Below are 57,671 nucleotides of genomic sequence, written 5' to 3'. Positions count from 1 at the left end.
GAACAGGCCGCGGTAGCGCGGTGGCAGCCGGTCCTGCATGAAATGGGTGAACAACCGTTCCTGGTAGCGGTAGTGCCCCGGCAGGTTCGCCTTGAACGCGCCCATGAAATGCGGTTCGGCCTCCCAGGACACGGTCACCGGATCACCGGTGATGTGCCGCCGCACGTCCACGTCCGGGTAGATCTCCCGCAGCGACTGCAGCATCACCTCCACCCGTTCCGCGGCCGAGAGCGGCAGCCACTTCAGCGAGTCGTCGGCCCAGGTGTAGGACAGGCAGATCACCGCGGGCGCGTCCGGCCCGGCGTCGAGCAGGTAGGTGCCGCGGGTCATCCGATCGGTGAGCGTCATGCTCATCGTGTCCCGGCCGGTCACCGGATCGGGGTCCAGCCAGAACGGCCGGTCCACCGGCACGAACACCTTCGAGGACTCCATGTAGTGCGTGCGCTCGATGGCGGTCCAGTGGTCGATCGGGAACAGCGACTCGTCGCAGGAGATCTTGGCCAGCAGCAGCCAGCTCTGCGCGGTGAACACCGCCGCCGGATAGGTGCGGATGCCGCCGTGCACGTCGGTCACGGTGAGGTTGTTCGGCGCGGTCCGGTGCAGCCGGGCCACCCCCGGCCGCGGTGCCCCGCCGTGCAGCGAGCGCAGGCTGGTGCCGGGCGGCCAGTGCGCCATCCGCTCCGGGACCCGGTCCCACAACCGCAGCGGCAGCTGCTGGCTGCCGCCGATGATGCTGCGGTGCTCGTCGTCCGCACCGGTATAGACCACTCGGAGGATCTCCAGGATGGAGTTGGGGAAGTCGGTGTCCCAGCCGCCGGTGCCGAAGCCGACCTGCCCGAAGATCTCGCGGTGCCGGAACGAGGCGAACGCGGGCGAGTCGCAGAGGAAGCCGTAGAACGTCTGGTTGTCCAGCTGCTCCACCAGTTCGTTCCAGATGTCCTTGATGCGCTTGACGTCCCGGCGCCGGATGGCGTCCTGCATCTCGCCGAACGCGGCCTGGCGGTCGAGCGTGGCGTGCCAGGCGGCGGACACCTCGCCGAAGACCTCGGGCAGGTCGGCGGGCGAGGTGGCGTAGTGGGTCCGCCCCTTGAGGTCCACCACCGTGCTCGGGGTGCCCGGCGCCAGCGGGTTCGGGAACGCCTTGGTGCTCAGGCCCACCTTGTCGATGTAGTGGAACAGCGAGGTCGACGACGGCGGGAAGCGCATCGCGCCCATCTCGGCGACCACTTCGGCCGGGAAGCCGTCGAAGCCGACCGTGCGCAGCCGCCCGCCGAGCTGGTCGGCCTCGTAGACCACCGGCCGCAGCCCGAGCTTCATCAGTTCGTAGGCGGTGACCACCCCGGACAGCCCGCCGCCGATCACCGCCACCTCGCGGCCGTGGTGCTCGGGCGGGATCGAGCCGAGCCCGGCCGGGTGCGCGAGGTGGTCGTCGTAGGCGAACGGGAAGTCCGGGCCGAACATCGTGATCGGCCCGCCCGGTGGTTCGGGCGTGTGGATCGCGGTGGGCACGGCGGCGGTCATGCTGGTTCGGTCCTTCCGTACAGCTCGGGCCGTCGATCGGCCAGGTGCGTGTTCTCCCGGCGCGACGCGGTCAGCCGGGCCGGGTCGACGGTGGCGAGCAGCAGTTCCTCCCCGGCACCCGCCCTGGCGAGTTCGGTGCCGTCCGGGGCGAGTACCACGCTGCGCCCGCAGTACGCCAGCTCACCCTCGACGTCGCACCGGTTGGCGTACGCGAGGAACACCTGGCTTTCGTAGGCGCGTGCGGGCACCACGACGTCGGCGACGACCTCGTACGGCCGCATCAACGCCGTCGGCACCACGAGGAGTTGCGTTCCGGCGAGGGCGTGCGCCCGCACCATTTCCGGGAATTCGACGTCGTAGCAGATGAGCAGGCCGACGGTGAGCCCGCCGAGCCGGGCCTGCGCGACGGCCTGTTCGCCGGGGGTGAAGCGCGCTTTGTCGAGATCTCCGAACAGATGCGTTTTCCGGTAGTTGGCCACGGCTTTGCCGTCCGCGTCGAGCAGCTGGACGCTGTTGTGGACGGTGCCGGCGCCGCGTTCGGGGTAACCGTAGGCGATGGCGATCCGGTGCTCGCGGCAGATCTCGGCGACGCGCCGGGCGGTGGGGCCGTCGGCCTGCTCCGCCAGGTCCTCGGCGGCTTCGCCGATGTGGTAGCCGGTGGCCGCCATCTCGGGGCAGACCAGCAGGTCGGCACCGGTTGCCCGGGCCGCCGCGCCGGCCAGCCGGGCCAGGAAGTCACCCTCGGCCGGACCCTGGAACACCGCGACGATCATCGGCGCGCCAGCTTCGAGCGGCGGATGCCGTAGGCGAAGTACAGCGCCAGGCCGAGCACCATCCAGCCGGCGAAGGTGAGCCAGGTGGCCACGTCCAGGCTGAACACCAGGTACCCGCAGCACAGCACGCCCAGCAGCGGCGTGACCGGCGCCAGCGGCACCCGGAAGGTGCGCGGCATCTCGGGACGACGGCGGCGCAGCACCAGCACGGCCACGTTGACCAGGCCGAAGGCGAACAGCGTGCCGATGCTGGTCGCGTCGGCCAGGCTCCCCAGCGGGATGAACGCGGCCAGCGCCGCGACGAAACCGGAGACCACCAGCGTGTTGATCCGCGGGCTGCCGGTCTTTCCATCTACTTTGGACAGTGCTCGCGGGACCAGCCCGTCCCGCGACATGGCGAACAGGATCCGGGTCTGCCCGTAGAGCACGGTGAGCACCACGCTGGAGATCGCCACCAGCGCGCCGACGGCCAGCAGCGCGGCCCAGACCTTGTTGTCCAGCACGGTGGTCACCACGTGCGAAAGCGCGGCCTCGGACCCCTCGAACCCGGTCCAGTGCAGCGCACCGACCGCGGCCAGGCCGACCAGGCAGTACAGCGCGGTGACGATGCCGAGGGAGAGCAGGATGGCCCGCGGCAGGTCGCGCTGCGGGTTCTTCGCCTCCTCCCCGGCGGTCGACGCGGCGTCGAACCCGATGTAGGAGAAGAACAGCTTCGCCGCCCCCGCGCTCACCCCGGCCAGGCCGAGCGGCAGGAACGGGCTGAAGTTCCCGGCCCGCACCGCGGTGAAGGCGATCACGCAGAACAGCAGCAGCGTGGCCACCTTGACCACCACCATCACCGCGTTCGCCCGTGCGCTCTCCCTGGCCCCGGCCAGCAGGAGCACCATCGCCAGCAGCACGATCGCGATGGCGGGCAGGTTGACCACACCGCCGTCGCCGGGCGGGCTGCTCAGCGCGGCGGGAATGGTCACGCCGGCGGTGAGTTCGAGCAGTTCGTTGATGTACTGGCCCCAGCCGACGGCGACCGAGGCGACGGACACCCCGTACTCCAGCACCAGGCACCAGCCGCAGACCCAGGCGACCAGCTCGCCGAGCGTGGCGTAGGCGTAGGTGTAGGACGAACCGGACAACGGGATCATCCCGGCCAGTTCGGCGTAGGACAGCGCGGAGAACAACGCGGTGACCCCGGCCAGCACGAACGACAGCACCACGGCGGGCCCGGCCACCGGGACCGCGTCCCCGAGCACGACGAAGATGCCGCTGCCCAGCGTGGCGCCGATGCTGAGCATGGTGAGCTGGCTCAGCCCGAGCGTGCGCCGCAGCGTGCCGCCCTCGCCGTGGCCGCCTTCGGCGAGCAGGGCGTCCACCGGTTTGCGGCGCAGCAGGGCGGCGCGCAGCCCGGTGCCGTGGTGATCGGTCGGCTGGCTCATCGGCCACACGCTATCGGGCGTCGTTTGCGTGCAGAACACGAGATCGTTGTGTGTTGCAGGTCTCGATCGGCGAATTGTTGCGTGCATCACCCGGGCAGCTGGATTTTGTTGCTTGCCCGTTCGGCCGGGAAAAGGAGTCGAAGTGCCCGGCCCCGCCCTCCTACTGTGCCACCCATGGGGCAGATTCGTGATTTCGCGGAGGACGACTGGGCACAGGTGTGGCCGATCGTGCGGGAGGTCGTGCGGGCCGCGGACACCTACGCCTACGACCCCGCGATGACCGCCGACGAGGCGTACGGCACCTGGGTCGAACGGCCACCCGGGCGCACGGTCGTGCTGGTGGAGGACGGCCGGGTGCTCGGCACGGCCAAGATGAGCGCCAACCGCGACGGGCCCGGCGCCCACGTGGCCACGGCCAGCTTCATGGTCGGCGCCGGGGCGCGCGGCCGGGGCGTGGGCACGGCGTTGTGCCGCCACGCGCTGGAGTGGGCCCGGGACAGCGGTTTCGCGGGCATGCAGTTCAACGCGGTGGCCGAGTCCAACACCGCCGCCGTGCGGGTCTACCGGCGGCTCGGCTTCGAGGTCGTCGGCACCGTGCCGGGTGCCTTCGAGCACCCCGAACTGGGGCGGGTCGGGCTGCACGTCATGTACTGCGACTTCAGCACCACGCCGCGCCCCAGTGCCGCACCGACGGATCACCGAGCAGCCCGGCCGCGGTGAGGATGCGCACGGCCTCCGGGCCGACCCTGGCCACCTGCGCGCCGCCCGACCGGACCTGCGCCATGGTGTCGTAGCGCCGCGGCGCCGGTCCCGCGGTGTGCGACCACCAGGCGACCGTGGCGCAGGTGGCCTCCCGCAACGCGTGCCTGACCCGGGGGCCGCGGGGCTGCGGTGCGGTGTAGGTCGCCGTCCGCAGCAAACCGTCCACCAGCGCCGACGCCCGGCTCAGCGTCGGTTCGATGCCCTCGGGCGGCGCGGGCAGCGCGCGGGCGCGGGCGTAGTCCTCGGGGGTGGCGTGCATCGGTCTCCTTCCCAGGGGGTCAGGAGTGGGATTCGCCGGGCACGGGTGTGTGACGCCGAACCGGGTGTGGCACGGGACACGCCTACCGGTACACGGTCTCCAGCCAGGCACGCAGGGCTTCGCCGCTGCTGACCGCGTTCGCGTTCCCGGCGAACAGGTGCAGGCTCACCCCGACCGGTGCGCCCCAGGTGTTGCGGCCGAACACCCGGTACAGCGCGTCCCCGGTGCGCAGGCCGAGGAACCAGTCGTCGAGGTGGTCCACCACGGCCGTGCGCGGTTCGCCCGCCAGTGCCAGTTCGACCTTGTCCCCGGTTCCGGTGACCCCGAGGGCGCGCACGAGGCGGGTGAAGCCGTCGGGGGCCATCGAGGCGGCGGGTGCGTCGACGGCGACGTAGGTGGCGGCCCGGCCGGGGAAGTGACCGACGTACTGGCCGAGCGTGTGCAGGTAGAAGTCGGTGTGCTTGGCCGCGCCGTCGTACTCGTTGTCCCAGTCCTCGTCGGCGAGCACGCCGCTGTGCACGAAGCGCAGCACGGTGCTGCCGGACCGGCCTTCGATCACCCACTCCAGCGCGTTGAACGAGCCGTCGGGCTGCTCCGCGCGCAGGGCGTAGCGCTCCGGTGGGGTCCGGTCGAGCACCTGGTGGTCGTCGAGCAGGCGGTAGCCGCCTGCCCCGGGGCTGGACTCGGTGGGGAACAGCCAGCCCGCGGTGCCCGCGGTGATCGCCGCCCACACCTGCTCGGGCGTGGCAGGCAGGGCGACCCGGCGCCGGATCTCGAACTCGCGCGGCATCGGGTCACCGTTCCACCGAAGAAAAAACCTGTCAAGGACGGGCTGTCGAGATCGGGCGGGTGGGTTCGACGCTCCGGCAACACCACGCCGAAGACGGAGGTCACCATGCGGTTCATGATGCTGATGAAGGCGGACGAGCGGAGCGAAGCGGGGGAAGCCGCGAGCGAAGCCGACCTGGCCGCCATGTACCGCTACAACGAGGAACTGGTGAAGGCGGGCGTGCTGCTCGGCGGGGAGGGGCTGCACGCGAGTGCCCGCGGTACCCGGGTCACCCTGACCGCGGACGAAACGGTGGTGACGGACGGGCCGTTCCCGCAGCCGTGCGAGCTGGTCGCCGGGTTCTGGCTGATCCAGGTGAAATCACGGGAGGAGGCGATCGCCTGGGCGCGCCGCTGCCCCGCGCCCGCCGACGGCCGGACCGTGCTGGAACTGCGGCAGGTGGCCGAGGCCGACGACTTCGAGGCGCTCACCCCGGAACTGCGCGAGGCGAACGACCGGTTGCGCGAAATGACGCCGTCCTGACGGGCAAAGTTGCGTAGTCCTACGGATTCCCTCCTCGGTTGTTCGGTTCCGGTGGCCGCCGGAAGGTGAAGCGGAAGTGCTTTCCCTTTCCACCGGAAGGAATCACCGTGATCTCTGGACAACGCCGCGCCGGTTTGCTCGGGCTCGCGCTGGCGGCCGTGCTCGCTCCCCTGCCGGCGGCGGCCGCCGGTGCGGGAGCGGCCGTCGCGCCCACCGACGAAGCGCCCATCCCGTCCGGCCCGCACGCCACCATCTACAACGGACAGGACAGTTCCGTCGCCGAATTCCCGTTCATCATCGCGGGTCTGCGTGAGGGCGGCACGCGCCCGGCCGGCCAGAGCTGCACCGGCGCGGTGGTGGCGCCGCGCAAGATCCTCACCGCCGCGCACTGCAAGGACGCCGCCGGGGAGAAGAGCTACCTGTACGGGCTGGACGACCTGGAAGCCGGTGGGGGCACGCCGATCGAGGTGCTCAGCTACGACAAGCACCCGAAGTACGTCAACTTCGACCAGGGGTACGACGTCGCGGTGGTCACCACCAAGCAGGACATCCCGGTGCCGGGCGGGAAGTTCGCCACCTTCGCCACCTCGGCGGACACCGGGCTCAACGCGCCGGGCAAAACCGGGGTCGGCGTGGGTTACGGCAAGAAGGACCACAACGACGATTCACGTGACGTGACCGTGGACAAGGCGGAGTTCCCGATCCGCCAGCCGTCCGCCTGCGCGGGGGTGGGGGCCGGGTTCAAGGAAGCCACCATGATCTGCGCGGGTTTCCCCGACGGCAACCCGACCATCCTGCCCGGTGACAGCGGTGGCCCGCTGATCGTGGACGGCAAGGTGGTCGGCGTCGCTTCCTGGAGCCGCAGCGATTTCCGCTGGTACGGGGTCTGGGCTCGGTTGAACAACGACATGGGGGACTGGGTCGAGCAGCAGGTCGGGACGGGGTTGTCGGTGAGCCCGGGCAGCGTTTCGGTGGAACCGGGGCAGAGCGTTTCCGCGACGGTGACGAACAATTCGGCTGGTGCGGTGGAGCTGACCGCGAGCGGCCTGCCCACCGGGGCGAAGGCGGTGTTCCAGCCTGCGTCGCTGCCCGCCGGGGCGTCGGGGAAGGTGACCGTGGAGACGGCACCGTCCACTCCGGAGGGTGTTTACCAGGTGGGCATTTCCGGTGCTGTGCTCGGGTTGACCGTGGGTTCCCCGGCTTCGGAGTTGAAGCTGACGGCTTTCCCGTCCTCGGGCACGGGTGGCTTCGGTTCGCAGGTGACCACCGCGATCACCGCTTCGGGCGGGTCCGGGAACGTGACGCTCTCGGCTGCTGTGCCTTCGGGTGTCTTCGCCTTCTTCAACCCGGCCACGGTGGGGAACGGGGGGAGTTCCACGCTCACGTTGTTCGTGCTGAACGCTCCGGCGGGTACCTATCCGGTGACGGTCACCGGAACGGCGGCGGATGGTTCGACGGGGAGCACTGTTTATGCGCTGACGGTGCAGTGAGGTCCTGAGGGAACGGTGGCTCCTCCCCGGCTGGGAGGGGCCACTGTTTTGTGATGGGTGGCTTCTTTTGCGAGTGCCACCATTTGGCGAGCGGCCACTCCCGTAGGTGGGGATGCCGTTTGTGGTGGGGTGACTCCAGAATGGGAGGGGCCAGCACTCTTGGGATGGTGGCTTCTCCTGTGGTTGAAGGCTTTCGTAGTGGTGGGGTGGCTTCTTCCGCGTGGAGTGGCCACCGTTTTGTGGCTGATGGCTTTGTTGTGGGGCGCCGTTTGTGTGGTGGTTTCCTCTGTGGGGGAGGGGTTGCCGCTTGTGGGGTGGCTTCTTCCGCGTGGAGTGGCCACTGCTTTGTGGCTGATGGCTTTGTTGTGGGGCGCCGTTTGTGTGGTGGTTTCCTCTGCGCGGGAGGGGTTGCCGCTCGTGGGGGTGACTCCTGCCGCGTGGGAGGCCGCTGTTCGTGGTCGGTGGATTTCTGCGTGGAAGGGGCCAGCACCCTGTGGTGGCTAGTGGCTGTGCTCGGAGGTGCGGTGGAGTGCGTGTGGTTCGGCAGGTGACACCGTGGTGGGTGACCTGACGGTGGCTGTTCGGGTGGACCAAGGCCGGGGCGGATGGCGTGGCCGGTGGCTGCCTCGGGCAGTGCGCAGACTGCCGCGCCCGGTGCGCGCTGGACGCAGGAAGAAACGGTGACCCCTCCCGCGCGGGAGGAGCCACCGTCCGTTCCGGACTCGGTTACTTCGTGGTGAGCGTGTAAACCGTCGTGCCGGTGCTGCCGTCTGCGGCCGTGGCGGTGACCGTCACCGGATAGGTACCCGCCGGAGCGTTCAGCACGAACAACGTGAGCGTGGAACTCCCCCCGTTCCCCACCGTGGCCGGGTTGAAGAAGGCGAAGACACCCGAAGGCACAGCAGCCGAGAGCGTCACGTTCCCGGACCCGCCCGAAGCGGTGATCGTGGTGGTCACCTGCGAACCGAAGCCACCCGTGCCCGAGGACGGGGAAGCGGTCACCGCCAGCTCACCGGCCGGTGCGCCGACCACCAGCGTGAGCTCCGCGGACCGGCTCACCGAAGCGGCCTTCCCGGTGACCGTGACCCGGTACGTACCGTCCGGTGTGGACGCCGTGGTCACCAAGGTCAGCTTCGCGCTCTCCCCGGCGGTGACCGAAGCGGGTGCGAACTCCGCCGTCGCGCCGGACGGCAGGCCGGTGGCCGACAGGGCGACCGACTCGGCGGTGCCCTTGACCACCTTCGTGCCCACCTCCGCCGACGCGGACCCGCCCGGCTCGACGGTGACCGCACCCGGCGCCACCGACAGCGAGAAGTCGTTCGCCGGCTGCTGCCCGCCGCCGATGAAACCGGTGTAGAGCAACCGGTTCGGCGAGCCGGACCCGGCGTTCTTCACCACCCCGCCGGTGGCGTTCGAGGTGAGCGCCGAGTTGACCTTCTCCGGGGCCGCCGCCTTGTCGGCCTGCAGGTACAGCGCGGCCGCCCCGGCGCCGTGCGGGCTGGCCATCGAGGTGCCCGACATGCCGGTGCTGCCGGTGTCGCTCAGGTGGCTGGCCGAGGTGATGTTGCTGCCCGGCGCGAACAGGTCCACGCAGCTGCCGATGTTCGAGAACGACGAACGGTTGTCGCTCGCGTCGGTCGACGCGACGGTCAGCACACCCGGGATCTTCGCCGGGCCGCGGCTGCAGGCGTTGCCGCCGTTGTCGTTGCCCGCCGCGACCACGGTGGTCACCCCGGCCTGCAGCAACCCGGCGATGGCGTCGTCACCGATGCCCGCGGTGTCGAAGGTCATGCTCATGTTGACCACCGCGGGCTTCGCCGCGTTCTTCGCCACCCACTCGATGCCCTCCAGCGCGTCGGAATCCGGCGCCGAGCCACCGCAGCCGAGCACCTTCACCCCGACCAGCTCGACCTTCTTCGCCACCCCCCAGGTCTTGCCGCCGACGGTGCCGGAGACGTGCGTGCCGTGGCCGTGGCAGTCGTTCGCGTCCGGATCGGTGTCGACGAAGTCGTAACCCGACTTGGCCCGGCCCTCGAATTCGCTGTGGCTGTACCGGATCCCGGTGTCGAGCACGTAGACCGTGACGTCGTCCGCGGTGTTGTTGTACTGGTAGGTCCTGTCCAGCGGCAGGTTCCGCTGGTCGATCCGGTCGATGCCGTAGGTGGCGTTGGGCTGGCTGCCCGCGATCCGGGCGGTGCCGTCCTGGTGGACCGCCTTCACCGCCGGATCGGCGGCCAGCCGCCTGGCCTGCGCCTCGCTCAGCCCGCGCACCGCGAAACCGCGCATGGCCACGCTGAACGTCGACTTGACGGTGCCGCCGTAGCGATCGGTCAGCGACGCCGCCGCCGACTCCACGGTGGCCCGGTCGTGCAGGGAGACCACGTAGCCACCGGAGACCGGCTCACCGGCCTGGACCACCGTCCCCTGTGGTGCCGAGGCGGCCGCGGTGCCGGGGAGCACCGCCAGCAGGGCCGCGGCGGTCAGCAGTGCGCGCATCAGAAGCTCACCCCGAACGAGTCGATGTTGCCGGTGTCGTAGGCCCACACGTCCCGCACCCGCAGCGTCCAGGTGCCCGCCTTCGGTTCGGCCGCGGCGTCGACGGTGAACGTCGTGTTCAGGTCGATCGTGCTGGACCCACCGGCCTGCTTGAGGTGGTACACCGCGCCGCTCGGCCCGATCAGGTCGATCACCAGGTCACCGGTGTACGGGTGGCGGATCGAGACGGCGACCTTGGTGGCCGCGGGGGCGTTGCCCTCGCAGGACTGGACCACCACCGAGCTGGTCACCGCGGCACCGGCGTCGGGGATCGCCACGTCGTCGGGGTTCGTCGCCCCGGCGCAGGCCGGCGGCGGGGCCGAACCGGTGACGCGCAGCAGTTCGTTCGGCGAGCCGGAACCCGGGTTCTTCACCGCGTTGTGCGTGGCGCCCTGCACCAGTGCGGCGCGCACCTGCGCCGGGGTCGCCGACGGGTTGGCCGCCAGGTGCAGCGCCGCCGCACCGGCCACGTGCGGGGTGGCCATCGACGTGCCGCTGATCGTGTTCGTCGCGGTGTCCCCGGTGTACCAGGACGAGGTGACCGAGGTGCCCGGCGCGAAGATGTCGGTGCAGTTGCCGTAGTTCGAGAACGACGAGCGGTTGTCCGAGCTGTCGGTGGCGTTGACCGTGATCGCTTCCGGCGTGCGTGCCGGGCTGGTGCTGCACGCGTTGGTGTTCGAGTTGCCCGACGCCACCGCGAAGGTGACCCCGGTGCCGATCGCCTTCTTCACCGCATCGTCGACGGCGCTGTTCGCCCCGCCGCCGAGGCTCATGTTCGCCACCGCGGGCTTCTTCGCGTTCTTCGCCACCCAGTCGATGCCGCCGATGATCTGCGACCACTGGCCGTTGCCCTGGCAGTCGAGCACCCGCACGGCCACCAGGTCGGCCTTCTTGGCCACCCCGTAGGACCTGCCGGCGACGGTGCCCGCGACGTGCGTGCCGTGGCCGTTGCAGTCGTTGGCCACCGCGTCGTTGTCGATGAAGTCGTAGCCGTTCTTGGCGCGGCCCTCGAACTCGGCGTGGCTCAGCCGGGCACCGGTGTCGAGCACGTACGCCGTCACACCGGCCCCGGCCTGGTCCGGATAGGTGTACTTCTTGTCCAGCGGCAGCGCGGCTTGATCGATCCGGTCCAGGCCCCAGGTCGGATTGTCCTGGGTGGCGTCGGCCCGCGCGATCCCGTCCTGCTGCACGTAAGCCACCGACGGGTCGGCCGCCAGCCGCTTCGCCGCGGTGGCGTCCATCCGGGCGGAGAACCCGTTGAACACGGTTCGGTAGGTCTGCTTCACCTCGGCGCCGTAGCGGTGGGAAAGCGCGCTGGCGGCGGCGGTGTCGCCGGCGGTGTCGCCGGCGTTGCCCTTCAGCACCACGATGTAGCTGTCCGCGATGGCGCCCGGCTGCCCGGCCCCCCGGACCGTGCCCTCCTGCGCTCGTGCCGCGGTGCTCGACAGGCCCGCGACGACCAGTGCCGCCGCTCCGGCGGCCAAGGCCCGTGACCAGGCCCGGTGTTGTGCACGCATTCACCCACTCCTCTCCGCTCGGCCACCCGGTGGCGTGTGGCCGGGAGATCAGCGTCGGTCGGCTGATCAGCGCGAACAAGCGAGGCGGTGTTCCGTACGGGTACGTAACTAATGCCGGTCGAGCTAAGCTTCCTCTGATTCGGACATTGTGGTCCGGAGAATTTTCCGGGAGTGGTGATGTCGCGGAACGCGGTGCCGGAATCCAGTTCGCCCGTGCTGGTCGGCCGGGCGGCCGAGCTGCGCGCGCTGGCCGCCGCGGTGACCAGGCCGCCTGCCGTGGTGCTGCTCGAAGGGGAAGCGGGCATCGGCAAAACGCGCCTGCTCACCGAACTGCTGCGGTTGCCGGAGGTGGCCGCGCGACGGCCGCTCGTCGGCTACTGCCAGCCGATGCGGGAGCCGTTCCCGTACGGTGTGGTGCTCGAAGCCCTGCGTGAGGCCGGGGCGCAACTGGCCACCGCCGAACTGAGCCCGGTCACCGGCGTGCTGCGGCCGTACCTGCCGGAGCTGGCCGCGTTCCTGCCCGAGCCACCGGAGGCGGCGGACTCGCGTTCGGAGCGGCACCGGATGTTCCGCGCGGTCCGGGAACTGCTCGGTGTGCTCGGGCCCGCGGTGCTGGTGGTCGAGGACCTGCACTGGTCCGACGACGGATCGCGGCAGCTGCTGCGCTTCCTCACCGCCGACCTGCCGCCGGGGCTGAGCCTGCTGCTGACCTACCGGCGCGAGGAACTGCCCGGCGGCATCACCCTCGGCCGCGCGTTCCGCCCGGCACCGGGCACCGCCAGCGAGGTCGTCGAGCTGAAGCCGTTCGACGCCGAAGGCGTGCGCCGCCTCACCACGGCCATCCTGGGCGAGAGCGAGGTGTCCCCGGACTTCGCCGCGCTGCTGCACGACCGCACGGCGGGCATTCCGTTCGTGGTCGAGGAAACCCTGCGCACGCTGCGTGGCGCGGAGGGTGCCGTGCACTCCGACGGCGCCACCGCCAGGCGCCTGCTGGACACCGCCGAGGTGCCCGCGCTGCTGCGCGAGGCGATGCTGGAGCGGTTGTCCGGCCTGCCGATCCCGGCGCGGCGGCTGGCGCACGCGGCCGCCGTGCTCGGCACCCCCGCCAGCCGCGAAGTGCTCGCCGAGGTCGCCGGGCTGCCGCCCGGCCGGATCGACGAGGTGCTCACCCGGCTGCTCGACACCCAGGTGCTGCGGGAGAACGGCACCTGCCGCTACGGCTTCCGGCACACGCTGGCGCAGCAGGCGGTCTACCGCACGCTGGCCGGACCGGACCGCCAGCTGCTGCACCAGCGAGCCGCCGCAGCGCTGGCCACGGCCGAACCGCCGCCGCTGGTCCGGCTGGCCGAGCACAGCCGCCGCGGTGGTGACCAGGCGGGCTGGCTGCGGCACGGCGAGGCGGCCGCCGACCGGGCCGCCGAGGTCGGCGACCCGTCCACCGCCACCGGCCTGCTCAAGGACCTGCTCACCGACGGGCAGCTGGCCGACGCCGACGCCGACCGGCTGGCGGTCAAGCTGAGCCGGGTCGCCGTGCTCGGCGTGGCCCAGCAGCACGAGGTGATCGAGGTGCTGGCCGGGCTGCTCAACGACCGGCGGCTGGCCCCGGACAGCCACGGCCAGGTCCGGCTCAACCTCGGCCTGCTGCTGATCCGCCAGGACGGCGGGCAGGAGTCCGGGCGCACCGAGATCGAGCTGGCCATCCACGAGCTGGGCGAACGCGACCCGCTGGCGCTGCGGGGCATGTCCGCGCTGGCCCAGCCGTTCATCGGCACCACCCCGCTGGCCGAGCACCTGCGCTGGATGTCCGAAGTGGACACGCTGATCGCGGACGTGACCGATCCCGGCGTGCTGCTCACGCTGATCGCCAGCAACGGCCCGTCCCGGCTGCACATCGGCGACCCCGGCGCGTGGGAGCTGCTGGCCAGGCTGCCCTCGCGCGCCGGGAGCCGCGCCGAGCAGCAGCAACTGGCCAGGGCGCACTGCAACATCGGCGACGCCTGCGCCTGGACCGGGCACCTGCGCAAGGCGGAGAGCCACCTGCGCACCGGCATCCGGCTGGCGCACGAGTGCGGCGCGTCGTTCCTGGTGAGCATCGCCAGCGCCACCCAGATGCACCTGAACTGGCTGACCGGTGACTGGGACTCGGTGACCGAACGGGCGCGGCGGCTGCTGGAGGAGTACCACGAACTGCGGCCGGTGGCCGACGAGCTGTCGCTGATGCTGGGCTCGCTGGCGGTGGCCAAGGGCGAATGGGACCGCGCCGAGCGGTACTTCACCGACTCCGGCATCGGCCGGGCGGAGAACGCGGTCACCCCGGTGGTGCTCGCCGCCTACGGGGGCGCCATCCGGGTGCTGCTGGCGAAGGAGGACGTGCCGGGAGCGGGCGCGATGGCCGACGAGGGGCTGCGGTTGTTGCGCCGCAAGGGGATCTGGTCGTGGGCGGGGGAGCTGGTGCCGCCGGCGGTGATCGCCTACTGCGCGGCCGGCCGGGTCGACGCGGCGGCCGCGCTGACCGGGGAGTTCGCCGACGGCATCGAGGGCAGGGACACCCCGATGGCGGACGCGGCGCTGGCCGAAGCCCGCGGCATCGTCGCCCTGCACCGGCAGGACCCCGCCGAGGCCACCGGATTCCTCACCGAGGCGCGGGCGGGTTACGCCGCCCTGCCCGCGCCGTACTACGCCGCGCTGGTCGGGGTCCGGCTGCTGGAGCACGCCACGGTGCCGGACGGCGAGCTGGCGGCGCTGGCCGAGGAGTTCACCGCGCTGGGCGCGACCAGGGACGCCGCCCGCTGCCGCCACCTGCTGCGCGCCAGCGGCGTGGTGGCGCCGTCCCGGCGGGGCAGGCGTGGTTACGGCAACGAACTTTCGCCGCGGGAACGGGATGTGGCGCGGCTGGTGGCGGGCGGTTCGACGAATCGCGAGATCGCCGAAGTGCTGTTCCTTTCCCGGCGGACGGTCGAACAGCACGTGGCGAACGTTCTGCGCAAACTCGACCTGCACTCACGTGCGGACCTGCGTTCGCCGGTCGATCCGCACCGGTGAAAACCAAAGGCCGCCCCGCACCGGGCGGGGCGGCCTTTCCCGTGGTTACTTCGAGTTTTCGGTGGCGTTGACGAACGCCGATTCAACCTCGAGTGAAACCCGCCCGCGTTCGGAGACCTCGAACCCGTTCTCCCTGGCCCAGGCCCGGATGGCCTGGGCCCGTGCCCGCCGGGCGGTGGTGCCCACCGCCGGCCCGGCGTTCGGCATCGGCGGTGACCCGCGTTTCTTGCGCCCGCTCACCCGGCGCGCGACCTCGACGAACCGGAACAGCGCGTCACGCAGTTCGTCGGCGTTCTCGGCGGACAGGTCGATCACGTAATCGATCCCGTCCAGGCCGAAATGAACGGTTTCGTCGGCCGGCGACCCGTCGATGTCGTCGGACATCACCACGGAAACTTTTTGTGCCACGTCTTCCGCTCCCAGGACCATTCGGCGCACCCCCTGGTCCGCCATCCTCTTGGCACGATAGACGATAGGCGGACAACTGCGGTATTGGGAGTGCTCAGTCGTGTTTCCCGGCGAGCGAATCGAGCCGTGCGTAGTCCTGATCGGACAGTGAAAGGGTGAGCGCGCCCAGATTTTCCTCCAGATGGCGGCGTGACGAAGTGCCCGGAATGGGCAAGACCACCGGTGAGCGCCGCAGCAGCCAGGCCAGTGCCACCTGCGCCGGGGTGGCGCCGTGCGCCGCGGCGACCTCGGCCACCACCCCGCCGGAACGGGTGCTCGGCTGGATCGGCAGCCACGGGATGAACGCCACACCACGGCGTTCGCAGTACTCGAGCACTGGTTCAGACCTTCGGTACTCGAGGTTGTAGCGGTTCTGCACGCTGGCGATCGGCGTGATCGACTCGGCTTCGGCGAGTTGGACCACGCTGACCTCGGACAGGCCGATGTGCCGGATTTTCCCCTCTTCCCGCAGACGGGTCAATGCGCCGATCTGGTCAGCCAGCGGAACGGATGGGTCCACTCGGTGCAACTGGTAGAGTTCAATTTGCGGAATACGCAGCCGGCGCAGGCTCAGTTCGGCTTGCTGCCGGAGGTATTCCGGGCGGCCGAGCGGAATCCAGTCCGCACCCGGATGGCATTGGCCGCCCTTGGTGGCGATCACCACCCCGGGTGGATAGGGGTGCAGCGCCTCGGCCAGCAGTTCCTCGTTTCCGCCGAGGTCGTAGGCGTCGGCCGTGTCGAAGAAGCCGACCCCCAGTTCGACGGCCCGGCGGGCGATCTCGATCGATTCCGCGCGCTCGCCCGCGGTCCGCCCGCGCAACCGCATGGCGCCGAAGCCGAGCCGGCTCACCCGCAGCCCGTCACCGAGAGTGATCTCCGCGAAGTTGGTCATGGTCATGTGGTTCAGCCTGGTGGCGACCCGTTGTTCAGACAAGCGAGTCCTTCTTGGCGGTATCCCGTAGCATCGCTTAAGTGTTGAACCTGGAACGCCTGCGCGTGCTGCGGGCGGTCGCGAGCACGGGCTCGGTCAGCGGCGCGGCGGCGCAGCTGCACGTCACCACTTCGGCGGTTTCCCAGCAGCTGGCGCGGTTGGAGCGCGAGGTCGGGCAGCGGCTGCTGGAGCGCAACGGCCGGGGCATCCGCCTCACCGACGCCGCCACCCTGCTCGCCGCGCACGCGGACCGGTTGCTGGCCGAAGTCGAACAGGTGGAGGCCGACCTGGCCCGGCACCGGGGTGCGGTGGCCGGGGCGTTGTCCGTGGCCGCCTTCGCGACGGCCGCGCGTGGCCTGCTGCCGGGGGTGTTGCGCGCGCTGCGCGCAGAACACGCGGCGCTGCGGGTGCGGCTGGACGAACGGGAACCGCCGGAGGCGATCAGCGGGCTGTGGCGGGGTGACGTGGACGTGGCCGTGGTGCAGGACTGGCCGGAGTCGCCGCTGGAGCTGCCGGAGGGGGTGTCGCGGGAGCTGCTGCTCGAAGACCCGCTCGACCTGGCGGTGCCGGTCGGGCACCCGCTGGCGGAGGCGTCGCCGGCGGACCTGGCGGCGGAGGAGTGGATCACCTGGACCGGCGGGCAGCTGTGCCACGACTGGCTCACCCGCACGCTGGGGGAACCGCGGATCGGGCACACCGCTTCGGAGCATTCGACGCAGCTCGCCCTGGTGGCGGCGGGGTTGGGGGTCGCCCTGCTGCCGCGGCTGGGGCGGGACCACGTGCCCGGCGGGGTGCGCCTGGTGCCGATCCGTCCGGTACCCGCGCGACGGGTGCACGCGGTCTGGCGGACGAGTGCGGCTCGGCGACCGGCTGTCCGGGCGGTGGTGGCTGCTCTGCGCGCCGGCGCCGTTGATGGGGCCGGGTGCGGCAGCTGAGGCTGCGGGCAGGGATCGGCGCTGGGGCAGCGGGCGAGCTGGGCGCCCGAGGTGGGTGAGCCGGTTACCCGGGTGGGCCTGGCCCGCCGGGGTGGCCTTGGTGCACGCCGTTCGGCGAGCCGATGCCGCCCGTCATCGGACGCCTGGAGCGGCGAAGCGGGCAGGGCCGCCCGGCCTGCCGGGGTCGCTCTGGGCGAGCGCACGGGATCTGGCGGACGGGTGCGGTCCGGCTGTTCGGGCGGTGGTGGCTGCCTTGCGCGTCGGTGCCGGTGCCGTTGACGGGGTGCGGTGCTGCCGAGGCGAGCGGGTGCGGCGGCCGAGGCCGCGGACCGGGATGGGCGCTGGGTTGGCGGGCGGGCTGGGCGAGCCGGTCACCCGGCTAGGGGGCATGCCGAGGCCACCAGCCCGCCTTGGCGCGGAGGGCGCACGCAGCTGGTGCGGCCCCAGGCATCGAGACCGCGGTGGCCGCGTGCCGGTGCCAGCCGCCCGGGATCGGGTCAGTGGGGGGCGAGGGCGGCGGAGGTGCTCGGGTGGAGGGGGAGCACGCGGTCCAGGCCGGTGATGGTGAGCGGGCGCAGCACCACGTCGCCGGTGGCCACGACCGCGAACGGGAGGCCGAGTTCGGCGTGCGCCCTGACCAGGGCGGAGATACCGGCGCTGGCCAGGAACTCCACGGCGATCAGGTTGACCACCAGCGCGGCGGGTGCCGCGGCGGCGGCGTCCCCGATCGCCTCCTCCAGCAACGGCGTGGTCGTGCTGTCCAATTCACCGGACACCGCGAGTTCCACCGCGCCACCGTGCCAGGCGACGGCGATGGTGATGTCCTGCTCCGCTGTTCGCACCCCGGACGGCATCATGCAGCCATCCTGACATCCCATGGGTGGCCGACACCACTCCTGTCACCCTGCGATGTCCACAATGGAAACCGAACCGTCACGGAACCGGGCGGCGAACCCCGGCTCACCCAGCGCGGCCACCGCCGCGGCGGTGATGCGGTCGACGTCCCCGCGTTCGGCCTCGGGCAGCGGGGTGCCGATCGACTCCCTGGTCGCCGCCGCGGCGCCGAGCAGGCGGGCGGCTTCCCCGTGCGCACCGCCGGCGGCGTGGGCGCCGGCGAGCCCCTCCAGCGCCAGCGCGATGGACCGCGGGTCGCCGGTGGCGAGCGCGGCGGCGTGGCCCTCCCGCTGCCGCGCCAGCGCGAGCGCGGCGTCCCCGCGTTGTTCGGCGGCGAAGCCCAGTTCGGCCATGATCAACGCGGTGCCGAGGTCGCCGTCGACCTGACGGCACCACTCCAGCCACTTCTCCAGGTGCGCCTCGGCCTGCTCGTACCGGCCCTGCCGCCGAGCGGAGAGCCCCAGCCCGATCTCGGCGAACTGCTCACCCCGCTTGTGCGAGTGCTGCGCGGCCAGTTTCCGCGCGCGCTCGTGGTACTCGTCGGCCTTGGCGAACTCGCCCTTGAGCAGCGCGAGCCGCCCGATGCCGGAGAGCGTGTACGAGACCTCGTTCCACAGCCCCAGTTCCTCGGCCAGCCGCAGGGCGTTGCGGCGCAGGCTCTCGGCGCGTTCGTAGTCACCGGCGATCTCGGCCAGCGCGCTGAGCGTGTCGGTCGACTTCACCTCGCCCCACCGGTCGCCGACCGCGCGGAACAGTTCGATGGCGCGTTCGCTGTCCCGCCGGGCGGTGGCCAGCCCGCTCCGCGGCAGCGCCTGCGTGGCCTGCAGGCTGAGCGCGGCGGCCTCACCCCAGCGGTCGCCGAGTTCCCGGAAGGCGGCCAGCGCGCGGTCCACCCTGGCGGCCCCGACGGACAGGTCACCGGCGCCGATCAACGCGAAGCTCATGAACCACTCGGCGCGGGCGCGGCCGAGCGGGTCGTCGACGCCCTCGTAGAGCGCGAGCACCTTCTCGGCCCACTCGTGCAGGCCCTCACCCTCACCGATGAGGATGGTGAACCCCGCCTGCCAGGCCATCGCCCGCGCCCACGGGACCTCCGGCACCCGGCCGTCGATGGCCAGCGCGGCGTTGACCGACCGGTGCCCCTCCCGCAGCCTGCCACGCAGGAACCAGTACCAGCCCAGCGCGTTGACCAGCCGGATCGCCAGTTCGGCCGACCCGTCGGCCTCCGCACCCTCCAGCGCCGCGCGGAAGTTGGCCGTCTCGCTGTCCAGCCGGTCGAGCCAGTCGCGCTGGTCGGGCCCGTACAACCGGGGTTCCGCGTGTTCGGCGAGCTCGAGGTAGAACCGGTGGTGCCGCCGCCGGACGCGGTCGTACTCACCCGCTTCGTGCAGCCGCTCGACGCAGTACACCGCCACCGACTCCAGCAGCCGGTACCGCCGCCTGCCGCCGGTTTCGGTCACCGCCACCAGCGAGCGGTCCACCAGCCGGGCCAGCAGGTCGAGCACCTCGGCCGGTTTCACGCCCTCCCCGGCGCACACCGCCTCCGCGGCAGCCAGTTCGCAGCCCTCCACGTGCAGGGCCAGCCGCCGCAGCACGATCCGCTCGGCCTCGGTGAGCAGTTCCCAGCTCCAGCCGATCATCGCGCGCAGGGTCTGCTGCCGGGCGGGTGCGCCGCGGTGACCGCTGGTCAGCAGGCGGAACCGGTCGTCGAGGCGAGAGAGCAGTTCGCTCGCGCCGAGCACGCGCATGCGGCTGGCGGCGAGTTCGAGCGCCAGCGGGATGCCGTCCAGCCTGCGGCAGATCTCCGCCACTTCGCTCGACGGCGTGAACCCGGGTGCCGCCGCGGCCGCGCGGGCGTTGAACAGCGCCACCGCGCTCGGCAGTTCGAGCGGGCGCACCGCGTGCACGACCTCGCCCGCCAGTCCGAGCGGTTCCTGGCTGGTGATCAGCACCCGCAGCCCCGGTGCCGCGCGCAGGAGGTGCTGCACCAGCTCGGCCACCGGTTCGATCAGGTGCTCGCAGTTGTCCAGCACCAGCAGCAACCGCTGGTCGCGCAGGGCTTCGGCGAGCTGGTCCACCGGCTGCGGCAACGCACCGACCACCGGGTTCTCCCGCAGGTTCAGCAGGCTCGCGGTGACCTCGGCGATCGAGCACGCCTCCGGTCCGCTGTGCGTCCAGTGGCCCGCCAGCTCGACCAGCCACACGCCGTCCGGGAAAGCGCCGAGCAGCCGGGACGCGGCCTCGACGGCCAGCCGGGTCTTGCCCACCCCGCCCGGCCCGGACAGGGTGACCAGCCGGTGCGCCGACAGCGACTGCCCGACCCCGGTGACCTCGTCGTCGCGGCCGATCAGCTCGGTCAGCGGGGCGGGCAGGTTCGTGGTGCGCCGGGCCGACGGGTTCAGCGCCGGGTCCTGCCGCAGCATCGACTGGTACAGCTCGGCCAGCTCCGGACTCGGGTCGAGGCCCAGTTCGCCGGCGAGCCGCTCGCGCAGCTCCGCGTACCCGGCCAGCGCCTCGCTCTGCCGCCCGGCGCGGTACAGCGCGAGCAGGTGCGTGCGGCGCAGGCGCTCCCGCAGCGGGTGCCGGGCGACCAGTGCGGCCAGCTCCCCGGCCAGTTCGCCGTGCTCACCCAGCTCCAGCCGGGCTTCGGCCTGCTCCTCCAGCGCCACCAGCCGCAGTTCGTCGAGCCGCTGGACCACCGGCAGCAGGAAATCGGCGTCCGGGAAGTCGGCGAAGGCGGGACCACGCCAGAGCGCCAGCGCCTCGGCGATCCGGCCCGCCCTGGCCCGGGGGTCACCGGCCTGCCGCGCCTGCTCCAGCAGCTCCTCGAACCGGACGGCGTCGACCTCGGCGGCCTTGAGCGCGTAACCGGAGGGCCCGGAAACCACCAGCTCGCGGCCACCCGGCTCGCCCTGCTCCAGCGCCCGCCGCAGCTGGGACACCTTGGTCTGCAACGCGCCGATCGGGTTCGCCGGCGGCTCGGCCCCCCACAGGTCCTCGACCAGCCTGCCCGCGGACACCGGGCGCCCGCGGTGGGCGAGCAGGTCCGCCAGCAGCGCGCGGACCTTCGCCTCCGGCACCTTCACCGGCTGATCCGCCGTCCACACCTCAAGCGGACCGAGCACCCCGAAACGCACGGGAGCAGCCTAACCGGGCGCACCGACAGTTTCCCGTGAGCGGAGCCGAACCGGATCGAAAGCCCGGTGGCGCACGGTGGGAACCGTCAACGGACACCGATCGAGAAGAGGAACGATGACGGAGAACTCCACCCGCGTCACCGTCGCCGGACTGGGCGACATGGGCCGGGCGCTCGCCGCGGCCCTGCTGCGCAACGGTTTCCCGACCACGGTGTGGAACCGCACCCCCGGCAAGGCCGCCGGGCTCCCGGAGGTCCGTGAAGCGGCGAGCCTGGCGGAGGCGTTCGAGGCGAGCGAAGTGGTGATCCTCTGCGTGGTCGACAACGAGGCGGTCGCCGAACTGCTCGACGCGGCCGGTGACCGGCTGCGCGGGCGGGTGCTGGTCAACCTGACCAACGGCACCCCGCGGCAGGCGCGTGAGCTGGAGGAACGCGTGACCGCGCTGGGCGCCGAGTACGTCGACGGCGGCATCATGGCGGTTCCGCCGGGCGTCGGCACCGAGCACGCCTTCGTGCTGTACTCCGGTTCGGAGAGCGCGGTCAAGGCGCACCACGACCTGCTCGCGTCCTTCGGCGGGGTGCAGTTCGTCGGCCGGGACGCGGGGCTGGCGGCGCTGTACGACCTGGCGTTGCTCAGCGGGATGTACGGGCTGCACTCGGGCGCGCTGCACGCCTTCGCGCTGATCGGCTCGGAGGGCATCTCGGCGACGGAATTCTCGAAGCTGCTGATGCCGTGGCTGGAGGCGATGTCGGGAACGGTCACCGAGGCCGCCGACCGGATCGACCGCGACGTGTTCAACGAGGACGTGGTGTCGAACCTGGCCATGCAGGCCAAGGCGTTCCCGAACCTGATCGAGGCCAGCCGGGAGCAGGGCGTGCGGCCGGACCTGATGGAACCGCTGCTCCCCCTGTTCCGGGAGTGGGTGGCGCGGGGCCACGGCGACGAGGACGCGGCCGGCGTGGTGCGCCTGCTGCGGGAAGCCCCGTGACAGCACGGGCGGTGGTCACCGGCGGCACGCACGGCGTGGGGCTGGCGATCGCGCGGGCGGTGCTCGCCGGCGAGGGCCAGGTGCTGCTCACCGGCCGCGACGAGCGCAAGGTCGAGGTGGCCCGCGACGCACTGGGGCCGCGGGCGTTCGTGCTGCGCTCGGACGTCACGAGCATGGCCGACGTCGACGCGCTGGGCGGGGTCGTCGCGGACCGGCTCGGTGCGGTGGACGCGGTGTTCCTCACCGTCCGGTGCTCCTCCGCGGTGCCGTTCGGGGAGGTCGCCGAAGCCGAGTACGACCGGGTCTTCGACGTCAACGCGAAGGGCGCCTTCTTCACCGCGCAACGGTTGCTGCCGCTCGTCCGCGATGGCGGCTCCGTCGTGTTCACCACCGACGCGGACGGCGGCGTCCTCGGCACCGCGGCGGCGGCCGCGGTGGGGGCGTTCGCCGGGGCGCTGGCCGCGGACCTGGCCCACCGGGGGATCCAGGCGTGCGCCACCAGCCCGGCGGCGGCGCTGCGGGGGGTGGAGCACCTCCGGCGGAGGCCGCCCCACCCCCGGCACGCCGCTCAGGGAACGATGGAGTCGACGTAGCCGCCGTCCACCCGGACGGCGGCGCCGGTGGTCGCCGACGCCAGCGGCGAGCTGAGGTAGACCACCAGGTTGGCGATCTCCTCCGGCTCGATCAGCCGCTGCAGCAGCGACTGCGGCCGGTGCAGCCGCATGAACTCGCGCTGCGCCTCGTCCCACGGCAGCGAGCGGTCCACCAGCTGGTAGACGAAGTCCTCCACGCCGCCGGTGTGCGTCGGGCCCGCGATCACCGAGTTCACGGTGACCCCGGTGCCCGCCGCCTCCTTCGCGAAGCCCCGTGAAACCCCGAGCAGCGCCGTCTTGGAGACGCCGTAGTGGATCATCTCGGCCGGGATGACCACGGCGGAGTCGCTGGCGATGTTGAGGATGCGGCCCCACCCGCGGCCGGTCATGCCGGGCAGGTAGGCGCGGGTGAGCCGCACCGCGGACAGCACGTTCACCTCGAAGTAGCGGCGCCACTCGTCGTCGCTGATCTCCAGCGGGGGCCGCGCGCCGAAGATGCCGAGGTTGTTGACCAGGACGTCGACTTCGGGCAGCTGCCCGGTCAGCTCCGCGACGCCCTGCTCGGACGCCACGTCCGCGACCGCCGCCACGGCTTCACCGCCCGCGGCGCGCACCCGGGCCACCGCCTCGTCCACCGCGGACTGCTTCCGCCCGTTCACCGCCACCCGGGCACCGGCCCGCGCCAGCCCGGTGGCGATGGCCAGCCCGATGCCCTGGCTCGACCCGGTGACCAGCGCGGTCTTGCCGCTCAGATCCAGTCGCATGCTCGCCTCAGACCACGTTGAAGGTGTCGGGATCCGGGCCGGTGCGCTCCCCGCGGTCGAGCGAACCCAGCGCGGCGAGGTCCTCGTCGGCCAGCGTGAAGTCGAACACCGCCAGGTTCTCGCGGATGCGCTCCGGGGTCACCGACTTGGGGATGACCACGTTGCCCAGCTGCAGGTGCCAGCGCAGCACCACCTGCGCCGGGGTGCGGCCGTGCTTTTCGGCCAGTTCGCGCACCACCGGGTCGGCGAGCAGGTCGCCGCCCTTGGCCAGCGGGCTCCACGCCTCGGTGACGATGCCGTGCCGCTCGCCGTATTCGCGGACCTCGGCCTGCTGCAGGTACGGGTGCACCTCGACCTGGTTCACCGCGGGCACCACCGAGCTGTGCCGCGCCAGTTCGTCCAGGTGCGACGGCTGGAAGTTCGACACGCCGATCGCGCGGACGCGGCCGTCGGAGTGCAGTTTCTCCAGCGCGCGCCAGGTCTCCACGTAGCGGCCGCGCTCGGGGGTGGGCCAGTGGATCAGGTAAAGGTCGAGGTAGTCGAGGCCGAGCTGGCCCATGCTGGTGTCGAACGCCCGCAGCGCCCGGTCGTAGCCCTGGTCGGAGTTCCACAGCTTGGTGGTGACGAACAGGTCCTCGCGCCGGATGCCGGAGTCGGCCAGCGCCTGCCCGACCCCGCGCTCGTTGCCGTAGGCGGTCGCGGTGTCGATGCTGCGGTACCCGGCTTCGAGCGCGGTGGTGACCGCGGCGGTGGTCTCCGCGTCGGGCACCTGGAACACCCCGTACCCGAGCTGCGGCATGGCTACGCCGTTGTTCAGGGTGACGGTGGGTATGCCGGTCATGGCGGCTCTTCCTTCCTGTGCTGAGTGGACGGTGCTGGACCGGGGGACCGCTCCGGTCCAGCATCCCGGAGATCGGCGCGGACGGCAGTCCGGAGCGCTATCCTGGTGCGGAGCAGTTACCGGCGTGAGCAATAGTTGCAGACGCGGGTAATTGCCAACGATGGCTACGCTAGCACGCAACGAACAGGGGTGCGCCCCGAGGAGTGGTGAACCGTGTCACTGCCCGATGACGCCGTGGAGGCCCGCGCCCAGGGCTGGCGCACCCTGGCCGCGTTGCACGCCCGCATCGAGGACCAGCTGGAGCGCTCGCTGCAGCGCGAGCACGAGCTGTCGGTGAGCGAGTACACCGTGCTCGACGTGCTGGCCCGCCAGGACGGCTTCCACCTGCGGATGACCCAGCTCGCCGGTGCCGTGGTGCTGAGCCAGTCGGCGACCACGCGGCTGGTGAGCAGGTTGGAGGACCGCGGCCTGCTCCAGCGCTACCTGTGCCCGACCGATCGCCGCGGCATCTACACCGAGGTGACCGCGGCCGGGCAGGCGCTGCTCGGCGAGGCCCGGCCCACGCACGACCGCACCCTTTCGCGGGCGCTCGCCGAGGCCGGGGAACTGCCCGAGCTGGCGCCGCTGGTCGGGGCCCTCGCCCGGCTGACTGAAGTTCCCTGATCCCTTTTCGCTGCTCACGGCCTACGATCCGAGCGTGGACCTCCCCGTGCTGCCGCCGGTCAAGCCGATGCTGGCCAAGTCCGTCCGTGCTGTGCCGCGTGGCCCCGGCGTGCTGTACGAGCCGAAGTGGGACGGCTTCCGCTGCATCGTCTTCCGCGACGGCGACGAGGTCGAGCTGGGCTCGCGCAACGACCGCCCGCTCACCCGCTACTTCCCCGAGCTGGTGGACCTGCTGCGGGCCGCGTTGCCACCGCGGTGCGTGGTCGACGGTGAGATCGTCGTGGTCACCGGCTCCGGGCTGGACTTCGACACCCTGCAGAACCGGCTGCACCCCGCCGCGTCCCGCGTGCAGAAGCTGGCCGTGGAGACGCCGGCCAGCTTCGTCGCCTTCGACCTGCTCGCGCTCGGCGACCGCGACCTGACCGAGGAGCCGTTCGCCGAACGCCGCCGCCTGCTGACGGGCCTGCTCTCCGGCGCGTTGTCGCAGATCGTGCTCACCCCGGTCACCGACGACCCGGCGGTGGCCGAGGACTGGTTCACCCGGTTCGAGGGCGCCGGGTTCGACGGGGTGATGGCCAAGCCCGGCGACCTGCCGTACGAGCAGGACAAGCGGGTGATGTGGAAGGTCAAGCACGAGCGCACGGCCGACTGCGTGGTCGCCGGGTTCCGCTGGCACAAGGACGGCGAGAGCGTCGGCTCGCTGCTGCTCGGCCTCTTCGACGACGACGGCAGGCTGCACCACGTCGGCGTGGCCAGCAGCTTCACCGCCGAACGGCGCCGGGAACTCGTCGGCGAACTGGCGCCGCTGCGGGAGAACGCGCTCGCGCAGCACCCGTGGCGCGACTGGGCCGAAGCGCAGGCGCACCTCGGTGGCCGCATGCCCGGCGGGGTCAGCCGGTGGACCGGCAAGAAGGACCTTTCGTGGGAACCGCTGCGCACCGAACGGGTGGCCGAGGTGCGCTACGAGCACGTGCTGGCCGGGCGGTTCCGGCACGGCGGCAGGCTGGTCCGCTTCCGGCCCGACCGCGACCCGGAGTCGTGCACCTACGCCCAGCTCGAAGAGGTGGCCCCGGCGGAGCTGAAGGCGTTGTTCGGGGGTGCCGGACGACCGTGATCGCCACCGGCGGGTCGAGGTGGAGACCACCTCACCGGACGCGCGGAAACGGCGCCGCCGTGGCTGGAGACCTCTGGTTCAGGCGGGCTGCACGTCCACGCACAAGACGGTGTTCGGCGCGTGGTGCGTGCGCCCGCGTGCCGGGGCGCGGAGATCCGTGGGTGGCCCCGAGCCGCGCCAAGCGCCCCTGATCGCCTGGCGCGGCCGGGTGCTCACCGCACCGCCACCGCGTCCAGGATGCGGGCGGCGGAGGTCCCGAGGCCGGTGGCCGGGAAGGCGTGGTTGACCGGCACGCCGAAATCGCGTTGCACCTGCCTGAGCTCCGGTTCGGTGTAGCGCACGCACCGGCGGTGCCATTCGAGGATGCCGGACATCCAGTCCTTGAGGTGCTCGGCGTGCGCGGACAGCACGCGCCGGACGCCGGGGGCCAGTTCCAGCTCCTCGTACATGACCGCGAGTTCGTTCGCGACGATGTGCTCGAACTCCGCCAGGCGCGCGTCCATCAGCTTCGCGACGAACTCGGCGGCCTTGAAGCGGTCCACGCCGAGGAAGTTCTCCACCACGAGCACCAGGTTGTGCGCCTCGCCCTCGAACTCGATCTCCTTCTGGTACGAGTACAGGTCGTTGACGAAGCAGGCGAAGTCCATGGCCGCGGTTTCCAGCTCGTGCATGGTGCGGTGCTCGAGGATGGGGGCCGGTATTTCGGTGGCGTGGGAAAGTTTCGCCAGGCTCACCGTCATGTCCGAGCCGAAGGTCCGGCGCCGCATCTCCACGTAGTCGATCGGGTCCGGGATGCGGTGCTGCGCCTGGTTCTCCACCTCCCACACCCAGCTCGCGGTCATCTTCCGGACGGCTTCGCGGAAGCGCTGCCGGTGCGTGCCCGACATCGGGCCGGCGGTGCGCTGCCAGAGGTCGGCCAGCCCGCGTTCGATCGGGTTCTCCGGGGCCGGGCCGGATTCCCCCGGTTCGGGCATGAACAGCGCCAGGCGGGCGTCACAGGCGCGGGCGGCGGCCGGGTCGCGGCGGGCGCCGAAGACCAGCGGGAAGTAGTCGTCGCCGTAGGTGCCCCAGGTGAGCCAGGCCGAGGACAGGTCGAGCTGGTCCGGTTTGGCGTCGGGGTGGATCATCGCCGCGCAGTGCGGCAGGTCGATGCCACGCAGGCGCCGTTCGTCCCACACCTTCGGGGTGTCGTCGAGCATGCCCATCTCGCGGGCCCAGGCGACCGTGTGCTCGCGGGCGGCGGGCAGGTTCGGGCTGGTGTGGACGGGGAACGGCATGCGGATCCCGGGCAGCGGCAGCGGGCCGACCGGCCGGTGCGGCTGGTTCGAGTGCTGGCGGACCCAGGTGCGCGCCCCGGGTTCGAAGACCAGCTTGCTCGCGGAGGTGCCCAGTCCCCGCGGGCCGCCGAGCGGGTTCTCCCTGGCAGCGGTGACGTCGTTCATGTAGCGGCTGGAGCGCTCGTGCCATTCGTGGCCGCCCGCCTGCCAGTCCTGCAACCCCTTGAGGTAGGCGGCGACGGCCAGTTGTTCCGGCGGTGGGGTGCCGGTGGTGGCGAGCAGGGTGGGGATCTCGGTGAGCGCGGTGTTCTCGAACTGCTGCAGGCGGGAGGTGAGCAGCTCGTTCACCAGCTCGGCGGCTTGCTGGGTGGTGCAGTCGAAGAACTTCTCGAAGACCAGGACGGCGTTGGAGTTCTCACCCTCTTCCCGGACCTCGCGCTGGTAGGAGAACAGGTCGTTGCGGAGGTGGATGGCGTCGGAGAAGCTGTCGCGCAGGACCTCCAGCGGGCGGGTGGCGGCCAGCCCGTCCGGCACCTCGGCCGAGACGTACTCGACCAGGTTCGCCGACCACGGCGCCCCGCCCACCCGGCGGCGCATCTGCACGTACTCGATCGGGTTCGCGATCCGCCCGCGGTTGATGTTGTCCAGTTCCCACATGGACTCGACCATCAGGTTGTGCGTGCTGGTGGTGAAGCGGCGGCGCCAGCCGTCCGACATGGCGGGGATGGTGCGGGCCCAGAGGTCCTTGAGCCCGGCCTCGGCGGGGTTGGCCGGCTCGGGCGGGTGGCCGGTCATGAACCGTTCGAGGCGGTCGAGGTAGGCCTTGGCGCCGGTGAGGTCGCGGGAGTACTTGAACTGTTCGAGGAAGTGGTCGTCGAAGAAGAAGACCCAGACGTACCAGTCGGTGATCAGGTCGAGGGCGGGGCCGTCGCAGTCGGGGTGGGTGTAGGCGCACATGAGCGCGTAATCCATCCGGGCGAGGGCGTCCTCGTCCCAGACCAGCCCGCCGCCCGGCGTGGGGGCGTCGAGCATGCCCAGGTCGCGGGCCCACCGCATGCTGTGCGCACGGGCGCGTTCGAGGTGGGGGTTCAACCTGGCCGGGTACGGCAGGTAGAACTCGGGCAGGGTGAAGGCCTGCATGCTGGATACCTGCTCTCTCGTCGCTTGGTACAGACGCTGGCATTCGGAGCGGGCGCCGGGCAACGACCAGGAGAGCGGATACGGGTCCCCATCGAGTGAATCGGCATGCTGCTGTGGGTAGAGGTGCTGCTCAACTGCGCGTTTTGTGTGGGTTCACCATTCCGGTGAGGGTTTGCAGTTCGCGCACCGGGAGTTGGTGCTTCGCTTCTGCGAGCGTGAGGCGAATGAGCCGTGGGGTGGCGGTTCGGCTCGAAAGGCGGGCGGAGCGCATTGTGGTGCGGCGCCCCCGGTTGGTGGGGGCGCCGCACCAGGTGGTCGCGGCGTCCCGGGGGAGCGGGGCGCCGCGAAGCGTCAGTGGATGAGGATGGCCGGCGGTTGGGTATCGGAGCCGGTGCCGGAGTTGGGGCCCTCGGGGGTGGGTGGGGTCGGGGGTGTGCGCGGCAGGAACAGGGCCGGGATGAAGCACAGGGCGATGAGCACCATGGCCCAGGTGAAGGTGGTGGCGAACGAGTCGGCGGCCAGGGTGGCGGCCTGGTCGTGGGTCGCCGGGTTCATCAGGGCGGCGGTGGCGGCCAGCTGCCCTTCGCTGGTCGGCACGCCGAACTTGCCGGCGAGCAGGCCGGCCAGGATGATCGACATCACCGCCGAGCCGATGGCGCCGGCGGTCTGCTGGACGATGTTCGCCGCCGAGGAGGCGCGGGCGACCTTCTGCTGCGTCAGCGTCTGCAGCGCGGCGGTCATGATCGGCATCATCGTGCACCCCATGCCCATCCCCATCACGAACAGCGCCGCCAGCAGCTGCCAGTACGGGGTGTCCGCGCCGACGATGGTGAACATGACCATGCTGCCGACGATCAGCACCATGCCCGGCAGCACCACCTTGCCCGCGCCGATCTTGTCCGCGAGCCTGCCGCCGATCGGCATGGTCAGCATCGCGCCGATGCCCTGCGGCGCCAGCAGCAACCCGGCCTGCAGCGCCGACTCCCCGCGCACCAGCACGAAGTAGGTCGGGAACAGCAGCATGGCGCCGAAGAAGGCGATGCAGAAGAAGGTGTTGCTGATCATCGCGACGGTGAACGTGCGGTTGCGGAACAACGTCAGGTCCACCAGCGGGTTCGGCACGCGCAGCGCCCGCACGATGAACCCGGCGATCAGCGCGATGCCGCCGAGGCCGGGCAGCCACACGCTGACCGCGGTGACCCCGCCCGCGGCCGGGATGTCCGACACGCCGTAGATCAGCGCCGCCAGGCCGGGGGAGAGCATCAGCATGCCGGGGAAGTCGAACCGCTCGGCCGGTTCCGGCTTGTCCGAGGGCAGCAGCCGCCACGCCAGCAGCAGCGCGAGCACGCCGATCGGCACGTTGATGTAGAAGATCCAGCGCCAGCTGACCGAGTCGACCAGCCAGCCGCCCAGGATCGGGCCGCCGATCGGGCCGAGCAGCATCGGCACGCCGAGCACCGCCATCACCCGGCCGACCCGGTGCGGACCGGCGGTTTTGGTCAGGATGGTCATGCCGGCGGGCATCAGCATGCCGCCGCCGAGGCCCTGGACCACCCGGAAGGCGATCAGCGACTCGATGTTCCAGGCCAGCCCGGCCAGCATCGAGCCGACCAGGAACAGGACGATCGCCAGCAGGTAGAGGCGCTTGGTGCCGAACCGGTCGGAGGCCCAGCCGGTGACCGGGATGACCGTGGCCAGCGCCAGCATGTAGCCGGTGGCGATCCACTGGATGGTGGCCAGCGAGGTCTTGAACTCCAGGGTGAGCGCCTGGAGCGCGACGTTGACCACCGTGGTGTCCAGGATGGCCATGATCGAGCCGAGCACCACGACGGCGGCGACCTTGAGCACGGCGCTGTCGAGTTTGTCGTTGTCCGGCGCCTGGGCCGGGTTTGCTGTCATCGGAATCCGTTCGGGCGTGGGTGAGCGATCGAGCACGATCGAAGCCTGGATCACCCGCCGTCTGCCCCCACGACGAACCGGGCACGGCCCGGACTGACTCGCGGTCGGGTGATTACGGTCGCCGATGCTATGGGCGGGCGCCGACAGTTTGCGACCCGATTTCAGCTGGGTGTGGGCGCGGTCACGTCAAATGGCCGCGAAGGCGGGTGAATCGGCACGAAGTGTTTCCGGCCGATTACTCGTGCGAGCAGGCACCAGGACGGATTCCGGTGTGGCGTGCCGGGGTGTTCGGGTGGTTTGCGTCTTCGCGTGTGGCGGGGAATGTTGCCGCCTGGTGACTCGCGCGGGTGGGTCACTGGGTGCTGGGTCGTGGTGTGGGGGTGGCGCACCGAGGTGTTTGGGTGTCTTCGCGTGTGGCGGGGAGTGTTGCCGCCTGGTGACCCGCGGGTGGTCGCCAGGTGGCGCATTCCGGTGTGGGGTGTGGCGTGCCAAGGAGTTTTCCGGTCACCAGGTGACCGGTAATTCGTTCACGCTGTAGACCATCGCGGACGGGTTGCGGAATTCCAGCTCCTCCGGCTTCGCCGCCAGCTCCAGCGTCGGGATGCGGCGGACCAGGGTGCTCAGGGCGATCTGCATTTCCACGCGGGCCAGGAACTTCGCGATGCAGCTGTGGATGCCGTAGCCGAAGGCGAGCGGGTTGCTGCCGCCGCGGCTCAGGTCCAGCTGGTCGGCGTCGGGGTACATCTCGTCGTCCCGGTCGGCGGAGGAGGTCAGTGCGATCACGCCCTCACCCGCCCGCACCGTCTGCCCGGCCAGCTCCACGTCTTCGACCGCCACGCGTGCCACGCCGTGCTGCATGACGTTCTGGTGGCGCAGCAGCTCTTCGACGGCGCTGACGGTGATCTCCGGGTCCTCGCGCAACAGCTTCATCTGGTCCGGGTTCTGCAGCAGCGCGAGCACGCTCAGCGAAAGCGAACTGGCGGTGGTGTCGTAGCCGGCGGACAGCAGCATCATGCCGATGACCACGGCCTCGTTTCGGCTCAGCTCGCCCTTGCGGATCTGCTCGCCCGCCAGCCTGCCGAGCACGTCGTCGGTCGGCTTGCGCTCCTTGTCGGCCACCAGCTTGTTCATGTAGCCGAACAACGCCGCCGCGGAGGCGTTGCGCGCGGCCGGGCTCGGGTTCGCCTCGACCAGGGTGTTGATCCAGCGGCCGAAGGCGAGCCGGTCGCCGTAGGGCACGCCGAGCAGGTCGCAGACCACCATCAGCGGGATCGGCCGGGCGAAGGCGGTCACCAGGTTGACCGGCTTCGGCCCGGCGAGCAGCTTGTCGATGTGCTCGTCGACGATCTGCTGGATCTCCGGGCGCAGCGATTCGGCGCGCTTCTTGGTGAACTGCCCCATGATCATCCGGCGGTACCGGGTGTGCTCGGGCGGGTCCACCGCGACGAAGGCCCCCGGCTGCGGGTCCACCGGGAAGTAGAAGCCCTTGGGGAAGCCGGGGGCGGCCACCCGGGAGCTGAACCGCTCGTCGGAGAGCACCAGCTTGACGTCGGCGTACCGGCTGACCAGCCAGGCCTGCTCACCCGACGGCAGGGTGACGCGCACGATCGGTTCCTCGCGGCGCATCCGCCGGTAGTCCAGCGGGAGGTCGAGCACGTGGTCGCGGTCCCGCGCCAGCGGGAACGGGCAGGTCTGCTTCACTGCGAGCGCTTCGTTCATGCGGCTGGCCCTACTTCTTCCCTCGAAACCGGATGCGGGGCGTTAATAACCAACTTCGCCACGGCTGTGACGGTAATGAAACCGATACGCAACGCATAACCCCTACGGCTCCCCTGTTCGCTCCTTTTACCTGCTCAGCGGGGAGGGGGTGTTGCGCACGCCACAGCCGGGACGACTGGTCCACCCCCGGGTTTCCCCGCTCGGACTAGGGTGATCGCTAGGAAATCAGGTCCACCGGCGTCGCCGACGAAGCGGCGTGCAGGCGCGCGTAGACACCCTCCGCGGCGAGCAGTTCGTCGTGCGTGCCGCGTTCGACCAGCCGCCCGCCGTCCATCACCACGATCAGGTCGGCGTTGCGCACGGTGGACAGCCGGTGCGCGATGACGAAGCAGGTGCGGCCTTCGCGCAGCGAACCCATCGCGCGCTGCACGCGGGCTTCGGTCTCGGTGTCGATGGAACTGGTCGCCTCGTCCAGCACCAGCAGCGACGGCTTGACCAGGAACGCCCTGGCCAGCGTGATCAGCTGCTTCTCCCCGGCGCTGACGGTGGCGGTTTCGTCGTCGAGCAGGGTGTCGTAGCCGCCGGGCAGCGTCCGCACGAACCGGTCCACCCCGGTCGCCTCCGCCGCCGCCACCACTTCGGTGCGGGTGGCGTCCGGGCGGCCGTAGGCGATGTTCTCCGCGATCGTGCCGTGGAACAGCCACGCGTCCTGCGCCACCAGGCCGATCCGGCCGCGCAGGTCCTCCTTGGCCATCAGCGCGATGTCCTCGCCGTCGAGCAGGATGCGCCCGCCGTCGAGTTCGTAGAACCGCAGCAGCAGGTTGCCGAGCGTGGTCTTGCCCGCGCCGGTCGGCCCGACGATCGCCACGACCTGCCCGGGTTCCGCGGTCAGCGACAGGTCCTCGATCAGCGGTTTGCCCGGCAGGTAGCGGAAGCTGACCCGGTCGAAGACCACGTGCCCGCGCGTGGGGCCGGGCCGCACCGGCGGATCGGCGTCGGCGGCCTGCTCCTCGGCGTCGAGCAGTTCGAAGATGCGCTTGGCCGAAGCCAGCCCGGACTGCAGCTGCCCGGAGAAGTTGGCCAGGTCCACGATCGGCCTGCTGAACATCTGCGCGTACTGGATGAACGCCTGCACGTCGCCGATGGACAGCGAACCGCCGGCCACCCGCACCGCACCGACCACGGCGACCAGCACGTAGTTCAGATCGGTGACGAACCGGGCGGCGGGCTCGATCATGCCGGTGATGAACTGCGCGCGGGACCCGGCGCGGTAGAGCGCTTCGTTGTGCTCGTCGAACTCGCGCTCGGCCAGTTCACGCCTGCCGAAGCCCTTGACCAGCGAGTGCCCGGTGTAGATCTGCTCGATGTGCGCGTTCAGCGCACCGGTGGTGCCCCACTGCTCGGCGAACCGCGGCTGGGCGCGCTTGCTGATCACCCACGCGATGACCGCCGCCAGCGGCACGCTGAGCAGCACGATCAACGCCAGCGGCGGGGAGATGACCAGCATCACCGCGAGCACGCCGAGAATGGTGAACACCGAGTTGACCAGCTGGCCGAGGGTGAGCTGGAAGCTCATCTGGAGGTTGTCCACGTCGTTCGTGGCGCGGCTGAGCACGTCACCGCCGGCGTTGCGGTCGAAGTGGTCCATCGGCAGGCGGCTGAGCTTCGCGTCCACCTGCGTGCGCAGCTCGCGGACCACGCGCTGCACGATCTTCGCGACCAGGCGCCCGCGCCACAGCATGAACAGCGCCGCGACCAGGTAGACCCCGAGCAGCACCAGCAGCACCACGGCCAGCGCGCCGAAGTCGACGCCCTCGCCGGGCACCAGGTCGGTGGTGCTGAACACGTTGGCCAGGGTGTCGCGGCCGTCCGCGCGCAGCTGCGCGATCACGTCCTCTTTGGACGAACCGGCCGGGTAGCCGGCGCTGACCAGCCCGGCGAAGACCACGTCGGTGGCGTACCCGAGCAGTTTCGGGCCGATCAGGTTCAGCGCGATCCAGACCAGGCCGAGCACGACCACGGCGGCGATCAGCGGGCGGTGCGGCCGGAGCAGGCCGAGCAGGCGGCGGGCGGTCACGTCGCGACCAGGCCCTTGTCGAGCACCACCACGCGGTCCGCGTGCCCGGCGCTTCCGGACCGCTGGGTCACCAGCAACACCGTCGCCTCCGCCAGTTCGGGTTCGAGGTTCTCGCGCAACGCCGCCTCGGTGCGGTGGTCCAGCGCCGAGAAGCAGTCGTCGAGCAGGTAGATGTCGGGACGCCGCAGCAGCGTCCGCGCGATCGCCAGCCGTTGCCGCTGACCACCGGAGACGTTGGTGCCGCCCTGGGCGATCACCGCGTCCAGCCCGCCGTCCATGTTTTCGACGAACTCCTTGGCCTGCACCACTTCCAGCGCGTGCCAGAGTTCCTCGTCGGTGGCGTCGGGACGGCCGTAGCGCAGGTTGCCCGCGACGGTGCCGGAGAACAGGTGCGCCTTCTGCGGCACGAAACCCACGGTCCGGATGAGCGCGTCCGGGTCCTGCTCGCGCACGTCCGCGCCGTTGACCAGCACGGCACCGCCGGTGACGTCGAACAGGCGCAGGACCAGGTTCAGCAGCGTGGTCTTGCCGCTGCCGGTGCCGCCGACGACGGCGATCTTCTCCCCGGGTTCGGCGACCAGGCTGATCCCGCGCAGCACGGGCAGATCCGCGCCGGGGTAACCGAATTCGGCGTTCCGCAGTTCGAGGCGGCCACGCGGGCCGGGCGCGGGCAGCGGGTGGGCGGGCACGGTCACGCTGACCTCGGTGCCGAGCACCTCCTGGAGGCGCCCGGAGGACACCACCGCCCGCGGGGCGCTGGTGAACACCATGGTCAGCATCACCACCGACATCACGATCAGGCTCAGGTAACCGAGCAGCGCGGTCATCGCGCCGAGCTGGAGCGTGCCGTCGTCGATGCGCCGGCCCGCCAGCCAGACCAGGCCGACGGTGAACACGTTCAGCACGATGATCACCACGGCCGGGATGGCGGCCATCAACCGGCCCACGCGCAGCGAATGCCGGTACATCTCGTCGTTGGCTTCACCGAAGCGCTCGTGCTCACGGCGGTCGCGGACGAAGGCGCGGACCACGCGCACCCCGGTGATGCGCTCGCGCAGCAGCCGGTTGATCAGGTCGGTGCAGCGCTGCACAGCCGAGTACACCGGACCCATCCTGGCCAGCATCGCCACGATCGCCACGGTGACCGCGACGATCAGCCCGACCAGCACGAAGCTCAGCGGCAGGTCCTGGTTGAACGCCAGCACCAGCCCGCCGACGCACATGATCGGCGCGATCACGGCCACGTCGAACGTGGTCAGCACCAGGTTCTGCACCTGCTGCACGTCGTTGACCGTGCGGGTGATCAGCGAGGGCGTGCCGAACCGGCCGACCTCGCGGGCGGAGAAGTCGAGCACCCGCCGGAACACCGACGATCGCAGGTCGCGGCCGATCGCGGCGGCGATCCTGGCGCCGAGCAGCGCGGCCCCGATGGCGGCGGCGATCTGGGCGACGGCGACGGCGGTCATCAGCGCGCCGGTGGCCCAGATGTAACCGAGGTCGCCGCGGACCACGCCGTAGTCGATGATCAGCGCGTTGAAGGTGGGCAGCAGCAGCGTGGTCACGGTCTGGCACAGCTGCAGCAGGAGCAGGCAGGCGATCCGGCGGCGGTGGGGCCGCAGGTGCGGCAGCACACCGGACAGCAGGGTGGACAGCGTGGGTGGGGCGGGCTCGGGCAGCACAGCACTCTCCGGGTCGACCGGGCGGAGTCACAGTCGAACCCGCAGAAAGCCACAAAACCCCTAGTTTTCCCGGCCGCCCGCCCGCGCTGGAAAATCACTAGTGTTCGCCGGTCGCCGGTCCCGGCCCGGCCGCGCGCGAGGCAGGGTAACGCCTGCTGGGGCGCCAAGACTCGAACATTCCCTAGTGCCCGCGCGCCTACCGTGCAACCCGCGGCCGGAGTCGAAGTGGCGGTGGGCGGAGTCGACCCGAAGTGCTGTGCAGTAGTGGAGAGGGAGACGATGTCCAGGCGAGCTTTGATCACCGGGATCACCGGGCAGGACGGGTCCTACCTGGCCGAGTACCTGCTGAGCCAGGGGTACCAGGTCTGGGGGCTGATCCGCGGCCAGGCCAACCCGCGCAAGTCGCGGGTGAGCAGGCTGGTCGCCGATCTGTCCTTTGTCGACGGAGACCTGATGGACCAGGGCAGCCTGGTTTCCGCGGTGGACCGGGTCCAGCCGGACGAGGTGTACAACCTCGGCGCGATCTCCTTCGTGCCGATGTCCTGGCAGCAGGCCGAACTGGTCACCGAGGTCAACGGCATGGGCGTGCTGCGGGTGCTGGAGGCCATCCGCATGGTCAGCGGGCTGAACAGCTCGCAGCGGGTGCAGGCCAGCCAGCAGATCCGCTTCTACCAGGCGTCCTCCTCGGAGATGTTCGGCAAGGCGGCCGAGACCCCGCAGAAGGAGACCACCAGCTTCCACCCGCGCAGCCCCTACGGCGTGGCGAAGGCGTACGGCCACTTCATCACCAAGAACTACCGCGAGTCCTTCGGCATGTACGCGGTGTCGGGCATGCTGTTCAACCACGAGTCCCCGCGCCGGGGTGCGGAGTTCGTCACCCGCAAGATCACCCTCGCCGTCGCCAAGATCAAGCTGGGCCTGCAGGACAAGCTCGAGCTGGGCAACCTCGACGCGGTGCGCGACTGGGGGTTCGCCGGTGACTACGTGCGGGCCATGCACCTGATGCTGCAGCAGGACGAGCCGGGTGACTACGTGGTCGGCACCGGGGAGATGCACTCGGTGCGCGACGCCGTGCGCATCGCCTTCGAGCACGTCGACCTGGACTGGCGCGACCACGTGGTGGTGAACCCGGCGCTGGTGCGCCCGGCCGAGGTGGAGATCCTCTGCGCCGACACCACCCGGGTCAAGGCCGCGCTCGGCTGGGAGCCCGAAGTGGACTTCGGCCAGCTGATGCGGATGATGGTCGATTCCGACCTGGAGCAGGCTTCGCGCGAGCACGAGTACGCCGACCTGCTGCACGCCGCCAACTGGTGAGCCCCGGTTTGTAGGGAATTCCCAGCCGCATCACGACGAGACTGCGTACATGGTGTCGCCTTCGCCCGGGGTCCGCGGACCGGGCCGGTCCTGCTGCCGGTGAACCCGCGCTGTCCCGCGTTCCTACCCGGCCGTCCGGTTGCCGAGATGGGTTGAGTTGAGATGGACAACGAACAGAAGCTCCGGGACTACCTCCGCCGCGCCAGCGCGGACCTCCGCCGGACGCGGCAGCGGCTGACCGAGCTGGAGGCCGCGTCGCAGGAGCCGATCGCCATCGTCGGCATCGGCTGCCGCTACCCGGGCGGGGTGCGCACCCCGGAGCAGCTGTGGGAGATGGTGATCGCCGGGGAGCACGGCATCACCGAGTTCCCGGCCGACCGCGGCTGGAACCCCGAGATGCTGGCGCTGTCGAACACCCGCTCCGGGGGCTTCCTGCACGACGCCCCCGAGTTCGACGCCGACTTCTTCCGGATCTCCCCGCGCGAGGCGTTGTCGATGGACCCGCAGCAGCGCGTGCTGCTGGAGGTCACCTGGGAAGCGCTCGAACGCGCCGGCATCGACCCGACCTCGATCAAGGGCACGCAGACCGCGGTTTTTGTCGGCGCCATGGCGCAGGACTACCAGGTCGGCCCGGGTGAGGGCGGCGAGGGCTTCCAGCTGCTCGGCAACTCCAACAGCGTGCTGTCCGGCCGGATCGCCTACACCTTCGGTTTTGTCGGCCCGGCGGTCACCGTGGACACCGCGTGCTCGTCCTCGCTGGTCGCCATGCACCTGGCCACGCAGTCGCTGCGCAACGGCGAGTGCGAGCTGGCGCTGGCCGGTGGCGCCACGATCATGTCCAGCCCCACCACCATCGTCGAGTTCAGCAGGCAGGGCGGGCTGTCGCCGGACGGGCTGTGCCGCTCGTTCGCCGAGTCGGCCGACGGCACCGGCTGGGCCGAGGGCGCCGGGGTGCTGGTGCTGGAGCGGCTGTCGGACGCGCAGCGCAACGGGCACGAGGTGCTCGCCGTGCTGCGGGGTTCCGCGGTCAACCAGGACGGTGCGTCGAACGGGCTGACCGCGCCGAACGGGCCGTCGCAGCAGCGGGTGATCCAGCAGGCGCTGATCAACGCGCGGCTGTCCGAGGACCAGATCGACGTGGTGGAGGCGCACGGCACGGCCACCACGCTCGGCGACCCGGTCGAAGCGCAGGCGCTGCTGGCCACCTATGGACAACGCAGCCGGAACCGCGAGCGGCCGCTGCTGCTCGGCTCGATCAAGTCGAACATCAGCCACACCCAGGCCGCCGCCGGGGTGGCGGGCGTGATCAAGATGATCATGTCGATGCGGCACGGGGTGCTGCCGAAGTCGCTCGGCATCGACCGGCCGACCTCCCACGTGGACTGGACGGCCGGTGCGGTGGAGCTGGTCACCGAGAACACCCCGTGGCCGGAGACCGGGGAGCCGAAGCGCGCGGCGGTGTCCTCGTTCGGCATCAGCGGGACCAACGCCCACACCATCATCGAGCAGGCCCCGGAACCGGTGGTCGACGGCGAGCCCGCCGAACTGGTCGAGGCCGGTGCGGTGCCGGTGCTCGTCTCCGGCCGCAGCCGGGAGGCGCTGCGGGCGCAGGCCGAGCGCATCCTGTCGGTGCTGGACGGCGAACCGCCGTTGCTCGACCTCGCCTTCTCGCTGGCGACCACCCGGGCGAGCTTCGAGCACCGGGCCGTGGTGCCCTCGGCGAACCTGCGTGCCGGGCTGACCGCGCTGGCCGCCGGCCAGGCCGCTCCGGGCACGCTGACCGGCACCACGCACCACCGGTCCAAGACGGCGTTCCTGTTCACCGGGCAGGGGGCGCAGCGCTTGGGCATGGGACGCGAGCTGTACCAGCGGTTCCCGGTGTTCGCCGCGGCGCTGGACGAGGTGCTCGGCCACCTCGACGTGCGCGAGGTGATGTGGGGCGACGACCCCGAGGCGCTGAACGAGACGGGCCACGCGCAGCCCGCGTTGTTCGCCGTCGAGGTGGCGTTGTTCCGCCTCGCCGAATCGTGGGGGCTCAAGCCGGACTTCCTCGCCGGGCATTCGATCGGCGAGCTCGCGGCGGCTCACGTCGCCGGGGTCATGTCCCTCGAGGACGCGGCGAAACTGGTCTCCGCCCGCGGTCGGCTGATGCAGGCGCTGCCGACCGGTGGCGCGATGGTGGCCCTCCAGGCGACCGAGGACGAGATCACCCTGACCGAGGGTGTGTCGATCGCGGCGATCAACAGTCCGGGTTCCGTGGTGCTCTCCGGTGACGAGGATGCCGTCGAGGCGATCGTCGCGCGGTTCGCGGGGCGCAAGACGAAGCGGCTGAGCGTGTCGCACGCGTTCCACTCGCCGCGCATGGACGCCATGCTCGACGACTTCCGCGCCGTGGTCGAGGAAATCGACCTGCAGGCACCGCTGATCCCGTTCGTCTCCAACCTGACCGGTGAACTGGCCCGCGTGGAACAGGTCACCTCGGCGGACTACTGGGTGGACCACGTCCGGCAGGCCGTGCGGTTCGCCGACGGGGTCGCGTGGCTGCGCGGGCACGGCGTCGGCACCTTCCTGGAGCTGGGGCCGGACGGCGTGTTGTCGGCGATGGTGCAGGAAACGGCCGAGGACGTGGTCGCGGTACCGGTGCTGCGTGCCGGTCGCGAAGAGGTCGAAACCGCCACCACCGCGTTGTCCACGCTGCACGTCAGCGGAATTCCGGTGCGCTGGAGCGAGTACTTCGCCCGCACCGGTGCCACCCGCATCGACCTGCCGACCTATGCCTTCCAGACCAGGCGGTACTGGCCGAAGGGCGGCGGGTTCGGCTTCGGCGGTGACCCGCGGTCCTCCGGGCTCGGTGCCGCCCGGCACCCGCTGCTGGCCGCCGCCACCTCGCTGGCCGACTCCGACGGCGCGCTGCTCACCGGCCGCCTTTCGCTGCACACGCACCCCTGGCTGGCCGACCACGCGGTGTCCGGCCGGGTGCTGCTGCCCGGCACGGCGTTCCTGGAACTGGCGATCCGCGCCGGGGACGAGGTCGGCTGCGACCGGGTGGAGGAGCTGACCCTGACCGGTCCGCTGGTGCTGCCCGAAACGGGCGGGGTGCAGGTGCAGCTCTGGGTCGGCCGCGCCGATCAGGCCGGTCGCCGGACCGTCGACGTCTACTCGCGCCCGGACACCGGCGACGAGCAGTCGTGGACCCCGAACGCCACCGGGGTGCTCACCACCGGAAGCAAGCGGGTTCCCTTCGACGCCACGGAGTTCCCGCCGAAGGACGCGCAGCCGATCGACCTGACCGGGCTGTACGACCGCCTGGCCGCCGACGGTTTCGCCTACGGCCCGTCGTTCCGGGGGTTGCGGGCCGCGTGGCAGCTCGGTGAGGACGTCTACGCCGAAGTCGCGCTGCCCGAGGACGTCGACAACGAGTCCTTCGAACTGCACCCCGCGCTGCTGGACGCGGTGCTGCACGCCTCCCGGTTCGTCGAGTTCGGGCCGGAGAGCCAGGGCGGCCTGCCGTTCTCCTGGGAAGGCGTGTCGCTGCACGCCACGGGTGCCTCCACGGTGCGGGTGAAGCTTTCGCCGATCGGTGACGACGCGATGTCGATCGCGGTGGCCGACGCGGCGGGTGAGCCGGTCGCCTCGGTCGAGACGCTGGTGCTGCGCGCGGTCGCCACCGAGCAGCTGAACGACGCCGCGCTGCTGGGCCGCGACTCGCTGTTCCGCCTGGACTGGGTGGCCGCGCAGCACGCCACCACCGAGCCGACCTGGGTGGAGACCACCGATCTGTCGTCCATTATGGACGTACCGGACCGGGTGCTGTACCCCGTCGAAACCAGTGGTGACCCGGTCGGAGCGGCGCACGCGGTGAGCGCGCACGTGCTCGGGGTGTTGCAGGAGTGGTTGTCCGAAGCACGCTTCGCCGATTCGCGGCTGGTCTTCGTCACCCGCGGCGCGGTGGCCGCGGTCGAGGGCGACCTGCCCGACGTGGCCGCGGCGACCGCCTGGGGTCTCGTGCGCTCGGCGCAGTCGGAGAACCCGGGCCGCTTCGGGCTGATCGACGTCGACGACACAGATGCACCGCTGACCAAGGCGATCGGGGTCGACGAGCCGCAGCTGGCCATCCGGCACAACAAGGTCTACGCCGCCCGGCTCGCGCGTTCGCTGCCGCAGCCGCGGGAGCTGAGCTGGAACGGGCTGGTGCTCGTCACCGGCGGCACCGGCGGGCTCGGCCAGGTCATCGCCAAGCACCTGGCCGGCGAGCACGGCGTGCGGGAACTGCTGCTGGTCAGCCGCCGCGGCCCGGCCGCCGAAGGCGTGGGCGAACTGGTCGCCGAACTCGCCGAGCTGGGTGCGCACGCCCAGGTCGCCGCCTGCGACGTGACCGACCGCGCCCAGGTCGCCGAACTGGTGGCGCGGCACGACATCGGGGCCGTGGTGCACACCGCCGGGGTGCTCGACGACGGCACGATCGGCTCGCTGACCCCGGACCGCCTGGACACCGTGCTGCGCCCCAAGGCCGACGCCACCTGGCACCTGCACGAACTGACCGGTGACCTGTCGGCCTTCGTGGTGTTCTCCTCGGCCGCCGGGGTCTTCGGCAACCCCGGGCAGGGCAACTACGCCGCCGCCAACGCCTTCCTGGACGCGCTCGCCGCCCGCCGCCGTGCCGAGGGCCTGCCCGCGGCCTCGCTGGGCTGGGGTGCGTGGGAGCGGACCGGCATGCTGTCGGGCGCCGACGCCGAGCGCATGGCCCGGTCCGGTATGCCCGCGCTGACCACCGAACAGGGCGTCGCGTTGTTCGACGCCGCGCTGACCACCGAGGACGCCGCCGTGCTGGCGCTGCGCCTCGACCTGTCCGTGCTGCGGGCGCAGCCGGAGCTCCCGCCGCTGTTCCGCGGCCTGGTCCGCACCCGGTCGCGCCGGTCCGCGGTGGCCGGTCCCGACCACACGGCCGTCGCCGACACGCTGGTGCGGCGGCTGTCCGGGCTGGACGGGGACGAGCGCCGCGACGTGCTGCTGGAGCTCATCCGCGACCAGGTGGCCGCCGTGCTGGGCCACGCCGACGGCGGCCAGGTCGAGCCCGACCGCCAGTTCAAGGACCTCGGCTTCGACTCGCTCACCTCGGTGGAACTGCGCAACCGGCTGACCGCGGTCACCGGCCTGCGCCTGCCCGCCACCATGGTCTTCGACCACCCGACGCCGAACGTGCTGGCCGGCTACCTGGCCGGGGAGCTGTTCGAAGCCGATGCGGTGCTCCCGGCGCAGGCCCGCCCGGTGACCAGGACCGGCGACGACCCGATCGTCATCGTCGGCATGGGCTGCCGCTACCCCGGCGGGGTCGGCAGCCCGGAGCAGCTGTGGCAGCTGGTGCTCGACGGGCAGGACGCCGTCTCCGGCTTCCCCGCCGACCGCGGCTGGGACCTGGAGAAGCTGTACCACCCGGACCCCGACCACCCGGGCACCTCCTACACCCGGTCCGGCGGCTTCCTGCACGACGCGGGCGAGTTCGACGCCGGGTTCTTCGGCATGAGCCCGCGTGAGGCCGTCGCCACCGACTCGCAGCAGCGGCTGCTGCTGGAGGTGTCGTGGGAGGCCGTCGAGCGGGCCGGGATCGACCCGGTGTCCCTGCGTGGCAGCCAGACCGGTGTGTTCGCCGGGGTGATGTACAACGACTACGGCGGCGCCATGGGCGGGGGCGCGTCCGAGGGCTACCAGGGCAGCGGCACCTCACCGAGCATCGTCTCCGGCCGGGTCGCCTACACCCTGGGCCTGGAGGGCCCGGCGGTCACCGTCGACACGGCGTGCTCGTCCTCGCTGGTCACCCTGCACCTGGCCGCGCAGGCGCTGCGCAACGGCGAGTGCTCGCTCGCCCTGGCCGGCGGGGTCACGGTGATGTCCACCCCGATCGCGCTGATCGAGTTCTCCCGGCAGCGCGGGCTGTCCCCCGACGGCCGGTGCAAGGCGTTCGCCGATTCCGCCGACGGGGTCGGCTGGGCCGAAGGCGTCGGGGTGCTGGTGCTGGAGCGGCTGTCCGACGCCCGGCGCCACGGGCACGAGGTGCTCGCCGTGGTCAAGGGCTCGGCGATCAACTCCGACGGCGCGTCCAACGGCCTGATGGCGCCGAACGGGCCGTCGCAGCAGCGGGTGATCCAGCAGGCGCTGGCCTCGGCCGGGCTGACCACCGCCGACGTGGACGCGGTGGAGGCGCACGGCACCGGGACCTCGCTGGGTGACCCGATCGAGGCGCAGGCGCTGCTGGCCACCTATGGGCAACACCGCGAGCGGCCGCTGCTGCTCGGCTCGATCAAGTCGAACCTGGGCCACACGCAGGCCGCGGCCGGGGTGGCCGGGGTGATCAAGATGGTGCTGGCGCTGCGCGCGGGCGTGGTGCCGAAGACCCTGCACATCGACCAGCCGTCGTCCCACGTGGACTGGGCGGCCGGGGACATCGAACTGCTCACCGAGCCGAAGGAACTGGCCGAGGTGGGCCGTCCGTGGCGTGCGGGCATCTCGTCGTTCGGCATCAGCGGCACCAACGCGCACGTGATCATCGAGCAGCCGGCCCCGGTGGTGGTCGAGCAGCGGCCGTCGCCGGACGGCGTGGTGCCGTGGGTGCTCTCGGGCAAGACCCGCGACGCCGTCCGCGCGCAGGCCGCCCGGTTGCTGTCCTTTGCGGACGCCAAGCCGGAACTGGAACCGGCTGACGTGGCGTATTCGCTGGCGACCACGCGGTCGGCCTTCGAGTACCGCGCCGCCGTGGTCGGTGAGGACCGCGACGCGCTGCTGCGTTCGCTCGCCGCGCTGGCCGCCGACACCCCGGACGCCGGGGTGCTCACCGGTGAGGCCGGTCCGGGCAAGATCGCCATGCTGTTCACCGGGCAGGGCAGTCAGCGCGCCGGAATGGGCCGTGAGCTGTACCAGCGGTTCCCGGTGTTCGCCGAAGCCTTCGACGAGGTGGCCGACGCGCTCGACGCGCACCTGGACCTTCCGCTGCGCGAGGTCATGTGGGATGACGAGACCGGCCTGCTGGACCAGACCGGCTGGGCGCAGCCCGCGATCTTCGCCGTCGAAGTGGCGTTGTTCCGGCTCATCCGCTCGTGGGGCGTGAAGGTCCACTTCCTGGGTGGGCATTCGATCGGGGAGATCACCGCCGCCCACGTAGCCGAGGTGCTCACCCTGGACGACGCGGCCAAGCTGGTCGCCGCGCGCGGCCGGTTGATGCAGGCGCTGCCCACGGGTGGGGCGATGGTGGCCGTCCAGGCGACCGAGGACGAGATCACCCTGACCGAGGGTGTGTCGATCGCGGCGATCAACAGTCCGGGTTCCGTGGTGCTCTCCGGTGACGAGGATGCCGTCGAGGCGATCGTCGCGCGGTTCGCGGGGCGCAAGACGAAGCGGCTGAGCGTGTCGCACGCGTTCCACTCGCCGCACATGGACGCCATGCTGGCCGAGTTCGGGCAGGTCGTGGCCGGGCTGGCGTTCGCCGCGCCCAAGATCCCCGTGGTGGCCAACCTGACCGGGCACTTCGACACCGACGCGCTGTCGTCCCCCGACTACTGGGTGCGGCACGTCCGCGAGGCCGTCCGGTTCGCCGACGGCGTGCGCACGCTGCACGACTCCGGCGTGCGGACGTTCGTCGAGCTGGGCCCGGACGCCGCGCTTTCGCCGATGGTGCAGGAGGTGCTCGGCGAGGACGACGGCACCGTGGTCGCCGTCCAGCGCGCCGGTCGTGGTGAGGAAGCCACGTGCGTGACCGCGCTGACCCGGCTGCACCTGCACGGTGTGCCGGTCGGCTGGCCGAGCTTCTTCGAGGGCCGCGGGGTGCGGCGGGTGGACCTGCCGACCTACGCCTTCCAGCACTCGTACTACTGGCCGCAGGCGCCCGAACCACCCGCCGGTTTCGGCGGTGGCCCCGGTGACCCCGGCGACGAGCGGCTGTGGGCGGCGATCGAACGCGGCGACGCGAACGAGCTGGCCGCCCTGCTGCACCTGGGTGAGCAGCAGCAGTCCTCGCTCGACGCGCTGCTTCCCGCGTTGTCCTCGTGGCGGCAGAGCAACCAGCAGAAGTCGCTGCTGGACTCGTGGCGCTACCAGATCAAGTGGACCCCGCTGCGGACCGGGGCCACCCCGGTGCTCAGCGGCCAGTGGCTGGTGCTGACCGGCGAAGCGGACACCGAACTGGCCGGGCAGGTCCGCGAACTGCTGGCCGCGCACGGCGCCGAGGCCAGGCAGCTCGAGCTGGACGCCGCGTGCGCCGAGCAGGGCCCGATCACCGAACGGCTGACCGGCCTCGGTGCGGTCGCGGGCGTGGTTTCGCTGCTGGCGCTGGACGACCGGCCCTACGAACCGCACCCGGTGCTGTCCACCGGGCTCGCGCTGACCATCTCGGTGCTGCGCACCCTCGACGCTCCACTGTGGACGCTGACCCGCGGGGCGGTGAGCACCGGCCAAGGCGACGAGGTGGCTTCACCGCCGCAGGCCGCCGTCTGGGGCTTCGGCCGGGTGGCCGCGCTGGAGTACGCCCAGCGCTGGGGTGGCCTGGTCGACCTGCCCGAGGAGGTCGACGCCGGCGTGTTGCGGCGGCTGCTCGGGGTGCTCACCGGCGACGAGGACCAGACCGCGATCCGGGCCACCGGGGTGCTGGGCCGCCGCCTGGCGCACCGGCCGGTGGACGTGCTGCCCGCCGCGGCGGAGTTCACCGCGGGTGGCACCGTGCTGGTCACCGGCGGAACCGGTGGCCTCGGTGCCGCCGTGGCGCGCTGGCTGGCCGGCCGGGGCGCGGAGCACCTGGTGCTCACCAACCGCCGCGGCGCGGACGCCCCCGGCGCGGCCGAACTGCGTGCCGAGCTGACCGCGCTGGGTGCCGGGGTGGAGATCGTCGCCTGCGACGTCGCCGACCGCGACGCGCTGGCCGCCGTGCTCGACGCCATCCCGCCCGCGTTGCCGCTGACCGGGGTGGTGCACACCGCGGGCGTCGGGCAGTCCGCACCGCTGGAGCTGACCGGGCTGCCGGAGTTCGCCGACGTCATGTCCGCGAAGGTGCTCGGCGCGCGGAACCTCGACGACCTGCTCGGTGACCGCGAACTGGACCTCTTCGTGTTGTTCGGCTCCATCGCCGGGGTGTGGGGCAGCGGCGGCCAGAGCGCCTACGCCGCCGCGAACGCCTACCTCGACGCGCTGGCCGAGCGCCGCCGGGCCCGCGGCCGGACCGCGACCTCGATCGCCTGGGGGCCGTGGGCCGAGGTCGGCATGGCCACCCACGAGGAGATGTCGGGCAGCCTGCTGCGCCAGGGCCTGGCGTTCCTCGACGCCGCCCCGGCGATCACCGAACTGCACCGCGCGGTGGTGCAGGGCGACGTGACGGTGACCGTGGCCGACGTCAGCTGGGACCGCTACCACCCGCTGTTCACCTCGCGCCGCCCGAGCGCCCTGCTCAGCGAGCTGCCCGAGGTCAAGGCGCTGGCCGAAGCCGAGCAGCAGCAGGCGGGCGCGTCGTCCGGCTTCGCCGCGGAACTGCGTGAGCTGACCGAAGCCGAGCAGCGCCGCCGCCTGGTCGCGCTGGTGCGGGCCGAGGCCGCCGCGGTGCTCGGGCACAGCTCCGCCGAGGAGGTCGGCGAGCAGCGGGCGTTCCAGGAGATCGGTTTCGACTCGCTGACCGCGGTCGAACTGCGCCAGCGGCTCGGCGGCGCGACCGGCCTGACGCTGCCCGCGACGCTGATCTTCGACTACCCGACGCCGAAGGTGCTGGCCGACCACCTGCACGACGAACTGCTCGGCTCGACCGCGGACGCCGTGGTGTGGCAGGCGAACAACGGCGGGGCCACCGACGAGCCGATCGCCATCATCGGCATGGCCTGCCGCTTCCCCGGCGGGGCGAACACGCCGGAGGAGTTCTGGCAGCTGATCGCCGAGGGCACCGACGCGATCACCGAGTTCCCCGGCGACCGCGGCTTCGACATGGCCGTGCTCTACGACCCGGACCCCGACCACCCGGGCACCACCTACTCGACCGCGGGCGGTTACCTGCACACCGCGGGTGACTTCGACCCGGCCTTCTTCGGCATCTCACCGCGTGAAGCCGTCGGCATGGACCCGCAGCAGCGGCTGCTGCTGGAAACCACCTGGGAGGCCATCGAACGCGCGGGCATCGACCCGGCTTCGCTGCGCGGCACCCGGACCGGGGCGTTCATCGGGTCCAGCTACTCCGAGTACGGCGCCATGGGGGAAGGCGCTGCTGGTGGTTCCGAGGGGTACGCGGTGACCGGCAGCAGCCCGAGCGTGCTCTCCGGCCGCGTTTCCTACGTCTTCGGCCTCGAAGGCCCGGCGGTCACCGTGGACACCGCGTGCTCCTCGTCGCTGGTCGCACTGCACCTGGCCTGCCAGTCGCTGCGCAGTGGCGAAAGCACGCTGGCGCTGGCCGCCGGTGCCACGGTGATGCCCAACCCCAAGCCGCTGATCGCGTTCAGCCGCCAGCGCGCGCTCGCGCAGGACGGCCGCTGCAAGGCGTTCTCCGACTCCGCCGACGGCATGACCCTGTCCGAGGGCATCGGCGTGCTGCTGGTGGAGAAGCTGTCCGACGCCGAGCGCAACGGCCACCCGGTCCTCGCCGTGGTGCGCGGCAGCGCGGTCAACCAGGACGGGGCGTCGAACGGCCTTTCCGCGCCCAACGGTCCCTCGCAGCAGCGCGTGATCATGCAGGCGCTGGCGAACGCCGGGGTGCGGCCGTCCGATGTGGACGCCATCGACGCGCACGGCACCGGCACCGCGCTGGGTGACCCGATCGAGGCGCAGGCGCTGCTGGCCACCTACGGCCGCGACCGCGACCCCGGGCGGCCGCTGCGGCTCGGCTCGGTCAAGTCGAACATCGGGCACGCGCAGTCCGCGGCCGGTGTGGCCAGCGTGATCAAGATGGTGATGGCGCTGCGCAACGGCGTGCTGCCGCGGACCCTGCACGCCGGTACGCCTTCGTCCCACGTGGACTGGAGCTCCGGCGCGCTGTCGCTGCTGCACGAGCGCACCGAATGGGCGGCCGGCGGGCGCCCGCGCCGCTGCGCGATCTCCTCGTTCGGCATCAGCGGCACCAACGCGCACACCATTCTCGAAGAGGCACCGCCGGTCTCGGTGACGCCCGCGCCGGTGGTCATCGAGCAGCCGGGCGAGGTGGTGCCGTGGGTGCTCTCGGCCCGCAGCGAGGCCGCGCTGGAGGCGCAGCTCGCCAACCTGCTGCCCGCGGTCGAGGGCCTGCGGCCGGTCGACGTCGGGTTCTCGCTGGCCACCACGCGGTCGAAGTTCGAACACCGCCTGGTGCGGATCGGCGCGGCCGAGGTGCGGGGGGTGGCCGACCTCGACGGCGGGCTCACCTTCGTGTTCCCCGGGCAGGGGGCCCAGTGGGCGGGCATGGGCGCGCAGCTGATCGACGAGTCGCCGGTGTTCGCCGCGCGGATCGCCGAATGCGCCGCCGCGCTCGCCCCCTACCTGGACTGGTCGCTGCTCGACGTGCTGCGTGGGGCCGAGGGCGCACCTCCGCTGGACCGCGTCGACGTGGTCCAGCCGGCGTCGTTCGCGGTGATGGTTTCGCTGGCCGAGGTGTGGCGTTCCCACGGCGTGGTCCCGGACGCCGTCGTCGGGCACTCGCAGGGTGAGATCGCCGCCGCCTGCGTTTCCGGGGCGCTGTCGCTGGAGGACGCCGCGAAGGTGGTCGCCCTGCGCAGCCAGGCGATCGCCCGTGAACTGGCCGGACGCGGGGGCATCGCGTCGGTCGCGCTGCCCGCCGCCGAGGTCGAAGCGCGGCTGACCGCCTGGAACGGGCGGTTGTCGCTGGCCGCCGAGAACGGCCCGCGCACGGTCGCCGTCTCCGGTGACCCCGAGGCGCTGGACGAACTGCTGGAAACCCTGGCCGCGGAAGGCGTGCGCGTGCGCCGGATCGCGGTGGACTACGCCTCGCACTCCGCGCACGTCGAAGACCTCCACGACGAGATCCGGCGCGACCTGCACGGGCTGGACCCGCGGCGCCCGCGGATCCCGTTCCTGTCCACGGTCACCGGCGAATGGGTCGACGGTCCGGAGCTGACCGCCGACTACTGGTACCGGAACCTGCGTCAGCCGGTGCGGCTGGCCGGTGCCCTCCGCGACCTGGTGATCGCCGGGCACCAGGCGTTCATCGAGGTCAGCTCGCACCCGGTGCTCACCGTCGGCGTGGAGGACACGCTCGCCGACGCCGGGGCACGGGGCGTGGTGGCCGGTACGCTGCGGCGCGACCTCGGTGGCCTGGAGCGGCTGCTGACCTCGGCCGCCGAGGTGTTCGTGCGCGGGGTGGCCGTCGACTGGGCGGCTGCCTTCGAGGGCACCGGTGCGCGCCGGGTGGACCTGCCCACCTACGCCTTCCAGCACGAGCGGTACTGGGTCGGCGGCCCCGGTGGGGCACAGCTGCCCGAGCAGCCCGCCGGGGCCGACCCGGTGGACACCGCGTTCTGGGCCGCCGTCGAGCGCGCCGACCTGGCGACGCTCACCTCCAGCCTGCACGTGGACGAGGAGTCGCTGGCGGCGGTGCTGCCCGCGTTGAACTCGTGGCGCCAGCAGCAGCGCGAGCAGTCCACCGCGGATTCGTGGCGGTACCGGGTCAGCTGGAAGCCGTTGAGCGGTGGTCAGGGCACCTTGTCCGGCACCTGGCTGCTGGTCACCGCCGACGGCGTCGACGACGAGGACGTTTTCACGGCGTTGACCGAGCACGGCGCCGACGTGCGGCGGGTCGTCTACGACGGCTCCACTTTGGACACCGACGGGGTAACCGGTGTGGTGTCCGTGCTGGCCATGGCCGAGGAGCCGAGCGAGACCGAACCCGCGCTGGCCCGGGGGCTCGAGCTCAGCGTGAAGCTGGTGCAGAACTGTGAAGCTCCATTGTGGTTCCTGACCCGGGGCGCGGTGTCCACCGGCCGGTCGGACAAGCTGGCCAATCCGGTGCAGGCGCAGGTGATGGGCGTCGGCTGGACCGTCGCACTGGAGCACCCGCAGCGCTGGGGCGGTGTGGTCGACCTGCCGGAGAAGCTGGACCCGCGGGCCGGGCAGCGCCTGGCCGCGGTGCTGGCCGACCCGGACGGCGAGGACCAGTTCGCCGTCCGCGCCTCCGGCACGCTGGCCCGCCGGATCGTCCGGGCGCCGGCCCGGCCGGACCGCGCCCGCGGGTGGCAGCCGCGGGGCACCACGCTGATCACCGGCGGCACCGGCACGCTCGGCCCGCACGTCGCGCACTGGCTGGCCCACCAGGGCGCCGAGCGGATCGTGCTGATCAGCCGCCGCGGCATCGGCGCACCCGGGGCACCCGAACTGGTGGAAGCCCTGCGGGAACTGGGCTCCGACGCGTCGGCGGTGTCCTGCGACATCTCCGACCGCGACGCCGTGGCGGCCATGCTCGACGGCCTGCGGGCCGGCGGCCACCGGATCCGCAACGTCATCCACACCGCCGCGGTGATCGGCCTGCACACCCTCGCCGAGTCCACCCCGGACGCCTTCGGCCAGGTGGTCGGCGCCAAGGTCCGCGGGGCCGAGCACCTGGACGCGCTGATCGACGAGGAACTCGACTCGTTCGTGATGTTCTCGTCGATCTCCGGCATGTGGGGCAGCGGCAGGCACGGCGCGTACGTCGCCGCCAACGCCTACCTCAACGCGCTCGCGGAGAACCGGCGTGGCCGCGGCCTGCCCGCGACCGCGGTGTCCTGGGGCATCTGGGCCGACGACCTCGGCCTCGGCCGCGTCGACCCGGAGCAGATCCGCCGCAGCGGCCTGGTGTTCATGAAGGCCAGGCCGGCGCTGTCCGCGCTGGGCCGCGCGCTCGACGGGAACGACACCGACGTGGCGATCGCCGACGTCGACTGGACCCGCTACCACCCGGTGTTCACCGCCACCCGCCCGACCACGCTGTTCGATGAAATCCCCGAGGTCCGGCAGCTGGCCGAGGAAGCCGCGAGCACCACCCCGAAGGACGACGGCGGCTTCGCCAGCCGGTTGCGCTCGCTGCCCGCCGCCGAGCAGGAGCGGGTGCTGCTCGACCTGGTGCGCACGCAGGTGGCCACCGTGCTCGGGCACTCCTCACCGGCCGAACTGTCCGAGCACCGGGCGTTCCGCGAGCTCGGCTTCGACTCGATCACCGCGGTCGACCTGCGCAACCGGCTCGCCGCGGCGACCGGGCTCACCCTGCCCACCACGATGGTCTTCGACCACCCGAACCCGCTCGCGCTGGTGGAGTTCCTGCTCGGCCAGATCGAGGGCGGGCCGGGCCGCGCCGACACCCCGGTGGTGGCCTCCGCCGCCGACGGCGAGCCGATCGCCATCGTCGGCATGGCCTGCCGCTACCCCGGCGGGGTCAGCTCGCCGGAGGACCTCTGGGAGCTGGTGCTCGGCGGGGTCGACGCCATCTCCGGGTTCCCGGCCGACCGCGGCTGGGACGCCGGCGCCCTGTTCGACCCGGATCCGGACCGCCCAGGCGGCACCTACTCGGTGCAGGGCGGCTTCCTGCACGACGTGGCGGACTTCGACCCCGGTTTCTTCGGCATCAGCCCGCGTGAGGCGCTGGCGATGGATCCGCAGCAGCGGCTGCTGCTGGAAACCGCCTGGGAGGCGATCGAGCGGGCCGGGATCGACCCGGTGTCCCTGCGCGGCAGCCTGACCGGTGCCTTCATCGGCGCCAGCTACCAGGACTACTCGACCGGCGGCACGGACGCGGCGGGCGCGTCCGAGGGGCACATGATCACCGGCACGCTGTCCAGCGTGCTCTCCGGCCGGGTGTCCTACCTGTTCGGGCTGGAGGGTCCCGCGGTCACCATCGACACCGCCTGCTCCTCCTCGCTGGTCGCGATGCACCTGGCCTGCCAGTCGCTGCGGGGCGGGGAAAGCTCGCTCGCGCTGGCCGGTGGGGTCAGCGTGATGGCCACGCCGGGCGCGTTCGTCGGCTTCAGCCGCCAGCGGGCGCTCGCGCGGGACGGCCGGTGCAAGGCCTACTCCGACGCCGCCGACGGCATGACGCTGGCCGAAGGCGTCGGCCTGGTGCTGCTGGAGCGGCTGTCCGACGCCCGGCGCAACGGGCACGAAGTGCTCGCCGTGGTGCGCGGGTCCGCGATGAACCAGGACGGCGCGTCGAACGGGCTCACCGCACCCAACGGCCCCGCGCAGCAGCGGGTGATCCGGCAGGCGCTGGCCAACGCCGAACTCGACCCGGCCGAGGTGGACGCGGTCGACGGGCACGGCACCGGCACCGCGCTGGGTGACCCGATCGAGGCGCAGGCGCTGCTGGCCACCTACGGGCAGGCCACCGGCAGGCGGCTGCTGCTCGGTTCGGTCAAGTCGAACATCGGCCACACGCAGATGGCCTCGGGCGTGGCCAGCGTGATCAAGATGGTGCTGGCGCTGCGGCACGGGGTGCTGCCCAAGACCCTGCACGTGGACCGGCCCTCGTCGCACGTGGACTGGGAGTCCGGCGCGATCGAGCTGCTCACCGACACGACGCCGTGGCCGGAGACCGGCCGCCCGCGCCGGGCCGGGGTGTCCTCGTTCGGGCTCAGCGGCACGAACGTGCACGCCATCCTGGAGCAGGCCGAGCAGGCCGAACCGGTCGAGAGCCCGGCCGTGGTCACCGAGTCCGGGCCGATGCCGGTGCTGGTCTCGGCCCGCACCGAGGACGCGCTGCGGGCGGTGGCCGGGCGGCTGCTGTCCACCTTGTCCGCCTCGCCGGAGAAGCACCTGACCGACGTGGCGGCCGCGCTGGCGACCACGCGGTCCACCTTCGAGCACCGCGCGGCCGTGGTGGCCGCCGACACCGGGGAGCTGGTGCGCGGGCTGACCGCCCTGCGTGACGGGCAGCCGGGTGCCGGGCTGGTGCGCGGCACCGCCGTCCGCGGCAGGCTCGCCTTCCTGTTCACCGGTCAGGGCTCGCAGCGCCTCGGCATGGGCCGCGAGCTGTACGACCGGTTCGAGGTCTTCGCCGACGCGCTCGACGCCGTGTGCGCGCACTTCGACGCCGAACTGGACCGGCCGCTGCGCGAGGTGATGTGGGAAGACGCCGCGGCGCTCGACGAGACCGGTTACACCCAGCCCGCGTTGTTCGCGCTCGAAGTGGCGTTGTTCCGGCTGGCCGAGTCGTGGGGCCTGAAGCCGGACTACCTGGCCGGGCATTCGATCGGTGAAATCGCCGCGGCCCACGTCGCGGGGGTGTTCTCCCTGGAGGACGCCGCGAAGCTGGTCGCCGCGCGTGGCCGGTTGATGCAGGCGCTGCCGGCCGGTGGGGCCATGGTGGCGATCGAGGCCGCCGAGGACGAGGTCCAGCTGACCGAGGGCGTGTCGATCGCGGCCGTCAACGGCCCGGACTCCCTCGTGCTCTCGGGTGCCGAGGACGCCGTCGAAGCGGTCGTGGCCCAGTTCCCGGGGCGCAAGACCAAGCGGCTCACCGTGTCCCACGCGTTCCACTCGCCGCTGATGGACCCGATGCTGGACGACTTCCGCACCGCCATCGAGGGCCTGACCTTCCACGAAGCCCGCATCCCCGTGCGGGGGGACGTGACCTCGGTGGACCACTGGGTCGGCCACGTGCGTGACACCGTCCGGTTCGCCGACAGCATCGCGTGGCTGGCGGGCGAGGGCGTGCGGAACTTCCTCGAACTCGGCCCCGACGGTGTGCTTTCCGGCATGGCCCGCGAGAGCCTGGACGAGGACGCGTTGCTGCTGCCCGCCCTGCGCCGCGACCGGTCCGAGGTCACCGCGCTGCTCGGGGCGCTGACCGGCCTGCACGTCCACGGCGTGCGGGTCGACTGGGCGGCGTTCTTCGCCAGGACCGGCGGGCGGCCGATCGAGCTGCCGACGTACCCGTTCCAGCACCAGCGGTTCTGGCCGGAGACCAGCGCTCCCGCCGCGGTGGACGCCGCCGGTCCGGTGGACGCCGAGTTCTGGTCCGCCGTCGAACGCGCCGACGTGGCTTCGCTCGCCGAAACCCTGGACCTCGACGGCGAGACGGTCACCGCGATGGTGCCCGCGCTGTCCACCTGGCGGCGCCGACGGCAGCAGTTGTCCACTGTGGACGGCTGGTGCTACGCGGTGACCTGGAAGCCGGTGGAGGCCGGGGCCAAGCCGCTGACCGGGCCGTGGCTGGTGCTCGCGCCGGTGGCCGACGAACGGGTCACCGCGCTCGCCGACGCGCTCGGCGTGGAAACCACGCTGGTCGAGGTACCCGGGCACGACCGCGCCGAACTGGCCGGGCGCCTGCGTGGCCTCGGCCTGCCCGGCACCCGCCTCGGCGGGGTGCTGGCCCTGCTCGACCTGCGCACCACCACGGCCGCGGTCCAGGCGCTGGGGGACACCGGCATCGACGCGCCGCTGTGGTGCGCCACCACCGGCGCGGTGTCGGTGGGCCGGTCCGAACCGCTGACCGAGCCCGAGCAGGCCGCGGTCTGGGGCTTCGGCCGGGTGGTCGCGCTGGAGCACCCGGACCGCTGGGGCGGGCTGCTCGACCTGCCCGCCGAACTGGACCGCGCCACGCTGCGGCGGCTGCCGGGGGTGCTGGCCGGCGACGAGGACCAGGTGGCCGTGCGGCCGTCCGGGGTCTACGCCCGCCGCCTGGTCCACCGGCCGGCCGGACCCGAGCCCCGCCGCGTGTTCGAGCCGTCCGGCACGGTGCTGGTCACCGGCGGCACCGGTGGCCTCGGCAGGCACCTCACCCGCTGGCTGCTGGACAACGGCGCCGAGCACGTGCTCGTGCTCAGCCGCCGCGGCCCGGACGCACCCGGTGCGGCCGATCTCGCGGACGAGCGCATCACCATCAGGGCCTGCGATGTGGCGGACCGCGACGCGCTGGCCGCCGTGCTCGCCGAGCACCCGGTCACCGCGGTGGTCCACACCGCCGGGGTGGTCGAAGACGGGCTCGTCGACGCGCTGACCCCGGAGTCGTTCGAAGCCGTCATGCGGTCCAAGGCGATCGCCGCGAAGAACCTGCACGAGCTGACCGGGAACCTGTCGGCGTTCGTGCTGTACTCCTCGACCGCGGGCGTGATCGGCGCGGCCGGGCAGGGCAACTACGCCGCCGCGAACGCCTACCTCGACGCGCTCGCCGAGCACCGCCGGGCCCACGGCCTGGTGGCGACCTCGATCGCCTGGGGCCCGTGGGCCGAAGGCGGCATGGTCGCCGATTCGGCCGACGCGGTGGCGAACCGGCTCAAGCGCGGCGGCCTCAGCCCGATGGCACCCGAGCTGGCGATCTCCGCGTTGAAGCAGGCGATCGAGCACGACCGGACCACGCTGGTGGTCGCCGACATCGACTGGACCCGCTACTACCCGGCGCTGACCGCGCTGCGCCCGGCGCCGTTCGCCGCGGACCTGCCCGAGGTGCGGCGGCTGCGTGAGGTCGGCGGCGCGGACACCGAGCAGCCGCCTGCCGGGCACGAACTGGCCGCGCTGGGCGAGGCCGAGCGGTCCCGCCGGGTGCTGGAAATGCTGCGCACCCAGGTCGCCGCGGTGCTCGGGCACGCCGACGCGAGCGAGGTCGAGCCGGACCGGGCGTTCAGCGATCTCGGTTTCGACTCGCTGACCACGCTGGAACTGCGCAACGGGCTGGCCGCCGCGACCGGGCTCACCCTGCCCGCGTCGCTGATCTACGACTACCCGACCCCGCGGGCGCTGGCCGAGTTCCTGCTGGGTGAACTGCTCGGCACCGCCACCGTCCCGGCACCCGCCGCGGTGGTGACCACCCCGGTCGCCGACGACCCGATCGCGATCGTCGGCATCGGCTGCCGCTTCCCCGGCGGGGTCACCTCGCCGGAGGAGCTGTGGGAGCTGCTGGCCGAGGGCCGCGACGGGGTCAGCGCGTTCCCCGACGACCGCGGCTGGGACCTCGGCATGCTCGCCAAGGGGGCTTCGGCCACCCGCGAGGCCGGTTTCCTCAGCGGGGTCGCCGACTTCGACGCCGCCTTCTTCGGCATCAGCCCGCGTGAGGCGCTGGCGATGGACCCGCAGCAGCGGCTGGTGCTGGAAACCGCGTGGGAGGCGCTGGAGCGCGCCGGGATCGACCCGGCGAAGCTGCGGGGCAGCCAGACCGGCGTTTTTGTCGGCACCAACGGCCAGGACTACCCGAGCGTGCTGCGCCGGGCCTCGGCCGACGTGCAGGGTTACGTGGCGACCGGCAACACCGCCAGCGTGATGTCCGGGCGGCTGGCCTACAACCTCGGGCTGGAGGGCCCGGCGGTCACCGTCGACACGGCGTGCTCCTCCTCGCTGGTGGCCATGCACTGGGCCACCCGGGCGCTGCGGGCCGGGGAGTGCGGGCTGGCGCTGGCCGGTGGGGTTTCGGTGATGGCCAGCCCCGATTCGTTCATCGAGTTCACCACGCAGGGCGGGCTGGCCGCCGACGGCCGCTGCAAGGCCTTCGCCGAGGCGGCCGACGGCACGGCCTGGGCCGAGGGCGCCGGGATGCTGGTGCTGGAACGGCTGTCCGACGCCATCGCCAACGGCCACCGGGTCTGGGGGGTGCTCAAGGGCTCGGCGGTCAACTCCGACGGTGCCTCCAACGGCCTCACCGCACCCAACGGCCCGTCGCAGCAGCGGGTGATCCGGCAGGCGCTGGCCGACGCCGGGGTGACCACGGCCGAGATCGACGCGGTCGAGGCCCACGGCACCGGCACCACGCTGGGTGACCCGATCGAGGCGCAGGCGCTGCTCGGCACCTTCGGGTCCGACCGCGCCGAGCCGCTGTGGCTGGGGTCGATCAAGTCGAACATCGGGCACGCGCAGGCCGCCGCCGGGGTGGCCGGCGTGATCAAGATGGTCATGGCGATGCGGCACGGGGTGCTGCCGAAGACGCTGCACGTGGACGCGCCTTCGTCCCATGTGGACTGGACCGCGGGCGCGGTGTCGCTGCTCGACGAGGCGCGGCCGTGGCCGGAGGTGCGGCGCCCGCGCCGGGCCGGGGTTTCGGCCTTCGGCGTCAGCGGGACCAACGCGCACGTGGTGCTGGAGCAGGCCCCGGCGGCCGATCCCGCCGTGACCCCGGCCGCGATCACACCGACCGTGGTGCCGTGGCTGGTTTCCGGGCGCACCAAGGACGCGCTGGCGGCGCAGGCCGAGCGCGTGCGCGCCTTCGCCGCCGAGCACCCCGAACTGGGCACCGTGGACATCGCGTACTCGCTGGCCACCACCCGTTCGGCCTTCGCGCACCGCTCGGTGCTGCTGGTCGGCGGCGGGGACGTGACCGAGGGCGCCCGTGGTTCGGTGCGCCGGGGCGAGGGGCGGACCGCGTTCCTGTTCGCCGGGCAGGGTTCGCAGCGGCTCGGCATGGGCCGGGAGCTGTACGACCGGTTCGAGGTGTTCGCCGACGCCTTCGACGCGGTGGCCGCCCACCTCGACGTGGAACTGGACCGCCCGCTGCGTGAGGTGATCTGGGGGTCCGACACCGAGTTGCTGCAGCAGACCGGCTGGGCGCAGCCCGCGTTGTTCGCCATCGAGGTGGCGTTGTACCGGCTGGCTACGCACCTGGGACTGCGGGCCGACCGGCTCGCCGGGCATTCGATCGGGGAGATCGCCGCGGCGCACGTGGCCGGGGTGCTGTCGCTGGAGGACGCGTGCACGCTGGTCGCGGCCCGTGCTCGCCTGAT

General features: G+C 72.0%; 29 protein-coding genes (1 of these 29 running past the window's edge). 11 read left to right on the top strand and 18 right to left on the bottom strand.

Annotated elements, in window-relative coordinates; translation table 11 throughout:
* The 3 genes in view from AC07EG_RS23230 to AC07EG_RS23220 are tightly spaced (each overlapping or abutting the next) and all read right to left on the bottom strand, a layout consistent with a single transcriptional unit that may run on beyond the window.
* Nucleotides 1-1,521, bottom strand: partial view of a flavin monoamine oxidase family protein gene (locus AC07EG_RS23230; RefSeq protein ID WP_478255257.1) — the 5' portion only. 171 nt of this gene lie to the left of the window's left edge; only the first 1,521 of its 1,692 coding nucleotides appear in the window; it begins with the start codon at nt 1,519-1,521; the stop codon falls past the left edge of the window.
* A complete protein-coding gene (locus AC07EG_RS23225; RefSeq protein WP_478255256.1) occupies nt 1,518-2,294 on the bottom strand; it encodes a carbon-nitrogen hydrolase family protein in 777 nt (258 codons plus the stop codon). The genes AC07EG_RS23230 and AC07EG_RS23225 overlap by 4 nt, the downstream gene beginning before the upstream one ends.
* Nucleotides 2,291-3,724 (bottom strand): amino acid permease, encoded by a 1,434-nt coding sequence (locus AC07EG_RS23220; RefSeq protein ID WP_478255255.1) that lies wholly within the window; start codon nt 3,722-3,724, stop codon nt 2,291-2,293. Before AC07EG_RS23220 ends, AC07EG_RS23225 begins: the two co-directional genes overlap by 4 nt.
* 174 nt (nt 3,725-3,898) lie before the next feature.
* On the opposite strand from AC07EG_RS23220, the gene AC07EG_RS23215 reads away from it, so the two are divergent.
* Nucleotides 3,899-4,444, top strand: a complete 546-nt coding sequence (locus tag AC07EG_RS23215; protein WP_478255254.1) for an N-acetyltransferase family protein — start codon at nt 3,899-3,901, stop codon at nt 4,442-4,444.
* Here the strand turns inward: AC07EG_RS23215 and AC07EG_RS23210 are convergent.
* Together AC07EG_RS23210 and AC07EG_RS23205 are read right to left on the bottom strand one after the other, a co-directional pair.
* Nucleotides 4,383-4,745 (bottom strand): hypothetical protein, encoded by a 363-nt coding sequence (locus AC07EG_RS23210; RefSeq protein ID WP_478255253.1) that lies wholly within the window; start codon nt 4,743-4,745, stop codon nt 4,383-4,385. The genes AC07EG_RS23215 and AC07EG_RS23210 overlap by 62 nt on opposite strands.
* 82 nt (nt 4,746-4,827) lie before the next feature.
* Nucleotides 4,828-5,535, bottom strand: coding sequence for an SRPBCC family protein (locus AC07EG_RS23205; RefSeq protein ID WP_478255252.1), 708 nt, complete (start codon nt 5,533-5,535; stop codon nt 4,828-4,830).
* A gap of 105 nt (nt 5,536-5,640) precedes the next feature.
* Between AC07EG_RS23205 and AC07EG_RS23200 the strand changes: the two genes are divergently transcribed.
* Nucleotides 5,641-6,057, top strand: a complete 417-nt coding sequence (locus AC07EG_RS23200) for a YciI family protein (protein ID WP_478255251.1) — start codon at nt 5,641-5,643, stop codon at nt 6,055-6,057.
* Nucleotides 6,058-6,164: 107 nt separating this feature from the next.
* Nucleotides 6,165-7,547, top strand: coding sequence for a trypsin-like serine protease (locus AC07EG_RS23195; RefSeq protein WP_478255250.1), 1,383 nt, complete (start codon nt 6,165-6,167; stop codon nt 7,545-7,547).
* A gap of 726 nt (nt 7,548-8,273) precedes the next feature.
* Here the strand turns inward: AC07EG_RS23195 and AC07EG_RS23190 are convergent.
* A complete protein-coding gene (locus tag AC07EG_RS23190) occupies nt 8,274-10,043 on the bottom strand; it encodes a S8 family serine peptidase (protein ID WP_478255249.1) in 1,770 nt (589 codons plus the stop codon).
* Entirely contained in the window at nt 10,043-11,599 is a 1,557-nt protein-coding gene (locus AC07EG_RS23185; RefSeq protein ID WP_478255248.1) for a S8 family peptidase, read from the bottom strand. Before AC07EG_RS23185 ends, AC07EG_RS23190 begins: the two co-directional genes overlap by 1 nt.
* 177 nt (nt 11,600-11,776) lie before the next feature.
* Here AC07EG_RS23185 and AC07EG_RS23180 point away from each other — a divergent pair, with 177 nt between their 5' ends.
* On the top strand, nt 11,777-14,641 hold the full coding sequence (locus AC07EG_RS23180) for an ATP-binding protein (RefSeq protein WP_478255247.1): 2,865 nt from the start codon (nt 11,777-11,779) through the stop codon (nt 14,639-14,641).
* Nucleotides 14,642-14,686: 45 nt separating this feature from the next.
* Here the strand turns inward: AC07EG_RS23180 and AC07EG_RS23175 are convergent, their stop codons facing one another.
* The gene (locus AC07EG_RS23175; protein WP_478255246.1) at nt 14,687-15,049 is read right to left on the bottom strand and encodes a histone-like nucleoid-structuring protein Lsr2; all 363 of its coding nucleotides are present in this window, start codon (nt 15,047-15,049) and stop codon (nt 14,687-14,689) included.
* A 94-nt stretch (nt 15,050-15,143) separates the two neighbouring features.
* On the bottom strand, nt 15,144-15,986 hold the full coding sequence (locus AC07EG_RS23170; RefSeq protein WP_478255245.1) for an aldo/keto reductase: 843 nt from the start codon (nt 15,984-15,986) through the stop codon (nt 15,144-15,146).
* A 74-nt stretch (nt 15,987-16,060) separates the two neighbouring features.
* On the opposite strand from AC07EG_RS23170, the gene AC07EG_RS23165 reads away from it, so the two are divergent.
* Complete coding sequence (locus AC07EG_RS23165; RefSeq protein WP_478255244.1) at nt 16,061-16,954, top strand: LysR family transcriptional regulator; 894 nt, start codon at nt 16,061-16,063, stop codon at nt 16,952-16,954.
* A 497-nt stretch (nt 16,955-17,451) separates the two neighbouring features.
* Here AC07EG_RS23165 and AC07EG_RS23160 read toward each other — a convergent pair whose 3' ends face one another.
* Together AC07EG_RS23160 and AC07EG_RS23155 are read right to left on the bottom strand one after the other, a co-directional pair.
* Nucleotides 17,452-17,811, bottom strand: a complete 360-nt coding sequence (locus AC07EG_RS23160; protein WP_478255243.1) for an STAS domain-containing protein — start codon at nt 17,809-17,811, stop codon at nt 17,452-17,454.
* 42 nt (nt 17,812-17,853) lie between these two features.
* Nucleotides 17,854-20,985, bottom strand: a complete 3,132-nt coding sequence (locus AC07EG_RS23155) for an AfsR/SARP family transcriptional regulator (RefSeq protein WP_478255242.1) — start codon at nt 20,983-20,985, stop codon at nt 17,854-17,856.
* A gap of 76 nt (nt 20,986-21,061) precedes the next feature.
* Here AC07EG_RS23155 and AC07EG_RS23150 point away from each other — a divergent pair, with 76 nt between their 5' ends.
* A complete protein-coding gene (locus tag AC07EG_RS23150; RefSeq protein ID WP_478255241.1) occupies nt 21,062-21,973 on the top strand; it encodes an NAD(P)-dependent oxidoreductase in 912 nt (303 codons plus the stop codon).
* Nucleotides 21,970-22,566 (top strand): SDR family NAD(P)-dependent oxidoreductase, encoded by a 597-nt coding sequence (locus AC07EG_RS23145; RefSeq protein WP_478255240.1) that lies wholly within the window; start codon nt 21,970-21,972, stop codon nt 22,564-22,566. Before AC07EG_RS23150 ends, AC07EG_RS23145 begins: the two co-directional genes overlap by 4 nt.
* Here the strand turns inward: AC07EG_RS23145 and AC07EG_RS23140 are convergent.
* Together AC07EG_RS23140 and AC07EG_RS23135 are read right to left on the bottom strand one after the other, a co-directional pair.
* Nucleotides 22,542-23,330, bottom strand: a complete 789-nt coding sequence (locus tag AC07EG_RS23140) for an SDR family NAD(P)-dependent oxidoreductase (RefSeq protein WP_478255239.1) — start codon at nt 23,328-23,330, stop codon at nt 22,542-22,544. The two genes, AC07EG_RS23145 and AC07EG_RS23140, sit on opposite strands and share 25 nt — an antisense overlap.
* 7 nt (nt 23,331-23,337) lie before the next feature.
* Nucleotides 23,338-24,171 carry an aldo/keto reductase gene (locus AC07EG_RS23135; protein WP_478255238.1) on the bottom strand — a complete coding sequence of 278 codons (834 nt, stop codon included), beginning with the start codon at nt 24,169-24,171 and terminating at the stop codon, nt 23,338-23,340.
* A 213-nt stretch (nt 24,172-24,384) separates the two neighbouring features.
* On the opposite strand from AC07EG_RS23135, the gene AC07EG_RS23130 reads away from it, so the two are divergent.
* Complete coding sequence (locus tag AC07EG_RS23130; protein WP_478255237.1) at nt 24,385-24,834, top strand: MarR family winged helix-turn-helix transcriptional regulator; 450 nt, start codon at nt 24,385-24,387, stop codon at nt 24,832-24,834.
* A 34-nt stretch (nt 24,835-24,868) separates the two neighbouring features.
* Nucleotides 24,869-25,948: an ATP-dependent DNA ligase gene (locus tag AC07EG_RS23125; protein WP_478255236.1), complete on the top strand. Its 1,080-nt coding sequence runs from the start codon at nt 24,869-24,871 to the stop codon at nt 25,946-25,948.
* Between the two features lie 212 nt (nt 25,949-26,160).
* Here AC07EG_RS23125 and AC07EG_RS23120 read toward each other — a convergent pair whose 3' ends face one another.
* From AC07EG_RS23120 to AC07EG_RS23100, 5 genes are all read right to left on the bottom strand, one after another.
* Nucleotides 26,161-28,365: a terpene synthase family protein gene (locus AC07EG_RS23120; RefSeq protein WP_478255235.1), complete on the bottom strand. Its 2,205-nt coding sequence runs from the start codon at nt 28,363-28,365 to the stop codon at nt 26,161-26,163.
* Between the two features lie 351 nt (nt 28,366-28,716).
* Nucleotides 28,717-30,264, bottom strand: coding sequence for a DHA2 family efflux MFS transporter permease subunit (locus AC07EG_RS23115; protein WP_478255234.1), 1,548 nt, complete (start codon nt 30,262-30,264; stop codon nt 28,717-28,719).
* Between the two features lie 504 nt (nt 30,265-30,768).
* Nucleotides 30,769-31,983 (bottom strand): cytochrome P450, encoded by a 1,215-nt coding sequence (locus AC07EG_RS23110; protein ID WP_478255233.1) that lies wholly within the window; start codon nt 31,981-31,983, stop codon nt 30,769-30,771.
* A 217-nt stretch (nt 31,984-32,200) separates the two neighbouring features.
* The gene (locus AC07EG_RS23105; protein ID WP_478255232.1) at nt 32,201-34,060 is read right to left on the bottom strand and encodes an ABC transporter ATP-binding protein; all 1,860 of its coding nucleotides are present in this window, start codon (nt 34,058-34,060) and stop codon (nt 32,201-32,203) included.
* Entirely contained in the window at nt 34,057-35,739 is a 1,683-nt protein-coding gene (locus tag AC07EG_RS23100; protein WP_478255231.1) for an ABC transporter ATP-binding protein, read from the bottom strand. Before AC07EG_RS23100 ends, AC07EG_RS23105 begins: the two co-directional genes overlap by 4 nt.
* Nucleotides 35,740-36,018: 279 nt before the next feature.
* On the opposite strand from AC07EG_RS23100, the gene AC07EG_RS23095 reads away from it, so the two are divergent.
* On the top strand, nt 36,019-37,053 hold the full coding sequence (locus tag AC07EG_RS23095; RefSeq protein WP_478255230.1) for a GDP-mannose 4,6-dehydratase: 1,035 nt from the start codon (nt 36,019-36,021) through the stop codon (nt 37,051-37,053).
* A 162-nt stretch (nt 37,054-37,215) separates the two neighbouring features.
* Nucleotides 37,216-57,671: type I polyketide synthase (locus AC07EG_RS23090; RefSeq protein WP_478255229.1), on the top strand; the 20,456-nt coding region annotated here is incomplete at its 3' end.

The organism is Amycolatopsis sp. NPDC045836, from assembly GCF_056431745.1.
The sequence above is the reverse complement of the archived record's forward strand: the minus strand, read 5'-3'. Positions and strand labels throughout refer to the sequence as shown.

Coding starts and splice junctions, on each gene's coding strand:
- AC07EG_RS23225 (WP_478255256.1), bottom strand. CDS start 2,294: ATGATCGTCGCGGTGTTCCAGGGTCCGGCCGAGGGTGACTTCCTGGCC.
- AC07EG_RS23220 (WP_478255255.1), bottom strand. CDS start 3,724: ATGAGCCAGCCGACCGATCACCACGGCACCGGGCTGCGCGCCGCCCTG.
- AC07EG_RS23215 (WP_478255254.1), top strand. CDS start 3,899: ATGGGGCAGATTCGTGATTTCGCGGAGGACGACTGGGCACAGGTGTGG.
- AC07EG_RS23210 (WP_478255253.1), bottom strand. CDS start 4,745: ATGCACGCCACCCCCGAGGACTACGCCCGCGCCCGCGCGCTGCCCGCG.
- AC07EG_RS23205 (WP_478255252.1), bottom strand. CDS start 5,535: ATGCCGCGCGAGTTCGAGATCCGGCGCCGGGTCGCCCTGCCTGCCACG.
- AC07EG_RS23200 (WP_478255251.1), top strand. CDS start 5,641: ATGCGGTTCATGATGCTGATGAAGGCGGACGAGCGGAGCGAAGCGGGG.
- AC07EG_RS23190 (WP_478255249.1), bottom strand. CDS start 10,043: ATGCGCGCACTGCTGACCGCCGCGGCCCTGCTGGCGGTGCTCCCCGGC.
- AC07EG_RS23185 (WP_478255248.1), bottom strand. CDS start 11,599: ATGCGTGCACAACACCGGGCCTGGTCACGGGCCTTGGCCGCCGGAGCG.
- AC07EG_RS23180 (WP_478255247.1), top strand. CDS start 11,777: ATGTCGCGGAACGCGGTGCCGGAATCCAGTTCGCCCGTGCTGGTCGGC.
- AC07EG_RS23170 (WP_478255245.1), bottom strand. CDS start 15,986: ATGACCATGACCAACTTCGCGGAGATCACTCTCGGTGACGGGCTGCGG.
- AC07EG_RS23160 (WP_478255243.1), bottom strand. CDS start 17,811: ATGATGCCGTCCGGGGTGCGAACAGCGGAGCAGGACATCACCATCGCC.
- AC07EG_RS23140 (WP_478255239.1), bottom strand. CDS start 23,330: ATGCGACTGGATCTGAGCGGCAAGACCGCGCTGGTCACCGGGTCGAGC.
- AC07EG_RS23135 (WP_478255238.1), bottom strand. CDS start 24,171: ATGACCGGCATACCCACCGTCACCCTGAACAACGGCGTAGCCATGCCG.
- AC07EG_RS23120 (WP_478255235.1), bottom strand. CDS start 28,365: ATGCAGGCCTTCACCCTGCCCGAGTTCTACCTGCCGTACCCGGCCAGG.
- AC07EG_RS23115 (WP_478255234.1), bottom strand. CDS start 30,264: ATGACAGCAAACCCGGCCCAGGCGCCGGACAACGACAAACTCGACAGC.
- AC07EG_RS23110 (WP_478255233.1), bottom strand. CDS start 31,983: ATGAACGAAGCGCTCGCAGTGAAGCAGACCTGCCCGTTCCCGCTGGCG.
- AC07EG_RS23095 (WP_478255230.1), top strand. CDS start 36,019: ATGTCCAGGCGAGCTTTGATCACCGGGATCACCGGGCAGGACGGGTCC.